Origin of the sequence: Streptomyces spongiae (assembly GCF_009377185.1) — a bacterium.
GTDB classification, from domain to species: Bacteria; Actinomycetota; Actinomycetes; order Streptomycetales; family Streptomycetaceae; genus Streptomyces; species Streptomyces spongiae.
This window is the reverse complement of record NZ_VJZC01000007.1, coordinates 1-56,593: the sequence shown is the minus strand read 5'-3', so window position 1 is coordinate 56,593 and position 56,593 is coordinate 1. Positions and strand designations below refer to the sequence as shown.

Here is a 56,593-nt window from a genome sequence, read left to right as displayed (position 1 = left end):
GTTCACCCTGACGAGAACATCGGTCTTCGGAAGCTCGTGCTCTACCGCGATGTCGTCTTCACCGAGGCGGGCGAGGCACCCGCTCAGCCCGCGCGGCGAGCGAGCGTCGCCGCGGTCATACGGAACCCCTGGGTGAGCGCGGGCCCTTCGGCCGACCTGTCGAGGGAGCAGAGCCACATAGCCCCGGTGCTCGCGAAGTTGCTGACCGACCGGCTCGTCGCTTCCCTCGGTGGTGTGGACGAGATCGAGTCGTTCGGCAAGGCCGCCATCGTCGGCACGTCGGGCGAGATCGAGCACGCGGGGGCGCTCATCCACACCCCGTACTTCGGCAACCTGGTCCGGGAGTTCCTCCAGGGCGAGTCGATCATCTGCTTCGCCGACACGCGGGCCGAGGCGGGCGAGACGCTGATCGTCCCGCTCTGGCACAAGACACACGCCTCGACGCGCAGTCACTACCAGACCATCAGCGCCCGCGTCTCGGACGCCCCGCGTGCGGACGAGATCGTCGTCATCGCGGCCGCGTCGACGGGGCCGCGCCCGCACCCCCGCATCGGGGACCGTATGACCGACCCCGTCGTCACCACCGAAAGCCTGGAGGTTGTTCCCTCATGAGCGTCCGCAAGATCGTGACCGTCGTCGAGGAGATCCGCACCGAAGGCGGCCGCGAGGTCGATCGCCCCGCGAGGGTCGCCGTCGTCGCGGCGGTGATCGAGAACCCCTGGGCCGGCCAGGGATTCGTCGAGGACCTCGCTCCCGGCATCGACGCGAACGCCTCCGACCTCGGCGGGCTGCTGGCCCCCGCGGTACTCGACGCCCTGGACGCTCCCGCCGAGGCGTACGGCAAGGCGGCCGTCGTCGGCCTGGACGGCGAGATCGAGCACGGCTCGGCACTGATCCACACGCTCAAGTTCGGCGACCACTTCCGCAAGGCCGCGGGCGCCACCACCCTGCTGCCCGCCATCGAGAAGCGCGGGCCCGCCGGCGTCGTCTTCGACATCCCGCTGAAGCACATCACCGACGCCACGATCCGTTCGCACCACCAGACCATCGAGGTCCGCATCACCGACGCCCCCCACCCGAACGAGATCGTCATCGCGCTCGCCGCCGCGGCCCAGGGGCGCCCCCAGCAGCGTCTGGCGCCGCTCTCCACCGAGCAGTAGGCGCACATGAGCAGGCCGACCATAGTGCTGCTGCACGGTGTCGGGCTCGACCACACCATGTGGGAGCCCTCCGTCGCGCTCCTGACCGACCGGTTCACCGTGATCGCCCCCGACCTTCCGGGCCACGGCACTCGCCCGCCGGTGAACGACGGGGTGACACTCGCGGACCTGGCCGAGGGGATCGTCGGCGAGATTCCGGCAGGCTCGCACCTGGTCGGATTCTCACTCGGCGCGCTCGTCGCCCAGCACGTGGCACTGCACCGCCCGGAGCTGCCGGCCACGCTGACCTCGGTGAGCTCGGTCTGTCGGCGCACGGCCGAGGAGCGGGCGTCCGTCCTCGCCCGACTGCGCACCGCCGAGGCCGACTTCCCGGCGAGTACCGCCGCGTCCCTGAAGCGGTGGTACGCCGGCACCGACGTCGCCCCCGACCGGGTGGCCGACACCAAGGCCACGCTGCGTGCCAACGACGTCCGGTCCTTCCTCAACTGCTACCGCGTGTTCGCCACCGCGGACGCCGAACTCGCTCCGGACCTGGGCACCATCGGCATACGCGCACTGGCGGTGACGGGTGAGAACGATCCCGGGTCCACCCCGGAGATGACCCTCCGGCTCGCTTCGGCGCTTCCCGACTGCCGTGCGGTGGTCATCCCTCGGGCCCGTCACATGCTGCCCGTCGAGCGCCCGGAGGCGTTCGTCGACTCCCTCACCACCTTCATCGGAGAGTGCGCACATGTCTGACCTCACCACGTTGCAGCACTTCGTCGGCGGGACGTGGGTCGAGCCCGCCTCGGGTGAGTACTTCGAGAGCACCAACCCGGCCACGCGCGAGGTCCTCTACCGGGCCGCGCGCGGGAACGCCACCGACATCGCGCGGGCCGTGGCAGCCGCGAGAGAGGCGTTCGAGGACCCGCGCTGGCGCGACCTCAGCCAGACACGGCGTGGACACCTGCTGCGGCGCCTGGGCGATCTGATCGCCGAGAACGCCGAAGACCTGGCCCGCACGGAGACGAAGGACAACGGCAAACTGCTGCGCGAGATGCGCGGGCAACTGGCCGCCCTGCCGGAGTACTACCACTACTACGCCGGGCTGGCCGACAAGATCCACGGTGATGTCATCCCCACCTCCGACCGCCAGGTGCTGAACTACACGGCCCGGGAGCCTCTCGGTGTCGTCGGAGCCATCACGCCCTGGAACTCTCCGCTGACGTTGACCAGCAGCAAGCTGGCGCCCGCGCTCTGCGCAGGCAACACCGCCGTGATCAAGCCCTCGGAGTACACCTCGGCCTCGGTGCTCAAGCTCGCCGAGCTGGCGCTCGAAGCGGGATTCCCGCCGGGCGCGGTGAACGTCGTCACCGGGTTCGGCGCCGAGGCCGGGCAGGCCCTGGTCGACCACCACGACCTGGCGAAGATCTCCTTCACCGGCAGCACGGCGACCGGGGCGCGCATCGCCGCGGCGACCGCGAGCCGGTTCATCGGCTCGACGCTCGAACTCGGCGGCAAGTCGCCCAACATCGTCTTCGAGGACGCGAACGTCCCGAACGCGGCGATGGGTGTCGTCGCCGGTATCTTCGCCGCCGCGGGACAGACGTGCATCGCCGGCAGCCGGGTGTTCGCGCACAGGTCCGTCTACGACGAGCTCCTCGAGCGGGTCGCGGAACGCGCCAGGACCATCCGTATCGGCGACCCGCTGGACGAGAAGACCGAGCTCGGTCCGCTGGCCTTCGAAGGCCAGCGGGACAAGGTGGCCGGGTACGTCGACCTCGGACGCGACGAAGGCGCCCGGGTGCTGACCGGTGGCCGGGCCACCGACGGCGGTCTCGGCGGCTACTTCTACGAACCCACCATCCTCGTGGACGTCGACAACGGCATGCGCGTCGTACGTGAGGAGATCTTCGGCCCCGTCGCTGCGATCATGCCGTTCGACACCGAGGACGAGGTCGTGCGCCTGGCGAACGACACCGAGTACGGTCTCGCGGCCGGCGTCTGGACGACGAACCTCGCACGGGCGCACCGGATGGCGGCGCGGCTGGACGCAGGAACCGTCTGGGTCAACACCTACCGCGCCATGTCCCCGATGTCACCGCGGCAGGGCTTCAAGACCAGTGGCGTGGGCGTCGAGCACGGCATCGAGACGATCAAGGACTACACCCGGCTCAAGAGCGTCTGGATCAACACGAGCGAGGAGCCCGTGGCCGACCCGTTCACCATGCGGAGCTGACATGCCACAGGTCACCATCACCCTCGCCGAGGGCCGCACCCCGGCGCAGATCCGGGACCTGATGCACGAGGTGCACGCCGCGGTCCTTCGCACCGCGAACACCCGGCCCGAGTACATCCGGGTCGTCGTCCACGAGGTGCCCAGGGCGCACTGGGCCACCGGTGACGTCACCCTCACCGAGATGGACGCCGCCCGCGCCTTGGCCCCCACAGCAGACGAGGAGCAGTCATGAGGTTTTCGTTGTTCGTGCACATGGAGCGCTGGGACGAGGAGGTCAGCCACCGCCAACTCTTCGAGAACCTCTCCGAACTGGCCCTGATGGCCGAGGCCGGCGGGTTCGGCACGGTGTGGATCGGGGAGCACCACGCGATGGAGTACACGATCTCCCCGAGCCCGATGCCGCTGCTCGCGCACCTGGCCGCGAAGACCTCGACCATTCGCCTGGGTGCCGGGACCGTCATCGCCCCGTTCTGGCACCCGCTCAGGGTCGCCGGCGAATGCGCGCTGCTCGACGTCATCAGCAATGGCCGCATGGAGGTCGGACTCGCCCGGGGCGCCTACCAGTTCGAGTTCGACCGGCTGGCGGGCGGGCTGCCGGCCGCCGACGGCGGAAAGCATCTGCGTGAACTCGTCCCGGCCGTCCGGGCCCTCTGGCATGGCGACTACGCCCACGACGGCGAGATATGGCAGTTCCCGACGTCGACCAGTGTGCCCAAGCCGGTGCAGCAGCCCACCCCACCCATGTGGATCGCCGCTCGCGACCCCGCCTCCCACGACTTCGCCGTGGCCCAGGGGTGCAACGTCATGGTCACCCCGCTGATGAAGGGCGACGAGGAAGTCGCCGAACTCAAGGAGAAGTTCGACACCGCGGTGGCGAACCATCCCGAGGTGCCGCGCCCCGAGCTGATGGTCCTGCGCCACACACATCTCCACTCCCCCGACGAGCCCGAGGGCTGGCGCCCGGCAGCGGAGGCGATCAACCGCTTCTACCGGACCTTCGACGCCTGGTTCGGCAACAAGACCACGCCACGGAACGGGTTCCTCGCCCCCAGTCCGGAGTCGAAGTTCGAGGACCGGCCGGAGTTCCGGCCGGAGTCGCTGCGCAGGACCGCCATGATCGGGACGCCTGCCGAGGTCATCGAGCGACTTCGCGCCTATGAGGCACTCGGCGTCGACGAGTACAGCTTCTGGATCGACACCAGCATGTCGCACGACGAGAAGCGCACGTCGCTGGAGCTGTTCATCAAGGAAGTCATACCGGCCTTCCAGTGACCAAGTTCCAGTGACCAAGTGATCCTCTGCGTCCGTTCCATGTACACGTGTACGTTTGTACGTACTCAGTCGGGGGGTGTTGCCCGCCCTGTCGCGTTCGCGTGAAAGAGCACGTACTTCATGGACCTTGGCACGCGCCGCCGCCGAGCGGCACTGTTCCTCTTCTTCCTCATACCCGGCCTGTCGATCTCGTCCTGGGTGACCCGGACACCCGACATCAGGGACCAACTCGGCGCCTCGACCGCGCAGATGGGGATCATCCTGTTCGGACTGTCCGTCGGCTCCATGATCGGGATTCTCAGCTCCGGAACACTCGTCGCCCGGTTCGGCACCCGGCCCGTCATGGGCGCCGGCACACTGCTGGTCATCCTCAGCATGGGGATCATCGGCGGTGGATCGATGCTCTCCTCCGCGCCCACCGTCACCGCCGGTCTGCTCCTCTTCGGTGCCGGCATGGGCGGAGGAGAGGTCGCGATCAACATCGACGGCGCCGAGGTCGAACAGATCACAGGGCGGACCGTACTGCCCACGCTGCACGGCTTCTTCAGCCTGGGCACCGTCGTGGGAGCCGCGCTCGGCATCCTGTCCACGGCCGTCGCCTTCCCGGTGCAGTGGCACCTGGCAGCCGTCGCCGCCGTCACGACAGCGATGTTCTTCCCTGCCTACCGTGCCATCCCTGACGCCGTGGGCAAGACCCGGGGCGAGGACCTGCCCGCTGAGACCAGTGACGCTCCGGACCAGGCGAAGGTCCGGAAGGACCGGCGGCTGCTCCTGATCGGTGGCATCATCCTGGCCATGGCCCTGGCCGAGGGGTCCGCGAACGACTGGCTGCCTCTGATCATGGTCGACGGTCACGGCGTGGATCCCGCCCTGGGCTCAGCCATCTACACGGGCTTCGCCGCGGCCATGACCATCGGCCGTTTCGCCGGCGGAGTCTTCATCGACCGCCTCGGCCGCACCCTCGTGGTCCGGGCCAGTGCCATCTCCGCGACCCTCGGAATCGCCCTTGTCGTCTTTGCCGACTCCGCTGCCCTGGCCGGAGCCGCCGTCCTCTTCTGGGGCTTGGGAGCCTCGCTCGGTTTCCCCCTGACCCTCTCGGCCGCCGGTGACTCCGGCCCCGACCCTGCCGCGCGTGTCAGCCTCGTGGCGAAGATCGGCTACGTCGCGTTCCTCGTCGGCCCGCCCAGCCTCGGTTTCCTCGGCGACCACTACGGCCTTCGCCTCGCCATGATCGTCGTACTCGCCTTCACCGCCGTGGCGATCTTCCTCGCTCCCGCTGTCGGCTCCCGCCCCGCTGTGGCCACACCCGCCCCCGACTCCGACTCCGACTCCACAGTCCGGTCCAGGAGCTCGTAGGTCGTTGCAGCACTGTTGACCCCGGAGCCACCCTGTAGAAAATGAAGTCAGTTCAAATCAGGGTGCCGAACGATGGGGCTGAGTGCGTATGCCGGAGCACCGGACGGTCGATCTGTTGGTCATCGGGGCGGGTATGGCCGGGCTGACCGCCGGCGCGAGAGCCGTACGCGACGGACTGTCCGTCGTGGTCGTCGAGATCGGCGACGACGTCGGGGGGTCCGCGCGCTACGCGGGCTACGCCTGGACCGCCCCGAGTCACGACGTAATGGAGCAGCAGAACCCGGACGGAGATGCCTCACTCAAGCGCGCCCTGGTGGGCCGCTTCGACGACGGCATCGCATGGATCCGGAGCACCGGCGTCGAAGCCAAGGACGCCCAGCCCATCCTCAGCTTCGGCCGGGGGCACCAGTTCGACACCCATCACTACGTCGACACCTGCCGCCGCATCATCGTCGAGGCAGGTGGCGAACTCCTGATGACCACCGATACCGAGCGCCTCCTCGTGGAGGACGGGGCCGTGACCGGAGCGGAACTCGTCGCGAGCGACGGCACACGACGCACGGTGCACGCCACGTCGACGCTCCTGGCCACCGGGGGTTTCCAGGGGGACAGGACCCTTCGCAACAAGCTCGTCCACCCCCACGCCGACCGCATGGAACTGCGCTCCAACCCCCACAGCCGCGGGGCCGGCTACCGCCTCGCGACCGCTGCCGGGGCGGCGACCGGGTCACCGGGTGCCGGCTTCTACGGGCATCTGATCCCCAGCGGCATCCCGTTCGCCGACCCCGCGGACTTCGTCGATCTGTCGCTCTACTACAGCGAGCACGCCCTGCTGTTCAACCTTCGCGGCGAGCGGTTCACCGACGAGACCCTGGGCGACCACCTGACGACGATGGCGCTGATGGAACAGCCCGAGAACCGCGGGCTTCTCATTGCCGACGCCCGCGTCTTCCGCGAGTGGGTGGTGGGCTCGTACGTGAAGGGAGCGGTCGCCGTCGACAAGTTCGCGCTGGCCGCGAAACGGGGCGGCCGGGTGGGTGTCGCCGACGACCTCGACGAACTCGACTGCCTCCCGGAGGAGTGGGGATACGACGGGCAGGCCATCCGCGCGGCCGTCGGCCAGTTCAACGCTCGGGCGGCCGCGGGGGAGGAACCGGTGCCGGGCCGCCGACTCGACCGGATGCCACTCGACGAACCGCCCTACTACGTCATCGAGGCGGTACCGGCCATCACCTTCCCGTTCCACGGGATCCGCATCGACGAGCGGGCACGGGTGCTGCGCGAGGACGGCGCGCCCGTGGCAGGACTTCTCGCCGCCGGTTCGGACACCGGAGGGCTGTGGTACCGGGCCTACGCGGGTGGGATCGCGTCGGCCCTCGTGTTCGGACTCACGGCGGCCGGGACCGCGACGGTTCACGCGCAGCCACACAGGCAGAACCCATGCGATTGACGGGCTCCAACGCGGGCCATGGACGAGGGAACGTCCACATGATACAAGTTCAGTTCATGGACCAGATGCGCACCGGGGCCGGGGCGGTCCACCCGCTGCGGCCAGGCGCGGTGACGATCGGCCGTGAGATCCGGCCGATCGCGTATCCCCGCGGCGAGGTCCGGGCGTCGGACTTTCGCGTCGCCGAGGTCGAGGTCGGAAAGCCGCGACCGGGCGAGGTACTGGTCCGGAACACATGGACGTCCGTCGATGCCGCTCTCCGGCTGCGGCTCCGGGAGAAGGCGCCACCGGGATACTTTCCGGCCTTTCCCCTCGACGAGCCGATGGACGGGATCATGACCGTCGGAGAGGTCGTCGAGTCCCGCGCCGACGGATTCGCCCCCGGCGACACGGTGTGGCACGCCTCCGGCTGGCGCGACTACGCGGTCGTCGACGCGGAGAGCCGAGCTCTCGGCGGTGTAGGTACGCTCACGAAGCTCGACGTACACATCGCACCGCCACAGGCCCACCTCGGTGTACTCGGATCAGGCGGCCTCACCGCCTACGCCGGCCTCTTCCATGTCGCGGACCTCCGTGACGGGGACGTGGTCTGGGTCTCCGCCGCGGCCGGCGCCGTGGGCAGCCTTGTCGCACAGATGGCGAAGATCCGCGGGCATCGCGTCATCGGCAGCGCCGGCTCCGACGAGAAAGTGCGCTACCTCCTGGAGGAACTCGGTCTGGACGCCGCCTTCAACTACAAGTGCGGCGCCCTCCCCGACCTGCTGCGCGAGGCGGCTCCGGGCGGGATCGACGTGTACTTCGACAACGTCGGCGGTGACCATCTCCAGGCCGCTCTCGGCGCACTTCGGAGGTCGGGCCGCATCGCGATCTGCGGCATGATCTCGGAGTACGGGACGGAGGAGCCGCCGCACGGCCCGACAAACCTCATGCTGGCGGTGACGAAGGGCCTGACGATTCGCGGCTTCCGCGGCAGTGACCACACCCACCTGCTGCCTGAGATGCGACGGCAGATGGGCGCATGGGTCCGCGAAGGCCGCCTCCACTACCGCGAGACGATCGTCGACGGGCTGACACAGGCGCCGGCGGCGTTGGCGGCCCTCCTACGGGGCGACAACACCGGCAAGACACTTGTGCGGATCGACGGCGCCCCCCATCGTGAGAACGCCGACGGCTGAGCAGGCACTGCAGAGCGCCCTGGGGCCTCAAAAGATGAATTGAAATAAGTTCAGTGCACTCTCATGGTCGGCCGCACGACCGGACCTTCGCCATCCCATGACATGGGCCGACACCCCCGTTGCCGCGACATATCCGCATGAACATAGCGGTGCCTTCATGTACACAATGCACGCTTCCCCGCGCCGCCCCCCACCCTCACTCACTTGCGCAACCTATTGCCTAACCTAGTTCAGTTTGGTAACTTTCCCGCAATCTCGACCACCCCGCCACCCCCCAGCGCGCAGGCCGCTCGGGTGTACCGGGTTCGGCCGGGAGCCGGTTTCAGGTAAGGAGCCGCGAATGAGATCAGATCCGCGACGGCGCGGGACGTTGCTCATACTGCTGTCCATCACCACCCTGCTCGTCGCCGCATGCGGCGGCGGCAACGACAACGCCGAGTCCAAGGTCGTGCCCGCCTCGGCGGGCATGGACGAACTCGTCGCCGCAGCGAAGAAAGAAGGACAGGTCACCGTCTACTCGGCCCAGGATCTGACCTCCCTCAACAACCTCGCGAAGGCCTTCGAGGCCAAGTACCCGGGGATCGACGTCAAGACCGTACGAGGCGTCGACGGGGACCTCGGAGTGAAGGTCGAGACGGAGTTCAACTCCGGCAAGGGCATCGCCGACATGTATGTCAGCGCGAGCCTGTCCTGGGTGAAGCCACAGGCCGAGGCCAAGCGGTTCCTGGCTCCGACCGGTCCCGAACTGACCGGCAAGGGCGACTACGACACCAAGAAGTACGTCCACAAGGGCAACTACTTCGAGACCAACTCAGCGGTGCTCACCTTCGGCTGGAACACCAAGCTCTATCCCAAGGGGCTCACCGACTATCCGGACCTGCTCGACCCGAAACTCAAGGGCGGCAAGATCGGCGTCATCGAGCCGACGGCACCCTCGATCGTGGACTTCTACCTGTGGCTGGAGGAGACGTACGGCGCCGACTTCGTGAAGAAGCTGGCCGCCCAGAAGCCGCGCATCTACCCCAGCTCCCTGCCCATGGGTGAGGCGATGCAGTCCGGCGAGATCGCCGCCGGCAGCTTCGTCGCACCGATCGCGCTCGACCCGGCCAAGAAGAAGGGTGCGCCCGTCGACTACCGCATGCCGCCGAACGGGGCATGGGGTGCCCGCTACTACGGGATGGTGCTGAGCACCGCCCCGCACCCCAACGCCGGCCAGCTGTTCGCCAACTTCATGGTGACCGCCAAGGGCCAGGAACTGATCACACCGTCGGCCGGCTCGGTGCTGCCCAAGGTCCCCGGCACGGTGATCACCAACGACAAGGTACGGATCCAGGATCCGGCCAAGCTCACACCGGATGCCGTGTCCGCGTACCAGAAGAAGTGGAAGTCCCTGTTCCAGTAGCGGCAGTGGCGGCCGGCCTCTGCCAGGAACCGTGCACAGCAGTGTGGGCACCCACGCCGACGGGTGCCCACTCTCACCTGATCTTTGGATGTGAGGAGTCCCCCGTGTCCCACGTGCGCATCGAGGGTCTGACCAAAAGGTTCGCCGGCAAGCCGCCGGCCATCGCCGTGGACGACCTGTCGCTGGAGATCGAACCGGGCGAGTTCATCGTTCTGCTCGGCCCCAGCGGCTGTGGGAAAACCACCACTCTGCGCTGTCTGGCCGGTCTGGAGACACCCGACGAGGGGCGTATCTCGCTCGGCGACCAGACGGTGCTGGACGCACACGGGAAGATCAACCTCCCTCCCAACAAACGCCGGATCGGGATGGTGTTCCAGTCGTACGCGCTCTGGCCGCACATGACGGTGCGCCGCAACATCGGATATCCGCTGCGGACCCGGCGGGTGGCCCGCGAGCAGGCGCGCACACGGATCGAGGAGGCGGCGGAGCTGGTGGACTGCTCCGCCCTGCTCGATCGCTATCCGGCGCAGCTCAGCGGCGGCCAGCAGCAGCGGGTCGCCCTGGCCCGTGGTCTGGCCGCGCAGCCCGACCTGGTGCTCTTCGACGAGCCGCTGAGCAACCTCGACGCCCGGCTGCGCGACCAGGTGCGCGCCCAGTTGCACGAGCTGCACGCACGGCTGGGCTTCACGGCCGTGTTCGTCACCCACGACCAGAGCGAGGCACTGGCGCTCGGCGACCGCCTGGCCATCATGAGGGCGGGGCGGATCGAGCAACTCGGCACACCGGAACGGGTCTTCGAGGAACCGGCCACCGAGTACGTCGCCGGGTTCATCGGCATGTCGAACCGGCTTCCGCTCCGGCGGCAGGGCGAAGGATGGGGACTCGCCGACCAACCGGGCACCGATGACCCATCGGGCGCGGCGGGCCAGACAGGCACGGCGGGCCAACCGGGCGCGACGGGCCAGGCCGTGGCCCACGAGCTCCCCGTGCCCCGCTCGCACAGCGAGATCTCCGCGCGGCTGCGCCCCGACGACCTTCGGCTCTGTCCGGCCGAGGAGGAACCGCCGGACCACGGCGTCGGCCTCCCCGCGGAGGTCGTCGACGCGCAGTTCGGCGGGCGCCACATGGACGTGGTCGTCACGGTCGCGGGCAACCGTCTGCACGCCCGCGCGCCCCTGACCGGCAAGCCCTGGGCCCGAAGTCTGTCGCGCGGACAGCGGGTGACCGCGTGGTTCGCCAAGGACGCCGCCATCTACTACGACGCCGACGGAGTACGAACAGCCACGCACGCGCCCGCCGCCGCAGTGGGGGCGTGAGGACCGTGACCGCACCCGCCGTACCCGCGCCCGCCCCCACGACGACACCGCCGCACCCGGCCCCTGCGCACCCGACGGCGCTGACCCGTGTACGACGCCATCTGCCACGGTTCGGCGCGCTCGTCTTCCTCCTCGCCATCGGCTACCTGGTGATCGCTCCGCTGGTGGGCCTGCAACGGCTGGCCTTCGAGGACGACGCCCGTGGCTACAGTGCCGCCTTCGACGACCCGGACATGGCGGCCACGCTGGTCAGGACGGCCGGTCTGGCGCTGGGCTCACTGGCCATCGCACTCGTCCTCGGGACGTTCCTGGCCTGGGCCGCGACCCGGCTGCCGCCCCGGTTGCGACTGCTGCGCGTCCTGCCCATCCTGCCCATCGTCGTGCCGGCCGTGGCGGCGGTGACCGGATGGGCGTTCCTGTTCTCGCCCCGCCCCGGCTACCTCAACGCGGCCCTGCGCACCCTGCCGTGGTGGAACCACCTCGACGAGGGTCCCGTCGACATCTACACGCTCCCGTGGATCGTGCTCATCACCGGCTTCGGGCTGACCGCCTTCGTCTACCTGTTCGTCAGCGCCGGATTCGGCAACATCAACGCGGAGCTGATCGAGGCGGCGCAGGTCAACGGGTCGTCGGCCGCCGGGGTGTTCTTCCGGGTGACGCTGCCGCTGCTGCGCCCGACCCTGGTGTACGGCGGGTTCGTGGCGCTGCTGCTGGGACTCGGCCAGTTCACGGGCCCCCTGCTGCTCGGCAGGAACAACGGCATCGACGTCCTCACCACCGACATGTACGTCGCCGTGTCGCAGAGCCCGGTCGACTACGGCAGGGCCGCCGCGATCGGCTCACCGCTGCTGCTCCTCGGCATCGCCGTCGTCCTCTTCCAGAAGGTGATCCTCGGCGACCACAGCCGCTTCGTCACACACGGCGGCAAGGCGTTCCGGTCCGGCGGGCGGCCGTCGTGGGTGGCGGTCACCGGCATCGTCCTCTACGGCCTGGTGGCGCTGGCGCTGCCGCTGGGCGCGCTCGTGGTGGTGTCGCTCTCCGCCTTCTGGAGCGGGAGGATCACACCGAGCGGGTTCACGCTCGACAACTTCCGGCGCGTGTTCCAGGAGTCGGGGATCACCGACGCGATCGTCAACAGCCTCACCACGTCGGTCATCTCCGTCGCCATCGCGCTGCCACTCGGCTTCGTCGCCGCCTCGCTGCTGCTCAAGGGGCGCCGGTTCCGCGTCATCCGGGCCGCGGTCGACTTCATCGTGGCGATGCCCCTCGGCATCCCGGCGGTGGTCTTCGGCGCCGGCTTCCTGCTGACGTACAGCCGCGAGCCGTTCATCCTGTACGGCACCCGAACGGTGATCGTCCTGGTGTACGTGACGCTGATGCTGCCCTTCGCCACCCGGATGCAGTTGTCCGGGATGGTGTCGCTGGGCGACACGTACGTCGAGGCGTCGCGGACCAGCGGGGCGGGCGCGCTGCGCACCACCACCGAGATCGTGCTGCCCCTGCTGCGCCCCACGATCGCGGGTGCCGCGGCGCTGATGTTCGTGCTGCTCACCCACGAGTTCACCGCGTCGCTGCTGGTACGGGCACCCACGACGCAGGTCATGGGCACCATTCTGTTCGACTACTGGTCCAACGGCTCCTATCCGCTGGTCGCCGCCATCGCGCTCGTCATGACGCTGGTGACGTCGGCGGGCGTCTTCGTGGCCATGTGGGCCGCGGGCTCCGACATCTTCGAGAAGCTGTGAGCGGGGGGACGGGTATGGGCATGGGCTCGCTCGACGGGAAGACGGTCCTCGTCACGGGCGCCGGCCAGGGTATCGGACAGGCGATCGCCGTGGAGATGGCGCGGCAGGGCGCGGCGGCGGTCGCGGTCGCCGACCGGAACGAGGCGACCGCGAAGGGTACGGCCGACCTGGTACGCACCGCCGGGGCCGAGGCGGAGGCGATCGTGTGCGACTTGCGCGACCGTGACCGGATCGAGGCGATGGTGGCCCGGACGGCGGAACGGTTCGGCGGGCTGGACGTCCTCGTCAACAACGCCGGCGTGATCGAATCCGCGCTGGTGGACCGGCCGGAGGACCGCGCGGTCGACACGCTGCCCGAAGAGGTCTGGGACGCGGTCTACGAGGTCAACCTCAAGGCCGTCTGGCTCACGACGAAGTTCGCCGCGCCACACCTGCGGCACTCCACGCGCGGTCCCGCGATCGTCAACACGGCCTCGGTGTCGGGGCTCACCGGTTTCCCCCTGGCTCCGGTCTACGGCACCACCAAGGCGGGTGTCATCCACCTCACCAAGGTCACGGCCGTCGACCTGGCGCCGGTGCGCTGCAACTGCTTCTGCCCCGGTGTCATCGAGACGCCCCTGGCACGGGACTTCTTCGAGGCCGCCGACGACCGCGACGCCATGGAACGGGAGCTGACCGCGCCGCAACTCGTCCGGCGGCTCGGACGGCCGGAGGAGGTGGCGAGGCTTGCCTGCTTCCTGGCCTCGGACGACGCCGCGTTCATCACCGGCAGCTCGTACGTCATCGACGGTGGCGCGCTCGCGTGGCGCGGGGTCAAGGACTGAACTCCACGGGATCGAGAGGGGCCGTATGGCCATCGAGTTCGACATCGACCGGCAGGTGGCCGACATCGCGCGGCGGACCACCGACCTGGTCCGGGACACGGTTCTGGCGGCGGAGGAGGGCTGCCACGGGGACGTGCACGCGGGCCCCGAACCACTGCGGCGCGCCTTGCAGGAGGCGGCCCGGGCGGCAGGAGTGTTCGCTCCCCATGTCTCGCACCGGTGGGGCGGGCTCGGCCTGGATCTGCGGGGTCAGGCGGTCGTCTTCGAGGCCGCGGGATACTCGCTGCTGGGCCCCCTGGCCCTCAACTGCGCCGCGCCCGACGAGGGCAACATGCATCTCCTCGAAGCGGTCGCCACCGAGGAACAGAAGAACCGTTTTCTCGCGCCTCTCGCGGCCGGGGAGACACGGTCGTGCTTCGCGATGACCGAGCCCTCCCCCGGGGCCGGCTCCGACCCGCGGGCGCTGGCCACGACGGCGGTCCGGGCCCCGGGTGGCTGGCGGATCAACGGCCGCAAGTGGTTCATCAGCGGCGCCGACGGAGCCGCGTTCGCGATCTGCATGGCGCGCACCAGCGGCGAGCCCGGCGACCCGGGCGGGGCCACCATGTTCCTGGTCGGTTCCGACAATCCGGGCATGAAGGCGGTCAGGAACATCTCCACCCTCGACCGGGCCCTGTTCGCCGGTCACAGCGAACTCGCCTTCGACGACTGCGAGGTACCCGACGAGGCGGTGCTCGGCGAGGTCGACAAGGGATTCGCGTACGCGCAGGTGCGTCTCGGGCCCGCAAGGCTGACCCACTGCATGCGGTGGCTCGGAGTGGCCCGCCGGGCGCAGGACATCGCCCTGGACCGCGCTGCGCGACGTACGGCCTTCGGGGGCCCTCTGGCGGAACTCGGCATGGTGCAGCAGCAGTTGGCCGACTCGGAGATCGACATCGAGACGAGCCGGGCGGTGCTCTGGCGTGCCTGCTGGGAACTCGACCAGGGCAGGCCCGGCGCCCAGCTCACCTCCGTCGCGAAGACCTTCGTGTCCGAGGCCGTGGGCCGGGTAGTGGACCGGGCGGTCCAGATCTGCGGGGCGCTCGGCATCTCGGAGGACACCCCGCTGGCCGCCCTCTACCGGGAGGTCCGGCCGTTCCGTGTGTACGACGGGCCGTCGGAGACCCACCGGTGGGCCATCGCCAAACGCGCGGTCCGGGCCGCACGCGAGCGACAGGGCGCGGTGCGGTGACGGCCACCGGTGACCCCACCGTGGCCGGGGTGGACCTGCGGGCGCTGGGCCTCTTCTTCGAGCGTGAGGTCCCGGACTGCGCGGGTCCGCTGGAGGTCCGTCCGCTGCTCGGCGGGCGCTCGAATCTCACGTACTTCGTCACCGACGGCACGCACCGCTGGGTGCTGCGCAGGCCGCCGCTGGGCACGCTCACGCCGACCGCGCACGACATGGACCGCGAGTACCGCGTCATGGCCGCTCTGGCCGGCACGGGGGTCCCGGTGCCGCGGACCGTGGTCTCCTGCGCCGACGAGTCCGTGATCGGCGTACCGTTCACCGTCGTCTCCTTCGTCGACGGGACCGTGCTGCGGGACGGCGAGCAGGCGGCCGAGGTGTCCGCCGAGGACGCGCGGCGCTGCTCCGAGGCGCTGGTCGACCAACTGGCCGCGCTGCACACCGTCGACCCGTACGGGATCGGGCTCGGCGGGTTCGGGCGGCCGGCCGGGTACCTGGAGCGGCAGGTGCGGCGGTGGCGCGGCCAGTGGGACCTGGTCGCCACCCGCGAGCTGCCCGAACTGGACGCGCTGCACGGGAAGTTGGTACGCGCACTGCCCATGGTGCGGGACGACGGTGCCCTCCCTGCGGTCCTGCACGGGGACTACCGGCTCGACAACGTCATCCTCGACGACGGCGATCCCGGGCGGATCGCCGCGATCGTCGACTGGGAGATGGCCGCGCTGGGCGATCCGCTCGCCGACCTCGGCCTGCTCCTCGTCTACTGGGACCCGGCGTGCGAGCCGGTCCTCGGCCAGGGGCACGTCCCGGCGGCCAACCCGGGCTTCCTCTCCGCAGGGGAGCTGACGCGACGGTACGCGGTACGGTCCGGCCGCGATGTCTCCGCGCTGCCCTTCCACCGGGCCCTCGGCTACTTCAAGCTGGCGGTCATCGCGGAGGGCGTCCATGCCCGCCACCGCGCCGGGCGCACCGTCGGCCCCGGCTTCGACCGGGTCGGTTCGGCGGTGCCCGCGCTGCTGCGCTCCGGCCTGTCGGTCGATGTCCGGCCCACCTGAGACCCACGAGAAGGGATGTGAGGAGCGGTGAGGGAAACCCGGCTCACGGGGAAGGTGGCGCTGGTGACCGGTGCCACCGGAGGCATCGGGGAGGCGATCGTGCGTCGGCTGGCCGCCGAGGGCGCGACCGTCGTGGTCACCGATCTCGACTCGGAGACTTGCGAGAAACTGGCCGGTGAGCTGCCGGGCGGTGCCGTGGGGCTGCGCCTGGACGTCACCGACGAGACGGCCTGGGAGACGCTCGTCGCCCAGGTCACCGACCGCCTGGGCGGTCTGTCGGTGCTGGTCAACAACGCGGGGATCGCCGCGATGGGCACCGTGGAGACCGAGACCCAGGAGACCTGGGACCGGGTGATCGGCGTGACGCAGACCGGCGTGTGGCTCGGCATGAAGCACGGCGGCCCGGCCATCGAGCGCTCCGGCGGCGGCTCCATCGTCAACATCGCCTCGATCTTCGGTACGGTCGGCGGCTTCGGCGCGCAGTTCTCGTACCACGCGGCCAAGGGCGCCGTACGGCTGATGACCAAGAACGCCGCGCTGCACTGGGGCAAGCGCGGTGTGCGGGTCAACTCGCTGCATCCCGGCTTCATCGAGACGCCCCTGTCCCGGGAGTTGTGGCGGGGCACGCCCCGGCTGACCGCGATGATCGAGGGCACCCCGCTCGGCCGGCTGGGCACGACCGAGGAGGTGGCGGCCGCGGTGGCGTTCCTCGCCTCGGACGACGCGGGCTTCATGACCGGCTCGGAGCTCTACGTCGACGGGGGCTGGACGGCGCGCTGAGGTTACACAGACGCCTGGGTCGGGACCGATGCGCCGTCGTCGGTGCCGACCCCGGCGCCGGGGACGCACCGTGCGTACCGGTTCACGTCGTCCTCGCAGGCGCGGCTGGCTTCGCCGCGGGCCACGAGGACGTCCAGGTGGGCCGCTGTCTCGTTGACGGCCAGCATCTGGTTGAACGGGTTCAGGTCCTCGAACGGCACCTTCCGCCGGGTCCACCCCAGCTCCTGGGCCACGGCGTGGGCGTCGAGGGTCCGCGCGCCGAGGACGGCGAGCGTCTCCGCGAGCCGGTCGTCGTGGTGGGCCAGCAGCTCCGCGGCCCTGCGGTGGACGCTGTCACCGACGGGTCCGTGCGCGGGCAGCAGGGTCGCATCGGCGAGCGTGGTCATGAGGTGCAGTGAGGTCAGGTAGTCGCCCAGCGGCAGTCCGGGGCCGTCGCCCAGCTCGAAGCCGATGGACGGGGTGATGTGCGGCAGCACATGGTCCCCGGAGAACAGCAGTCCCCGTGCCTCGTCGAGGTAGACCACATGGCCCCGGGTGTGGCCGGGTGTCGGTACGACCCGCAGGGTCCGGTCCCCGAACCGCAGTTCCTCGGCCTCCAGCCAGCGGTCGGGCGCCTCCCATACGGCGGGGTCGAAGCCGCCGTGGTCCATCGCTTCGATGCGGTCCGCCAGTTCGAGGGCGCCTGCCCGGCGCAGCGTCCGCAGCGATCCGACGGGCTGGTCGGTGTGCAGCTCGCCGAGCAGTTCCAGGCCGCGCCGCTCACCGGAGCCGAGGTAGACGCGGGAGCCGAGCAGGCGGCGCAGATCCACGGCCTGGGTGTAGTGGTCGCGGTGGATGTGGGTGACCAGGATGTGGGTGATCTCGGCGAGGTCGTGGCCGAGACCGGCCAGTGCGTCCTCCAGTGCCTTGCGGGACTCGGGGATCGACCAGCCGCCGTCGATCAGCACCAGGCCGTCGTCCTCTTCCAGCACGTAGACGTTGACGGCCCGCAGTCCGTCCTCCGGCAGCGGGAGCGGCACGCGGTGCACCCCGGGCCGTACGGTCTGGGCTCCGCTCTGTGCCCACTGTCCACGGTCGAAACGGGTCGTCATACATCTCCCAGCTGAGGTGGTTCGGGTCGCTGATGTGAGAGTCGCGCGTGCAGGTCGCGGGCGAGTTCCCGGGCGCCCCCGCGGTCGAGCTTGCCGACCCTGGTCTGCGGCAACTCGCCCACGGTGAAGACGAACTCGGGCCACTTCGCCTTGGACAGGCCGACGCGTTCCAGGTGTCCGGTGATCTCGTCGAGGTCGAGGTCGACGTGGAGAGCGCCGGTGTCGTCCTCGGCCACGACGAGCACGGCCGGGCGTTCGCCGAGCAGGGGGTCCGGCACCGGTGCGACGCACACCCGGGCCACCTTCGGGTGGCTGGCGACGGCGCGTTCGATCTCGGTGATGTCGAGGTTGCGGCCGCCGCGGATGATGACGTCCTTCTCCCGGCCCATGACGGTGACGGTGCCGTCGTGAGCGGTCATCAGCAGGTCACCGGTGGGGAGGAAACCGTCCGGGGTGAGGGCCGGCGGCTCCACCTCGCCGTCGCGGGCGTAGCCGAGGAAGAGGGAGGGGCCCCGGACCTGGGCCTGTCCCGTCTCCCCGGGGCCCAGGACGGTTCCGTCGGCGGTGACCGCCCTCAGTTCGGTGCCGGGAAAGGGGCGGCCGTCCCGGCCGAGCCGGATGTCCTCCGGATCCTCGGGCCGTGGTGAGGTGTGTCCGAGGCACTCCGACATGCCGAAGACCCGCAGGATCCTCGTACCGAGCGACCGCTCGGCCCGGGCCAGGGCGCCCCGGTCCATGGGGCCGCCGCCCACTGTGATGGAGCGCACTCCTTCGAGCACCCGCGAGCCGGCCGCCGCCGAGCCCATCTGCAGGGCCATGGTCGGTACGCACATCGTCCACCGGGCGTGGTGCTCGGCCATCCGCTCCAGCACGGCGCCGGGGTCCCACCTGCCCGTCAGCACGAGCGGCCCGGCGAGCATGAGGGACATGCAGACTCCGAAGCAGTACGCGGCGGTGGAGGACAGCGGGACGAGGGCGGCGACCGCGTCGCCCGGCCGCAGGCCGTTGATGTCGCGGGTGCGGGAGCAGGCGTAGCGCAGAGCCGACTCCGACTGGACGACCCCCTTGGGGCGCCCGGTGGAACCGGAGGTGAAGCCGATGACGGCACCGCCGTTCCAGCGGGTGACGTCCCTCGGGCCGCGGGCGGACAGGACGGTCCAGCCGTCGAGCGCCTCGGCCGTCCACGCGGTCGGCAGGCCCGGCCCGTGCCACTCCCGCAGCGCCGACGGCTCGGCGATGACGACGTCCGGCCGGATGTCGTCCAGGGCCGCCTGGAACTCCGCGCTCGTGGTGTGCCGGTTCACCACGGCGAGTACGCCGCCGGTCATCCCCACGGCCAGGGTGGCCGCGACCGTACGCCACGAGTTGTCGGCCTGCGTCATGACCGTGCCGCCCGGGGTCCCGTCAGGGGTCATGGCCTCCGCGAGGGCGACCGCGCGGTCGAGGAGGTCACGGGCCAAGTGGTGTCCGTGGTCGTCGATGACGGCTGTGAAGTCGCTCTGTTCTGCCCGCTGCTGGAACTCCCGCACTGTCTGTCGCATCCCGCATCCCGCCCGCTTCCTCGCCTCGTCTCGCGAAAGTTCCTCGCCCCGTGTCGCGAAAGTTCCTCGCACCGACTCGCGAAAGTTCCTCGCCCCGTCGGCCGCGGTCAGCCCGCGTACATCTCCCGCTCGTCTCCCATGACGGCGATCCGGCGCCCCCGCATGTCGCCGACCTGGGCGACGGCCGCCGCCCACTCCGGGCTGTCCAGGGCTTTGCGCAGGTCCTCGGCGGTGTCGAACCCGAGGACCGAGAGCCCGTCCCATCCCTCGGAGCGCGGCTCCAGGGCCGCGTCGATCTCGGTGTGCCGCCAGGAGCGCAGTCCGGGCAACCGTTTGGTCAGTTCGGCGTGTTCGCCCCGCCACCAGTCGATGAACCGCTCATGGGTCCACTCGGGCGGCCGTGCGGCCAGCAGGATGAGGTTGTACATGGCACCTCCCGAGTGAGATTCCGAGTGAGAGTGAGTGGGTCACGCGAAGAGCACCGCGGGCGAGCGTCCGATGAGCAACCGGCGGACCTTGCCGGACGGGGTGAGCCGTGCCGAGGCCACGAAGGTCGCCTCGGGCACGCCGGAGCGGCGGACCTCGCCGAGGAACAGTTCGTCGCGGCCGTGGGCGCTGGCGGTCAGCAGGTGATGGGTCCGGGTCCCCTGCTCGCGCTGCGCGAGGTAGCCCTCCATCTCGGCCCGGCCGCCGTGGAAGTCGGTGGCGCCGTCGCCGCCGGTGGAGAAGAGGATGGAGAACGAGAAGTCGTCGCTGATCAGATCGAGGATCCGGGACGCGTCCGGACTGTCGAGGAGCGCGAACCACGCGCTCAGGAAGGGCGCGGGCGTCGACGGTTGCGTCTGTGTCGCGGGCATCTGCTGTGCCTCCTGCTCAGGGCCGGTCGACGAGGTGGAAGGCAGGCGTGAAGAAGGACTGGTAGCGCGCCATCAGGCCGGAGGGCGAGATGACGGCGGCCGACAGGAACGCCCCGGTCGTCGTGCCGCCGTCCACCACGAAGCCGTAGACGGTTTCGAGGTCCTGGTCCACGGAGGACCGCACGATCTCGTGCACCCGGTCCACGGCCTGCCGGCCGGCGATGTACGCGGCGAAGTCGGCCTTCGAGTTGCCGGTCCGCTCGCCGCTCGGCAGGGCGATGAGGAAGCGGAACCCGGGCTCCAGGAGCTCCAGGGCCTTCTCCGGGTCCTGACCGTCCATTCGGGCCATGTACTCGCGAAGGACCATGGTCTTCGCCCCTTCCAGACCGGACATCAACCTGAGTTCAGTTCAGTTTGAGGATAGGGTGGGTGCCCCGCCCACCACAAGAGGCGGAGCACACCCCCGTTTCCGGCGCTACTCCCCGACCATCCGCACCACACACCCCTCGATCAGGTCACTGATCTCCGGCAGCGGGATCGCCCCGGTCGGCCGGTACCACCGCCATACGCTGACGATCATGCCGAGCACGGTCAGCCCGAGCATATGGGCGTCCCGCACCGGGAACGCGCCCTTCGCCATGCCGCGGACCAGCAGGTTCGTCCAGTCCCGCTCCACCATCTGCACCAGCTGACGCGCCGCGACCCGCTCGGTCTCCTCGCGCTTGGACTTTCGCGGCGTGGCCAGCAGCGACATGTTGGCCTGCAGCACGCGCATCTGCCGGATCTCCTGCTCCGACACCGCGAAGGCCGAGCGGACCCCGGCCCGCAGTGCCTCGACGGGATCCGACGTGTCGGCCGTGGCCTCGGTGAACATGTCGTGGGAGCGCTGGAGTTCCAGGCGCATGATCGTGAGCAGGCAGTGCGCCTTGGACTCGAAGTAGTGGTAGAGCGCGGTCTGCCCGATACCGACGCGGTCGGCCACGTCCGACCACTTGGTGGTCTCGTAGCCGGTCTCGCCGAAGTACTCGACCGCGGCATCCAGAATGGCCGCCCGCTTGGACCTGGGCCCCTGGTCCGGATCCACGATCCGCGCCCTCGCCATCGTCACTCCCCTGCGCTCCGCGACCGGCACCTGCCGCCGATCGGTTGTCTGAGGGTAGACCTACTTGAACTCGGTTACGAATCGCGCTGTGGACTGTGGCCGAGTACGGCCCACCCCGGCGAAATCCGGGCTGCGCCCGGCGAGGAAGGCGGCCACCCCCTCGCGACCCTCGGCCGAGACCGCCGCCTCGGTCAAGTGACGGGCCTCCGCGTCGAGGTGTGCGTCGAGTCCTGCGGACAGCCCCTCCGCTACGAGCCTCCGGGTGGCGCCGAACGCGCCGGTGGCTCCCCGGGCGAGCGCCACCGCGGTCTCCTCGGCCGTATCGGCCAGCCGGTCCGCCTCGACCACCCTGCTGACCAGCCCCATCTCCGCCGCCTCGGGCGCCGTGATCCGCCGGTTGGTCAGTAGCAGGTCCAGGGCCCGCTTGCGGCCGACGAGCCGAGGCAGCGACCAGCTGACCCCGGCGTCCGGGGAGTAGCCGATGCCCGTGTAGGCGGCGACGAAGGTGGCGTCGGATGCCGCGAGCGTCAGGTCGGCCGCCGCGGCGAGTCCGAGACCGGCGCCCGCGGCGGCGCCCTGCACGGCAGCCACCAGCGGCGCGTCCAACCCGGCGAACACCCGCAGGGCGCCGTGCAGCGCGTCCGTGACCTCCACGAGGTGTGCGGCCAGCCTGTCGCCGGAGAACCGGACGAACTCCCGCAGGTCACCGCCGACGCAGAAGGAGCGTCCCCGTCCGGTGAGCAGCACCGCCCGAACACCGTCAGTGCTCTCGCACGTCCGGGCGGCCTCCAGCAGTCCCGTGGCCGTGGCCAGGTCGATCGCGTTGCCCGCCTTCTCCCGGCACAACTCGACGTGGGCCACGCCGTCGTCGTGGAAACTCACGGTCACGCTCATCGTGCCGTCCATCCGCCGTCGACGGTGAGCACCTGTCCCGTGCAGTAGGAGGAGGCGTCCGAGGCGAGGAAGAGCAGCGCTCCGTCCAGTTCGCCCGGTTCGCCGCCCCGGCCCAGCATGGTGCCGCGTTGGACCCATCGGCGGGAGCGGTCGTCGGCGAAGAGGTCCTCGGTCATCTCCGAACGGAACCAGCCGGGGGCGAGGGCGTTGACCCGTATCCCTGCCGGGCCCCACTGGCCGGCGAGTTCGCGGGTGAGTCCGATCAGGCCCGCTTTCGAGGCCGCATAGGACGCGCCTCCCAGGGGCGCGCCGGAGACGAGCCCGAGGACGGACGAGACGTTCACCACCGATCTGGTGTAGCCGCTCGGGGCAGCCTCGGCCATCAGCCGGGCGAGGTGGAAAGGCGCGACGAGGTTGACCGCGAGCACCTCGGCGAAGGCGTCGGCGCTCTCGTCCTCGGCCCGTACCGCGCCGGGGGCACCCGCGTTGTTGACCAGGACGTCGATCCGTCCGGTGGCGGTGAGCGCGGTCTCCGTCAGCCGTACGCGGTCCTCGTCGCTCGCGACGTCGCAGCCGACCGGGTGGATGCGGGGTTCGGTGTCCGCCAGCTCCTTCAGCCGGTCCAGGCGCCGGGCCGCGGCGAAGACGGTGGCACCCGCCCCGGCGAGTACGGCCGCGAACCGGGCGCCCAGGCCCGAGGACGCGCCCGTGACCACCGCCGTACGGCCGCGCAGGGAGAAGAGATCGGTGGTCGCCGGCTCGTACAAGGCGCTCACTCGTCCACCCCGATCGGCAGCACCGTGGCGCCGCCGTCCAGCACCAGCGTCTGGCCGGTCATCCACGACGAGGCGTCGGACGCCAGGAACAGCGCCGCGTTGGCCACGTCCTCGACGGTGCCCAGTCTGCGCAGTGGCAGCCGGGCGGTGAGGATCGGCTCCCTCGGCTCCCATACGGCCCTGGCCAGTTCGGTCTTGATCAGGCCGGGCGCGATCGCGTTCACCCGCGCCCTCGGGCCGAGTTCGTAGGCGAGCTGACGGGTCAGGTGCAGCATCGCCGCCTTGGTGGCGTTGTACCAGCCGATGTGCGGGTCGACGACGATGCCGCCGACGGAGGCGATGTTGACCACCGCTCCCCCGTGCTCGGACATCCACGCCCGCCACGCGTACCGCGTCCAGGCGATCATCCCGTACTGGTTGACCCGTACGGTCTTCTCCGCGCGCGGCAGATCCAGATCGAGCAGGTCGCCCATGTACGGGTTGGTGGCGGCGTTGTTGACCAGGACATCGAGACGGCCGAACCGCGCCAGGGTCTCCTCGACGCACCGCTCGGCCTGTTCGGGCTCCCCGGCGTTGGCGACCACCTCGTGGACGTCGCCGTCGCCCTTGACCCGCAGGAGTTCCTCGCGCGCCTCGGTGAGCCCGTCCGGCTTGCGGGCGGCGATCACCACATGGGCGCCCGCCTCCCGGTACGCCCGGGCGATACCCAGACCGATCCCGCGCGAGCCACCCGTGATCACGGCGACCCGGCCGTGCAGAACCTGCGGTACGTGCGGTACGTGTCCGTTCACACCTGCTCCTTCGGATACTTGCCGAGCTCCCGCCGGGCCACCGTGCGCAGATGGACCTCGTCAGGCCCGTCCGCGATACGCAGTGCCCTGGTGATCGCGTACAGCCGGGCCAGCACGGTGTCGTCGCTTACGCCCGCCGCTCCATGGGCCTGGACCGCCCGGTCCACCACGCGGTGCGCCACTTCCAGCGCGGCCACCTTGATCGCGGCCACCTCGGTGCGGGCGGCGGCGTTGCCCCGTGTGTCCATCAGCCAGGCCGACTTCAGGACCAGCAGCCGGAGCTGCTCGATCTCGATGCGGCTGCGGGCGATCCATTCGCGGACGACGCCCTGGTCGGACAGGGGGCCGCCGAAGGCGATCCGGCTCAGGGCCCGGCGGCACATCAGGTCCAGCGCCCGCTCGGCGAAGCCGACGGCGCGCATGGCGTAGTGCATCCGGCCGGGCCCGAGCCGCCCCTGGGCGAGGGCGAATCCCTCCCCCTCGCCTCCGAGGAGGTTGCCGACGGGTACGCGTACGTCCTCGAAGAGGACATCGCCGTGGCCGCAGCGGTCGGTGTAGCCGAACATGGGCAGGTCGCGCAGGACCGTGATGCCGGGGGTGTCGCGCGGAATCAGCATCATGCTCTGCTGCCGGTACGTCTCGGCGTCCGGGTCACTCACGCCCATGAGGATGATCAGCGCACAGTCGGGGTCGAGGATCCCGGACGTGTACCACTTGTGTCCGTTGACCAGGTAGGAGTCGCCGTCGCGGGTGATCCGGGTACGGATGTTGCGCGCGTCGGAGCTGGCGACCTCGGGTTCGGTCATCGCGAAGCAGGACCGGATGCCGGCCGTCAGCAGGGGCCGCAGCCAGCGGTCCTGCTGCTCGGGGGTGCCGTAGAGGGCGAGCAGCTCCATGTTGCCGGTGTCGGGGGCGGAGCAGTTGAACACCTCGGGGCCCATGACGGACCGTCCGGCCAGCTCGGCGAGCGGGGCGTAGTCGAGGTTGGTCAGGCCGGCGCCCCAGTCGCCGTGGGCGAGGAAGAGGTTCCACAGGCCCTCGGCTCGGGCCTTCTCCTGCAACTCGCGCATGACGGGGGGCTGTTGATGAGGGTCGTCTCCCTCGGCGAGCTGCCGGTCGTAGACGGCCTCGGCCGGGAGGACGTACTCCTCCATGAACGCGCCCATGCGCGCGTGCAGTTCGCGCGCCCTCGGGGAGAGCTCGAAGTCCATGCCTGCCGCTCCTTGCGTGTCGCCGGCTTGCGTCTCGCTCGCTCAGCCGAGGATGTCCAGTGCCGTGCGGATCATCGCCGCGATGGTCGGTGGCAGCCGCTCCTGGTCCGGGTCGTGGTGTGCGCCCTCGCGGTGGCGGCGCAGGTTGTGGCCCATGATCGCGGCCATCTTGGTGCGGGCCATGGCGCGGAACCAGTCGAAGGCGGGCGGTGCGGGGTGGCCGTCGAGGTAGGCGGCCAGCAGCTCTTCCTCGGTGGGCAGGCCCGGGATCTCACGGCCCAGTTGGGGGAAGTTGCGGTGGTCGGTGAAGAGCAGGAACCAGCCGAGGTCGGTGCGCGGGTCGCCGAGGCCCCAGATCTCCCAGTCGATGACGGCGGCGGGGCGCGCTCCCACGCAGAGGGCGTTGCCCAGCCGGAAATCGCCGTGGGTCAGGACCGGAGGCAGGCCCGCGGGCACGCTCGCCGCAAGCCGCTCGACCAACTCCTCTGCTCCAGGGCGAAGTTCGGGCGGTACGGCACGCATGGTGCGGCTCCACCGGTCGAGCTCGGCGGTCGGGTCGAGGGGCTCCGACGCCCCCGGAACCCGGGCCTCGGTCCTGTGCAGCCCGCGAAGGACGCCCGCCAGCGCCAGCATTCTCGTACGGCACAGACTCGCGTCGAGCCGGTGATCGTCGAGGACTGGCTCGATGGCCTCGCCGGTCACGAACTCCATGGCGAACCAGGCCGGTTGAGGCTCGTCCACGGCGACGACACCCGGCACCGGCACCGAGCCGGCGAGCGCGCGCAGGACGCGGGCCTGGCGCAGGACGTCGTTCCGGCCGACCGGCCGTTGCCCGGGCGGCACGGCCTTGACGACGTACGAGGCGTGGCCCGCGGTGATGGAGTAGGTGAGGCCCGAGTGGCCGCCGGGCAGTGTCTTCAGGTCGCCGAGCGGCTCGCCGGGATGGAGTGCGGCAAGCCGTTCGCGCACCCGCCCCGCCAGTCGTGTTACCTCGGTGAGCGTGCTCAACGCGCTCCCTCCTCCGTCTGCTTGGGCTCTTTGGGCAGTCCCAGCACCCGCTCGGCGAGGATGTTGCGCTGGATCTCGTCGCTGCCGCCGGCGATGCTGTAGCCAGGGGCGCCGAGCAGATGCTCGGTCCAGGCGAAGGTGCCCCACTCCCCCGTGTCCGCGGCGAGGCGCGGCCCCAGGAGCTGCTGTACGAGGTCGGTGGTGGCGCGCATGGTCGCGGTGGCGTAGAGCTTGCCGACGGACGCCTCCGCGCCGGGTTCACGGCCGGCGACCAGGGCCGCCGTGACGCGTAGGCCGATGAGCCGCTGGACCAGGGTGCGGACGAACAGGTCGCCCGCCTGCTGCTGTTCGCCTCCGGTGAGCGGCCGGGGCAGGTGCCGCGCCAGGTCGAGGGCACGGTCCGCGTTGTCCAGGCCGAGCGTGCCGGAGTCCAGCCGCTCGGCGGCGAGCACGGTGAGCGTCACCCGCCAGCCCTCGCCGACCGGGCCGAGCCGGTCGGCGTCGGGGACCCGGACGTCGTCCAGGTAGACCTCGTTGAAGCTGGAACCCCCGGTCATCTGCCGGATCGGCCGTACCGTGACGCCGGGAGCGTCCATCCGGACCAGGAAGACCGTGATGCCCGCGTGCTTGGGCATGTCCGGGTCGGTGCGGCAGACGGCCACTCCCCAGGTGGCGACCCGGGCACCGGACGTCCAGACCTTGTGGCCGCGCAGCACCCAGCCGTCGCCGTCCGCGTCGCGGACCGCCCTCGTGCGGACGGCGGCCAGGTCGGAGCCCGCCTCGGTCTCCGAGAAGAGCTGGCAGGCGAGTTCGTCGGTACGGAGCATGGGGCGCAGCCAGCGCCGCTTCTGTTCCTCGGTGCCCCAGACCCGGATCGCCGGGGCCACGAGCTGCTGCGTGACTGGGAAGACCTCGGTGCGCCGGGGCACGTCGAAGGCGGCCTCCTCGGCGCGGTACAGCTGCTCGTAGTGCGCGGGAAGATCGCGGCCGCCGTACTCCCCGGGCCAGCCGAGGGCGCCCCAGCCCTGGTCGTAACGGGTGCGCTCCCAGGCCCGGATGTGCTCGGTGCGGGCACGCTCCTCGTCCTCGGTCCAGTTCTCGAACACGGCCACGGAATCGTCGCCGCTGCCCCACTCCTGTCCCTGTGGGCCTCGGTGGGCCGCCACGCCCGACAGCCAGCGGCGGGCCTCGGCCCGGAAGTCCTCGGGCATCGGATGCGTACGGGTCACCTGCCTCGTCTCCCTTCCGCTCAGCGAGTCAGCACGGTGCACGCGCTGACGCCCGGCGCTCCGTAGACATGGGTGAAGCCGGTGCGCGGGTCGCCCGGTACCTGTCGTTCGCCCGCACGGCCCCGCAACTGCTGGACGATCTCGTGCACCTGGCGCAGCCCGGAGGCGCCGATGGGCTCGCCGTTGGCGATACAGCCGCCGTCGGTGTTGACCGGGAGGGCGCCGCCGATCGCGGTGGCGCCCGACGCGATCAACCGCTCCTGTTCGCCGTGTTCGCAGAATCCGCACTCGGCCATATGCATCACCTCGGCACCGCTCTCGGTGTCCTGCAACTGGCACACGTCGATGTCGTCCGGGCCGATCCCGGTCTCCTCGAAGGCGGCTCTCGCGGCGTCCGTACTGACGCTGGTCGGTGTGCCGCCGGGTGCCCACGGGCTGAACACCTCGAAGGAGCCGAAGCGCCGGGTGCGCACCACCGCCGCGCGCAGGGCGACGGGGGCGGTGCCACCTCCCAGCCCTCGGGCGACCTCGCGGTTGCACAACACCAGGGCGACCGCGCCCTGCCCCGGCGAGCAGAACATGTAGCGGGTCAACGGGTCGTTGACCATGCCCGAGGCCAGGATCTCGTCCGCGTCGAGCGGCTCGCGGCGCCAGGCGTACGGGTTGCGGCCTCCGTTGGCGTACGCCTTCTCGGCGACCAGGGCGAGGGTGCGCGGTGTGATGCCGTGGTCGTACATGTACCGCTGGATCTTCATGGCGAAGAACTGGGTGGTCACCATGAGGCCTTCGCTGCCGTACGCCTCGTCCAGTCCCCAGTCGGCGGGCCGCGGGTCGAAGGCTCCGCGCGGGTGCTTGTCGAACCCGACGGCGAGGGCGACGTCCGCCGCGCCGGCGCGGATCGCGTTGACGGCGGACACCAGGGCGCTACCGCCCGTGGCACAGCCGTTGCGGACGTTCACGAACGGCACTCCGGTCAAACCGAGTCGGGTGACCAGGGTGTCGGCGTTCCCGGCCGCGTCGCTGCCGCCGAACGCCGCCCGTACCCGGGACCACGGCAGCCCGGCGTCGGCCAGTGCCTCGTTCACGGCCTCCACCGCGAGCTGCATCCCCGTGGCCTGCGACCTGCCGAACGGGGTGATGCCGACGCCGCAGACCAGGACGTCGGCGGCTCCCCCGTCTCCGGCCGCCGGGTCGTATCCGTCGCTCGCGTCGTCCACGTCATCCACAGCGCTCGTGTCGGCCACGTCTCTCACGTCGTCACCCCGGCCGGATCGGCGAGGCGGGCGCTCGGCACCCCGTCGCCCGTTGTGATGGTCACCGGCATTCCGATCCGCACGTCCTCGGGGCGCACCCCGTGCAGGACCGCCAGAATCCGTACACCTTCGGGCAGTTCGACGTACCCGACCACGAACGGCCGGAACCCGTCCTCGGGCGCCGCGTACGGCGGCGACTTGGGCGCGTACCGCTGCACGGTCCAGGTCCACACGGTGCCCGTGGCGGACAGGGACACCGGTGCGGACGGGCCTGAGCAGCTCGGGCACGCGGGGTCCGCCGGGTAGACGGCGACCTCACAGCGCGAGCAGCGGGACCCGCGCAGCGCGCGACCGGGCACGGCCGTCAGCGCCCCTTCCACTGCGGCTCGCGCTTCTCCAGGAACGCGGAGACGCCTTCGGCCGCGTCCTCGGAGTTGAGCATGACACCGACGGCCAGGTGCTCCATGACCATCAGCGACTGGATGTCCGCGTCCAGGCTGCGGTCGATGGTCATCTTGGTGATCCACATCGTGAACGGGCTCTTGTCGGTGAGCTGACCGGTGAACTCCTCCACGGTCGCGTCCAGCTTGTCCGCCGGTGCCGAGGAGTTGATGAGACCGAATTCGGCGGCTTCCACACCGGTCAGGAGCTTGCCGGTCAGCATGAGTTCCTTGGTCTTGCGGACGCCGATCATCCGGGGCACCCGGTAGATGGGCCCCGCTCCGCCGAACAGCGCGCGGCGGATGTGGAAGTCACCGATCAGGGCGTCGTCCGCGGCGATCGCGAAGTCGCAGGAGATCATCAGCTCGAACCCGCCCGCGGTCACGTGCCCTTCGAGCACCGCGACGGACGGGGTCTTCATCGAGTACAGCCGGTCGCACACCTTCGCCGAGAGCACGGCCACGTCGATGGCGGTGGAGCTGCCGATGAAGTCCGCCTTGAGGCTGTCGAGGTCGAAGCCGGAGCAGAAGGTGTTGCCCCGGCCGCGCAGCACCAGCACGCGCAGTTCGGGATCGGCCTCGACCTCGGTGATGATCTCGTCCAGCCGGTTCAGGATCGGCACGGTCACGCAGTTCTTCTTGTGCGGCCGGTTGAGCCAGACACGGGCCACGTGGCCGTCCCGCTCGAACTGGATCTCGTCTTCGACAGCCATCAGACCTCTCCTTCGAACGGACGAAGTTGAACTGAACTGAGTTCACTTAGATTCTCGGGCTCAGTCAGCGACCTGTCAACCACTTCCCCCGCACGGCCGGCTGGAGCCGGTCGCGGACCGGAGTCCGGACGCCCGGCCAGGCCGAGGAGCCCGGCCAGCCGGACACGATGGCCGTCCGCGGTGCCGAACAGGGCCTCGTCGGCCCGCGCCCGGCGCACATAGAGATGGGCCGGGTGCTCCCAGGTGAAGCCGATCCCTCCATGGAGCTGCACATATTCCGCCACGGCCCGCCGGTAGGCGGTGGCACACACCACCGCCGCGGCGCTCGCCGCCACCGGCAGTGACCCGGCGGTCCGTTCCGCCAGGCAGGCCACCGCGTACCCGGACGCCGATCGCGCCGCCTCGGTCTCGACCAGCAGATCGGCCAAGCGGTGCTTGATCGCCTGAAACGACCCGATGGGCCGCCCGAACTGAGTTCGGTGTGACACGTACTCCAGCACGGCGTCCAGTGCGTGTGCGCAGCCGCCAAGCTGTTCGGCGGCCAGCGCCGTCCGCCCGGCGTCGCGCACGGCCTCGACGATCGCGGGAGCCTGTCCCGCGTCTCCGACCGGTTCGGCCTGCGCTCCCCGGAAACGCACCAGCGCCTGACGGCGTGTGGGGTCCAGCACCCGCCGCGCCGTACGGTCACAGTCGCCGGCCTCCGGTTCACAGGCGAACAGCCGCGGACCGTCCGGCGCTCTGGCCGCCACGAGGATCAGACCGGCGCCCTGGCCGTCGGGGACGAAGTCCGCCGTACCGCGCAGCAGCCAGCCGTCCGGTCCTCGCTCGGCGGCGACGTGCGCGTCATGCAGGAATCCCGCGACGGTCGCGGTGAGGGTGCCCGCGGCGATGCCCGGCAGCCAGCGTTCGCACGCCCGCCGGTCACCGCTCCCCAACAGGGCGTGTCCGGCGAGCACAACGGTCGACAGCAGCGGCGCGGGACACAGGACTCGCCCGGCCTCCTCCAGGGCCACGGCGAGATCACCGAAGGAGTAGCCGGCACCGCCGTACTCCTCGGGCAGCGCGAGACCGTGCACCCCGATCTCGCCGGCGAGCCGTTCCCACAGCACCTGGTCGTACCCGCGCGGACCGGCGATCTGTCGGCGCAGCTCCTCGGGCCCGCACGCCGCCGCCAGGAACTCCCGTAGCACTTCACGCAGTTGTCGTCGTTCCTCCGTCTCCAGCAGCAGGGTCGGATCGACATCGAGCCGGAACATCAGGGACCTCCCGCATCGCACTCGTGTGTTGTCCCGCGGCCTTCCGGGTACGTGGACCCGCTCGCGCGCCGCGCCGCCCCTCCTCCGGAGCCGCCCACTACGCCGTGAAGCGTCCGCCGTTGGCGAGCAGTACCGCGCCGACGAGGTTCGCCGCCTCGTCACTCGCCAGGAACAGCGCGATGTCGGCGATCTCCTCCGGCGTGGCGTACGGGCGTACACGGGGGTCGGCGAAACCCCTGCGCAGCACCTCGGGAGTGTGGGCGGCCATGGCGGTCTCCGTGGGCCCGGGGGCCACCGTGTTGACGCGCACGCCGAACGCGATGGCCTCCTTCGCGACGGACTGGCTCAGGGCGTGGACGCCGGCCTTCGAGGCCGCGTAGTGCGGATATCCGGTGAGCGCGTCGAAGGCCGCGGAGGAGCCGAAGGTGACGACGGCTCCCGAGCGGTTCGGCCGCATCGCGTGCAGCGCGGCGCGCAGGACGTGGAAGGTCCCGTCCAGGTTGACCCGCAGGACCCGTCGCCACGCCTCGACACCGAGGCGCGTGGTCACTTCGGGCGGCCGGCCGGCCAGCACCGCGTCGGCGAGCCACTGCTTCACGGCGGGGTCGTCGACTCCCGCCGCGTGGACCACGACGTCGACCCGGCCGTGCGCCCGCACCACCTCGTCGAACACCCCATCGACCTGCTCCGCGTCTCCCACGTCCAGCGTCACCGCGCGGCCTCCGGCCAGCCCTTCCGCCACCGATGCCACTGCGGGACCGTCGATGTCCGCCGCGACGACGACCTCGGCGCCTTTCAGGGCCAGCCCACGGGCGACCGCCGCGCCGATGCCCGATCCCGCGCCGGTGACCAGCGCGACGCGCCCGGCGAAACAGCCCTGCTCCGCGACCCCGTCACCCATGCGTCCACCACCTCACTCGGGTATTGAACTGACTTCATTTTTGCTACGGTGGGCCGCATGTCAACAGACGGCGTCGGGAGGGCGGGATGCGGGCGGTCCGGTTGACACACTGGGGAGGCCCCCCGGTGATCACCGAAGTGGAACGGCCCGAGCCCAGGAGCGAGGAGGTCCTGGTGCGGGTCGAGGCGGCCGGACTGTGCGGCTCGGACCTGCATGTGATCGCCGCGGCGCCCGGCGCCCTCCCCTACCTGACGCCCTTCACCCTCGGACACGAGATCGCCGGCCGGGTGGCCGGATCGGGCCCGGACGCCACCGGGCCACCAACCGGAGAGCGTGTCGTCGTCTACGGCCCCTGGGGCTGCGGGCGGTGCGGACACTGCTCGACCGGGGCGGAGAACTACTGTGACCGGCGCCCCGCACTGGACGCGGTGCGCGCGGGCACCGGGGCCGGGCTCGGACGCGACGGCGGCCTGGCCGACTTCGTGCTCGTACCGTCCGGGCGGCTTCTGCTGCCGGTCGGCGACCTCGCCCCCACCCAGGCGGCTCCCCTGTCCGACGCCGGACTCACCGCGTACCACGCCATCACCGGCATCCGACAGGCGCTCGACGAAGCCGGGGGCGGCGCGGGCGGCGCGAGCGTGGCCGTCATCGGTGTCGGCGGCCTGGGGCACTTGGCTATCCAGATCCTCCGCGCCACCACCTCGGCCCAGGTGTTCGCGGTGGACATACGGGACGACGCGATCGCCCTCGCCGACGACTGCGGCGCGCACTTCGGCACGCTCGTGCGGCCTGACACCGCCGATGTCCTGCGGAAACGGAGCGGCGACGCAGGGGTGGACGCCGTTCTCGACTTCGTCGGCACCTCCGCCACGCTCCGGCTGGGGGTGAGTGCCCTGCGGGCGGGCGGGCAGCTCACCCTCGTAGGCAGCGGAGGCGGTGAACTGACGGTCCGTAAGCCAGGGGCACTCCCTCCGGGACTGCGGATGTCACTTCCGTTCTGGGGCACACGCCCGGACCTGGAGCGGGTCATCGCACTCGCGCGATCAGGCGCCGTCAGAGTCGAGACGAAGCAGTTCCCTCTGTCCCGCGCCCCGGAGGCAATCGACACGCTCCGCTCCGGCGCGGTACGCGGGCGCGCTGTCCTGATCCCTGACTGAACTGAAGTCACGACGGACCACCCCCGCACGGGCCGGGCACCACTCGACGAAACCGTCACCTTCATCGACGGTTACCGACACCGCGGTGCTGTGGCCGAACAGCGCGAACGCGGCCCCGAGCGACGGTGCCACAGGTGACACCGGATACGCCCTGCTCCTGTGACAGTTGTCGTCCTTCGGAGCTCCGGTCGCCGTACGGCGTGGTGTCCCAGCAGTGGTGCGTGGTCTGTCGTATGCAGTGCGTGCGGTGACTTCGCCGTCACCGGGACGCCAGGCCACCAGGACACCAGGGGCGCGCTGCCCCCGTCGACGGAAAGGGATCCAGATGAGGGTAGCTGTCGCAGGAGCCACCGGCCGGATCGGTTCCAGAACGGTGGCGAGGCTCCGTGACCACGGTGTGGAGGTCGTGCCCGTCTCACGCCACCACGGCGTCGATGTGATCACGAGGGACGGTCTCGACGAAGCTCTGCGGGGCGCCGAGGTACTGGTGGACGTCACCGACGCACCCGCGCGCACCGAGGAGGCGGGACTCCAATTCTTCCGTACCGCTACAACCAACCTCCTGACCGCGGCAGTCGCGGCCGGCGTCGAGCACCACGTGGTCCTCTCCACCGTGGGAGCCAACTGGCTGTGGTCGGACTACTTCCGCGCGAAGCTGATCCAGGAGGACATGGTGCGCAACTCGCCTGTCCCCCACTCGATCGTGCGGGCCACTCCGTTCTTCGAATCCATCGAGGTCATGGTGAAGAAGAACACCTACTACGACCGCGTACACGTTGCCCCGGTCCTCGCCCGTCCCGTGTCGACGGACGACGTCGCCGTCGCCGTCGCACATGTCGCCGTGGGTCTACCGCTGTTCGGCATCCTCGAGGTCGCCGGCCCGGATGTGCGCCACCTCGACGATCTGGCGGCCGAGGTGCTGACTGCCCGCGGCGACGAACGACTTGTCGTCCCCGATCCGCAGGCCCGTTACTTCGGCGCCGAGTTGAGGGAGAGGACGCTTCTGCCCGGAGCGGATGCCCGCTTGGGCCACATGTCGTTCACCGAGTGGCTCGCGCAGCCCGTCGTCCACACGCAGGGGTGAGCTGTCATGAGTGACCCGGTCCAGCAGGTCGCCGTCGATCCCGTCCGGATCTCCGAGGAGGCAACCGTCGCCTTCGGCCGGGACCCGCGGGGAACGCCGACGACCATCACGTCCGCTCCGCGGCGTACCGAGTGGCCTTTGCCGTTCAGTCCAGATCGGACATGTCGAGGACGAAGCGGTAGCGGACGTCGTTGCGCCGGAGACGGTCGAGGACCTCGTTCACTCGTGCCGAGGGGAGCAGTTCGATGTCGGCGGTGATGCCGTGCTCTGCGCAGAAGTCCAGCATGGCGGCGGTCTCGGGCCTGCCGCCGCTGCCTGCGGAGCTGAGCTTCTTGCGCCCCACGAGCAGGTCCATCGTCTCCACGGTGACGGGTCCCAGATCCCCGAGGTGGCTGAGCGTCCCGTCCATGGCGACCAGGCGCAGGTAGGGGCCGAGATCGTGCGGGGAGGAGATGGTGTCGATGACGACGTCGAACCGGTCACGGGCGTCGGCCATCTGTTCCGGGTCCGTTGAGACGATGAGACCGTGGGCGCCGAGACGACGGGCGTCGTCGGCCTTGCCCGGTGAGCGGCTGATGACCGAGGTGTGGGCGCCGAGCGCCACGGCGATCTTGACCGCGAGGTGGCCCAGACCTCCGAGTCCCGCCACCGCGACGCGGGTTCCGGGCCCCACCCCGAGGGCGCGCAGCGGCTCCCAGACAGTGATCCCGGCACAGAGCAGAGGAGCGGCGGCGGCCGGATCCAGACCGGCGGGAAGAGCGTAGGCGAAGCGCTCGCGGACGACGTACTCGCGGGAGTAGCCCCCCAGTGTGGCCGATCCGTCGTGCCGGTCGATGCCGTCGTAGGTCAGGGTCGGGAAGCCGTGGCAGAAGTTCTCCTGGCCGGCCCGGCACATGGCGCACTCGCCGCAGGAGTCGACGATGTTGCCCACCGCGACCGGGTCACCGACGGTGAAGCGGGTGACCGCGGGTCCGGTCTCGGTCACCACGCCTGTGAACTCGTGTCCCGGCACCAGGGGCCGGCCTCCTCCTCCGTCCCGGGCGCTGACGGCGTGCAGATCGGTGTGGCAGACACCGCAGTAGTCCACCCGCACGGCGAGGTCGTCGGGGCGCAGGTCGCGCCGCTCCAGTGGCATCCGCCGCAGTGTCGACGACGGCCCTTCCACCTGCCAGCCGACGGTGCTCCTCATGGCGCCTCCTCATAGACAGACTGTTCGGTCTATTCACCGTAAGCACAATCGGCCCGTCGGGCAAACCAACTGTTCTGTTTGGTACCGTAGGAGCATGGCTGATCAGCCCCTTACCTCGCGTGGAGCCGCGACGTACCAACGCATCATCGATGTGGCGACCCAGGAGTTCGCCGAGCATGGGATCGCCGGCGCGCGCGTCGAGCGGATCGTGGCCGCGGCACGCACCAACAAGGCGCAGCTCTACGCCTACTTCGGCAGCAAGGAAGGGCTCTTCGAGGCCATCTTCTTCGGCTCGCTGGAGCGGATCGTGAATGTCGTGCCGATCGACGCCACCGACCTCGCGGACTGGGCGGTTCGCCTCTACGACGAGTATCTCCGCCGCCCCGACCTCATCCGACTCGCCACCTGGGCACGCCTGGAGCGACGCCCGACCGGCCACCTGGTCGACACCCCCGACCGCGTCGACAACCACAAGCTGGACGCCATCGCCAAGGCCCAGGCCGCCGGCCTGGTGCGCCAGGGAGACCCGTTCGACGTGATGGCCATGGTGATCGCCATGTCCATGGCGTGGTCACCGGTCAGCAATGTCTACGCGGCGACCGCGCAGGAGCCCCCCGAACTGCATGACCAGCGCCGCGCCCTGCTCCGCGAGTGCGTCCGCCGCGTCACGACAGCCGACTGAGGCCGGCACTCCCCGTACTCCGGTGACGAGCTGGAGGAGACCACGCTCCTGCCGGGTCCGGACGCGCACATCGCCGGGACCGGGCGCCGACTGGCGCGCGGCAGCATCTCCGACGCTCTCCATCAGCTTCCGCTTCCGGCCCGTTCCGCGGCCGTCAGCGACCCAGCGGTCGACAACGAGCCCTGAGACACCATCCTGGAGCCTGTACGGTGTGCCGCTCGACCGAGAGAGACATGATGTCCCCGACGATTCGCAGAGCCGTGATCCCCGCAGCCGGCCTGGGCTCCCGCCTGCTGCCCCTGACGAAGGCGATACCGAAGGAGATGCTCCCGGTCGGCGACAAGCCGGTCATCGAGCACACCGTGCGCGAGCTGGTGGACTCCGGTATCACCGACATCACCATCGTCGTCTCCAGCGGCAAGAGCCTCATCCAGGACCACTTCCGCCCCAACGCCGCCCTCGTCGAACAGCTCCGCGCGGACGGCAAGACGGCCTACGCGGAGGCGGTGGAGGAGGTCGCGGAGCTGGCCCGCCGAGGCCACATCACCTACCTCGACCAGCACGGTCCGTACGGCAACGGCACTCCGGTACTGAACGCCGCCCGCGCCTTCGGCGACGAGCCGGTGCTGGTGCTGTGGCCCGACGACGTCTTCGTGGCCGAGGTCCCCCGCGCCCAGCAGCTGATCCGCGCGTACGAGCAGACCGGCTGCCCGGTGCTGGCCCTCATGCCGATGGACCCCGCCCACTCCCAGCGCTATGGCGTGCCCATCGTCAAGGAAGACCTCGGCGACGGCCAACTGCGCATCACCGGCCTGGTCGAAAAGCCCGAGCCCACGGCCGCCCCGTCGTCGTACGCGGCCATCGGCGGCTACGTCGTCACCCCCGGCATCATCGACGAACTGCGCGAGCAGACCCGCCGCTGGTACGAACACAGGACCGGCGAGGTGTACCTGACCGACGCCATCAACGCCTACGCCTCCACCCGCGCGGTGTACGGGCAGGTCATCAGTGGCCGCTGGTACGACACCGGCAATCCGGCCGACTACCTGGTCGCCCAGATGGCGTCCGCGCTCGCCCACCCGGACTACGGCCCCGTCCTGCGCGGCCTGGTCACCGGCCTCGAGGTCGACCCGGGCTAGGCCGGTGACCAGGCCGTCACCCATGCCTCCTTGTGGCCCTTCTTGCGCACCGTGATCGTCAGGTGCCCCTCGTCGTCCAGGCGGCCGATGTCACCCCCCGGAGACCAGCGGTCCGTCGATGCCGGAATCACCCCGCCGCCGTGCGGGTCCCAGTCGCCGCGGAAGACCTGGCCGCCGGCCGGCAGGATCTCGCCGTCGCCACGATGCGGATCTTCAACGACAAGGCCCATGGCAGCCAGTAGCAGGCGGTGATCGAGTGCCGGCACCCAGCAGCGTTCAGCGATTAGCGGCCAGCACTGCCGCGAGGCCCTCTTGCAGATCCTTGACGAAATACTCGGGAACCTCCAGCGACGGGAAATGTCCCCCGTTTTCGGGCGAACTCCATCGGACGATCTGTCGATACCGCTCCTGTGCCCAGGGGCGCGGGCACTTCTCGACGTCGCGGGGGTACATGCTGATTGCTGACGGGACGTCGACCCGAAGTTCGGGGTCCAGCGAGTTGTGGCTTTCGTAGTAAATGCGGGCCGACGATGCGCCGGTCCGCGTCAGCCAATACAGGGTGACATTGTCAAGAACGCGGTCCCTGGAAATCGTCTCGAACGGGCTGTCTTCGGTGTCCGACCACTCGGCGAACTTGTCAAGGATCCAGGCAAGAAGCCCGACCGGTGAGTCGACGAGCGAGTAGCCGATGGTCTGCGGTCGGGTGGCCTGCTGCTTCGCGTACGCCGCGCGGTGGCGCCAGAAATCGCGGTTTTCCTCGGTCCACTTGCGCTCGACCGCCGTCAGCCCGTCCGTCGTCAACCCGGGCGGTGCCTCCGCGAACGTGGTGTGGATGCCGAGAACGTGCGCCGGGAACCTGCCGCCGAGGACCGTGGTGATATTGCCTCCCCAGTCGCCGCCGTGGGCTGCGAACTTGCTGTAGCCGAGCCTTCCCATCAGTTCCACCCAGGCGGCCGCGATCTTTTCGGTTCCCCACCCGGTGGTGGCCGGCTTGTCGCTGTGACCAAAGCCCGGTAGCGACGGGACCACGACGTGGAACGCCGGCGCGTCCGCGTCTTTCGGATCCGCCAGCTCGTCCACCGCATCGATGAACCGAGCAATGCTGTCCGGCCAGCCGTGCGTCAAGATCAGAGGAGTGGCATCCGCGCGCGCGGATCGGCGGTGCAGGAAGTGGATTCCCAGACCATCAATGGTCATGCGGAACTGGCCGATCCGGTCAAGGCGCTCTTCGAACGACCGCCAGTCGTACCCGGTGCGCCAGTAGTTCACGACATCGACGAGGTCGGCGAGAGGAACGCCCTGCTCCCATCGGCGAGAGCCGGGCGCGGCGCCATGGACCGTCTCAGCCTCCGGCAGTCGCGCCGCGGCCAGTCGCGCGCGCAGATCGTCGAGGTCAGCGTCAGTCGCATGGGCTTCGAATGCTTGCACGTCGCTGGTTGGACGGGGCATGAGGCCTCCGTAAGTTGTTAGGCGGCCCGGGAGGGCCGGATGTGGCTGATGAGGCCTTGCCTGCAGTGGCTTGCCAGGAGTGGCCGTCCGGCTCTCCGGGGCGCCCTGGCTGCTGCTGGCCATCGCGGAACCGGCTAAGACGGTTCTAGCAGTTCTCCGAGCCACGCCGCAACCAGCTAAGGTGGTTCCATGCGTGCTGGCTTCCCTGACTTCCGCCTCGGCAACGTGCTGGCGACCAGCTTCACGGGGACTCTGTCGGAGCGTCATGGCGACGCCGTGGAGCGCATTCCCACGCCGCACCGACTGGTCGACTGGCTGGCAGTGAGCGGCCTCGCCGTGGACTCCTGCACCACTGCCCAGCTCGACCTCGCTCGGGAACTGAGGGAGTCGATTCACGCCGCCGCGACAGCGGCCGCGATCCAGGACGCCCTCCCTGCGTCTGCCGTCCAAGTCATCAATGACCGCAGCGCTCAAGGTCGGGCCGCGGCGATCCTGACGCCCGAGGGCAAGCGGCAATGGCGGCTCAGCTCCGCTTCCTGCGTGGAGGATGCCCTCAGCGTGATCGCCGCCGACGCGATCAGCATCATCTCGGGCGAACGAGACGGAAAACTGGCCTTGTGCGCCTCACCGACCTGCCAAGCCGCCTTCTTCGACACCAGCCAAAGCCGCACTCGCAAATGGTGCGACATGAACACGTGCGGAAATCGTCAGAAGAAGGCGCGCTTCCATGCCAACCAGCGCAAGAACCCCAGATCAGCGGAGTGATCGTTACCTCGGTACATCCAAGTGGGCCTCGCGCCCGCGACATACGGTGTGCTCCGATAGTCCCAGTCGTGCTCGCTGCCGAAGAGCGACGGGAAAGCGACGGGAATCCTGACGCGGGATTCCAGAAGGTCATCCGGAACTATTTGACGGCCACGACCATCGAGACAGCATCAACTTCAGGGCCTGGCTGTCTTGGGTGTTGGCCGCAGAGAGTCCGACGCGTAGGGGCGGTCCGTTCGCGTGGGACGGGACGTGCATCTTGGAGCCGGGCTCACCCCGGTCCACGGGGCTCGGACCTGCAAGCTCGATTGGCTGAACCGCCGTGGCGGACTGAGCCGTTCTCGCACGAGTTCCCGCCCGCCGAGGAGCGGCCCATCGCCTCGCGCCGAACTCGCCCGGGCCCGCAACGATTTGGGCGCCCCCAGGGCCTATGAGGAACCGACGCGTGCGGTCGCCGCGTGGCAGCTGATCGACGACGTGCCGTGGGACCGTCGCCTTCGGCCGCACCCTGCTCGCCGTACGGTCCGTTCTCGCGGAACGGGGCGGCCGTTCCGCTCAGGACATGGCATCGGTGCGCGGCGTCAATCGCCATCTGCACGCCCTCGCCACAGCGGCGACCACGCACGAAGCCGGTGCGGCCTGAGAAGAAACGCGCAGGTCAACCGAGCACTGTCCGCAGGATCGTACGGCGCGGACGCTCCCGCCGCCGCGGTCCGTGGCCCTCCGCTGCGCGGAACCCACCGCCCCCATCGTCAATCGAGCGTCCATTCGACGTGTAACCCCGCTCGTAAGACTCCCCTCGGATCAAGGCCGCTGAGCCCGGCCCCGGGACCTGGCCCCGCGAGGTCACGGAACGAGGGAGTACGAACGTGAGCTGGACCGTAACGGGCTCCTCGGGCGCGGTCAGCGCCCGGGAACGCGCGATGCGCACGGCGGGGCCGTGTATGTCACCGACTCCTTCTCCCCGGTGCTCTACAAACTGCCCTTGGGCAAGGGGGGCGAGCTGCCCGAGCAGAGCCAGGTCGAGTCCATCCCCCTCAAGGGAATCCCCTACAGCGACGAAAACCAGGGCTGGAACGCGAACGGCATCACCACCACCCCCGACGGCTCAGCGCTCCTGATCGACCAGACCAACACAGGCATGCTGTACCGCGTGGACGAGGCCAGCGGCCAGGCCACGCCGGTCGATGTCGGCGGCGCGGACATGAGCTGGGGCGACGGCATACGTCGGGAGGGGCGCACGCTCTACGTCGTACGCAACTTCGCCAACACGCTCTCCGTCCTGCACCTCAACAAGGGCGGCACGGAGGGTCGGCTCACTCACGAGGCGACCGATCCGCGGTTCGACACCCCCACCTCCGTCGCCCGCCACGGCGACATGCTCTACCTGCCCAACGCCCACTTCAACGCCGCCGACCCCGCCAACACCGACTACGCCATCACGGCGGTCCCGGACCCGGCCTGACACACATGCGGCGGCCAGGCGCACCACCCGGCCGCCGCAGTGGCCCACCTCCCCGTGCCGGCGCCAGTGACGCCGGCACGACCGCAATAACGAGGTGGGCGGCGGCGCGGGCCAGGTCCAGCAGTGGCTGACGAGCGGCTGGAGCACGCGGCACGTCGCGTGCACGATCAGGAGAACCGCCGGTGCGCTCAGGCACGCAAGATGCTGATAACCGGGCAGGGCATGCTGGACTTTCACCGGCGCGCTGGGGTCCCGAACGCGACGACCCGGCGGAGGTCGAGTTGGAACCGGCGGGTGACGCCGGCACCAGGGCCGCGCCTCCGTCGTTCTGGCCGCCGCGCTGCGGCAACTTGCCCTGCCGCTGTAGTCGAAGCTGCTGATCCGGATCGACGGCGCGGCCTTCAGCCACGCCCTCCGCGGCCACCTCCAGACCCTGACCCCCAGCCGACGCCGGGTGCGCTGGGTGGCCGGCTGGGCCGTCAACGCCACGGACGAGCAGGCGATCGCGCTGCTGCCCGAGCAGGTGTGGGCCACCGCGCTGCGGCAGGACGGCGAGTCGCATGAGATCAAGGGCCCTGATGGTGAGTGGCTGTCTTACCAGGTCGCCGAGCTGACCGGGGTCCGCGACCTGACCGGCTGGCCGGCAGGGACGCGGCTGATCGTGCGCCAGGTCAAACCGTCGCGGCGGGATGCGAAGAAGCTGACCGTCTTCGAGAAACGCACCGGCTGGCGCTATCAGATCGTGACTGCGAACTTCCCTGCCGGCCAGGGGCTGTCCGGGGTGCCCGCCTCCGGGCAGGTGTGGTTCGTGGACGCCCTCTACCGTGATCACGCCGATGTGGAGGACCGCGTCAAAGCGATCAAGCACGTCGGCCTCGGGCCGCTGCCCTCGAAGTCCTGACAGCGCGCCACCCGGCTTCCGGCCCTCACCTGACGGCCGGCCACCACCCCGACGACACCGGAGAGGAGCAGACCGCGCCACCCTCGGGCCCGTGGAACCCGACGCCCTCGCAGCGTCATGCGAAGGCCGATCCCGACACGTAACGGGACATATCGGGCAGTCGACCGCACACGACACCGCCGTCAGCCCTCGGGAGGATCGAGGTCAATGAGACGGTTCGCGTGATGACATGCCTCGGCGAGGAACGGACGCCAGTAGGATTTTCGCGTGTTCCTGCAGCCACTCCCGCAGAGTGAGCGGTTTACGCTCCAGCGTGCGTTCGACGAAATCGTTGAGGGCCCAAACAACTTCGTTCTCCTCCTCGTACGAGAAGAAATTCCAGAGCTCCGACGAGGGGCGCACACCGAACTTGTCGTATTCGTTGAGGAAGCTTTCCTTGCTGCCGTCGTGAGTGATCTTCTCTCCGAAGACTTCACTCATGAGCTCGGCAACGTCACTGTAACGCTTGAGATCATGCCCGTTGTTCAGCGTGTGGAACTGGCCGATATGCCGGTGGTTGTCCGAGAGGAACAGGCGTCCGGCGACTTCGGCTACATCCCGTGGATCGATCCACGGGATGAGGCGGTCGTGCCAGATGAGCTTGCGTTCGCGGCGTAGACCTTCCTTCGTCCGCATGAGATTGTCCATGAACGTGGCGCCGATGTTGAGATAGGTCACTGGCAGAACACTCTCGTCGAGGATCCGTTTCGCCATGGGATGTTGTGTGGGGAGCCCTGAGCCCAGGTCATGTATGTGCTGTGGAAAGCGCCGCGGGTTGGCCTCCGGCTGCAGGCCGAGAACGCGCAGGACATGGACGGCGGTTCCTGCTTCCCTGATGGCGGCCACCAGGTTCGTCATGGCGAGCCGTTCGTCCGTTCCGGTAGGAGCGACGACGAAGACTCCCTCCATCCCCTGCACGGCAGACTCGAGCGAGGAGAGGTCGAAGTAGTTGGCGTAGACGGCTTCGGCATACGGGAAATCGCGACGGAGATCGTCGAGACGTTGCCGGTTGCTGCTCACCAGGCGCAGCTGGATCTGCGGTGCCTGGTGATGGAGGAATGCTGCCAGTGGCCTGCCGACACGGCCGGCTGCACCAAAAATGAGAATGCTGCGCGGAATGAGCTTCCCGTTGTTGCCGCCAGACATTTAATACCCTCTCGAATATGTTGCCGGAAATCGTCGGCTGCGCCGATGACGCTGTGGCTCGGTGACACCAGGGCTTTGCTGACCATCGCGCCTGGGATGCGCCGACGAGTCGGGGCACCCGAACGCGGTGTCCGACCTGGCGGAGGTCGAGTTGACATGGTGGTGACGCTCGCCACGGGCAGGGAGCTAGCCCGCGCCTTGGCGCTCGGGCTCGGCCCCTGACGTCGTCTTCGTGCCCTTGTCGCCCCGAGACGCGAAAGCATCGACCAGGGCCGTTGCCTCGGCCCGGTCCATCGCCTCGGCGATCACGCGGGCTTCCTCCAGGCCCGCCTTGTCACGGGTCATGTGCCACGAGCGCAGAAGTCGCCTGGTCTCTCCCAGGGCGTGCGTCGGTCCCGCCGCGAGCCGCTCGCCGAGCCTCACGGCGCGCGCGTCAACAGATGCGTCATCCACGACTTCGGTGACCAACCCCCACTCCCGGGCCTCCTCCGCGGAGAGCACGCGGCCGGTCAGGGCGAGTTCCAGTGCGCGTTGCTGTCCTATCGCTCGCGGCAGGAGGTAGGACACTCCGCAGTCGGGCGTCAACCCCACGTCCGCGTAGGCCAGGAGGAACTTCGTGGAGGCGGCCGACACGATCACGTCACAGCTCAGCATCAGCGCCAGACCCGCGCCCGCCACGGCTCCCCGTACCGCGGCGACGACCGGCTTCGAAAGCCCGGCCAGGCGTTGGAACACGTCGTCGACCATCATGGCCAGCTCTTCCACGTACGCCGCACGGTCCGGTGCGGCGGCCATCGTCGCCACGTCGCCCCCGGCGCAGAACCGCTTGCCCTCGCCGAGCACGACGACCGCACGCGCGTCGGACTGCGCGGCCCGGTCGACTGCCACCCCGAGGGCCTGGGCTGTTGGCAGATCGATGGCGTTCGCCCTGGTCGGCCTGGCCAGGATGATCCGGGCGACGCCTTTCTCGCAGGTGTAACGGACGAGGTCCTTCATGGGGTCCCCACTTTCTCGGGTGACTCGGCCGGTGGCTCAGACGCGGCGGAAGAGGGCGGCGAGGGCCTGCCCTCCGCCGATGCACATCGTGACGACGCCCAGCTCGAGGTCGCGCCGGACGACGTCCTTGGCCACGCGAAGGGTGAGCATCGCCCCGGTGGCGCCGACCGGGTGGCCCAGGGCGATGGCTCCGCCGTACGGGTTGACCTTCTCCCGATTCAGCCCCGCGTCCCGGATCACCGCGACCGCCTGTGCGGCGAAGGCTTCGTTCAGCTCGACGGTGTCGATGTCGGACGGGGAGGTGCCGGTCTGCTCGAACAGCTTCCGCAGCGCGAGCACCGGCGCGTACCCCATCAGCTCCGGTTCCCCCGCCGCGGTCGCCACCACCTCCAGCGCCACCAGCGCGCGGAGGTCCCGCTCGGTCGCCACCGACTCCCGGGCCAGCACCAGGGCCGCGCCTCCGTCGTTGATGCCCGAGGAGTTACCGGCCGTCACCGTGCCGTCCGTCCGGAACGCGGGGCGCAGACCAGCCAGTGTTTCCACCGTCGTGTCCGGCCGGGGATGCTCGTCCGTCTCGACCGTGCGGGGGTTGCGCCCGCCGATCCCGACGGGTGTGATCTCCTCCGCGAAGGCTGCGCGGGCGGCCGCAGACGCCGCGCGCTGCTGGGACAGGGCCGCGAACTCGTCCTGCTGCCGGCGTGAGACGCCGTACTTGGCGGCGACGTTCTCCGCGGTGACGCCCATGTGGACGCCGTGGAACGGGTCGGTCAGCATCATCACCGTGCCGTCGTGGAACGTGCGGTCGCCGAGTCGGTAGCCGGAGCGGGCGCCGAAGTCGTAGAACGGCATCCGGCTCATGCTCTCGTCGCCGCCGGCCAGGGCGATGTCCACGCCGCCCCAGCGCATCTGCATCGCTGCCGACCAGACTGCCTGAAGGCCGCTGCCGCACAGCCTGTTGACGGTGTACGCGGTGCCTGCGTCCAGGCCGGCCGCCAGGGCGACTCGGCGGGCGTTGTAGGCGTCAGGGCCGACCTGGCCGATGCATCCCATGACGACCTCGTCGACGTTGCCGGGCGTCACGCGTGCCCGGATCAGGGCCGCGCGCGCCGCGATGCCGCCGAGTTCGTGTGCCGGGACGTCCGCGAACGCGCCTCCGAAGCTGCCGACGGGCGTGCGTGCCCCGTCGAGAACGAGGATCTTTTCCTGCTGCTGCATCTGACCGTCCTATTCCAGTGAGCGTGAGTCGGAAGGCCCGCGCCCTGGCTGGATGCGGGCGGGACAGCAGGGTGGACGCGGGCCGGACACGCAGTCAGGTACTGCGGTGCGTCATGCCCGCCCGTGCTCCGACGTTCGTGCTGTCGCGGTGGTCGCGGATGCTCTTGAGGAAGCGGGCGCGGCTGCGGGCGGCCAGCGCCTTGAGGATGCGCTCGTGCTGTGCGACCGTCCGCCGTCTGTGCTCCCGCGTCGCGTAGTCGATCGCGATGAACGCGTCCGCCAGAGTCCACAGCCTACGAACCTCGTCGAGCACGAGTCTCAGTGGAGAGAGACCGAAGATACGCAGGTGGAACTCGTGGTTGAGCGCCACCATTTCCATCCACTCGGTCTTGTCCACCAGCTGTGCCATGTCCTCGTTGAGCGACCGCAGTTCTGCGATGACCTCATCGGCTGGCCAGACGACGGTGCGGGCCAGCTCATCCTCGAGCAGGGCGAGCATGAGGCCGATCTGGGCGAGTTCCTCCGCCGTCCGCTTGGTGACGAAGTACCCCTGGTGGGGGCGGTGGGTCAGCAGTCCTTCGCTGGTCAGGATGCTGAGCGCCTCACGTACGGGGACCCGGCTGATCTGCAGCTGCTCCGCGATCTCTTCCTGGCGGATCTGTTCGCCGGGCAGAAGCTGGCCTTGAAGGATCTGGTTCCGCAGCTCGCGCACCGTCCGCTCGGCGCTGGCACCTTCCTTGACAAGAGTGCGCCGATTAGAGCCAGTCACGCGATCACTCCCAGAGGTTGTATCCAATCTTGCATGCAGTATAGGAATCCCCTCCAGCGCCGATGGCTCCCGCAGGCGCGTCACCCGCCGGAGCGCTGACGGGTCTGGAGTGAGTGGTAACTCACCTTGGCACGTGCAGCCGCCAGCGCGGCGCCCTGCTCCACCTCGGCTCGTATCGAATTCTCGGCATCCCGGATCTGCTCGGCCGCGGCGATGACCTCGTCGGCTCGCGACGCCGGGATGGCGACGACACCGTCGGCGTCGCCGATCAGCAGGTCGCCCGGTTCCACCCGGACGCCGCCGACGGTCACCGGTGTCTGGTAGCCGTCGACGCGGACCCGGTCCTTACCTGTCCGCATCCAGCGGCCGCGGCTGTAGACGGGATACCCGAGTTCCAGGGCGCGGTCGGAGTCGCGGCACACGCCGTCGATCACGGTACCGCCGAGGCCTCGCCGGGCGGCCGTGGCGGTCAGCAGGTCACCCCAGACCGTGGCGTCCAGGCGTCCGGCGTTGTCGAGGACGACGACGGTGCCGGGGTCCAGGTCGTCGATGTAGTCGCCGACGCTGCCGGGGTCGGTGCCGACCGGCACGTACCGTACGGTGAACGCCGGTCCGGCGAGGCGGAACGTGCGGTCGACCGGCATGATGCCCAGGCACTGCCCGGGTATGCCGAGGCGGTCCATGGCGTCGCTGACATGGCTGGTGTCGAGTTCCTGCAGGCTCTTCACCGCGGTCTGCGCCGGATCCGTCATCAGAGGGCTCCTTGCTTGTCCAGCATGGTTTCGTAGTCGGCGGACATCACGTCGGCCACCGCGTGTCCGGCCCCTATCCGTTCGACCATGGCCCGTTCCTTCGCCGCGATCGCTTCGGCGGTGGCAAGCACCTCTTCGGCGTGTGCGGCCGCCACGAACACGACGCCGCTGGCGTCGGCGATGACCAGGTCCCCGGGGGTCACGGGGACACCGGCGACATCGACGGGAACGTTCCAGGCCCGTTCGATCACCCGGCCGCGGGCCGTGACCGGGACTCCCGTCGCCGCGTACAGGGGCAGGTCCAGTTCACGGGCCTCGTCCACGTCGCGGCAGGCGCCGTGGACGACGACGCCCTCGACGCCGTTGCGCCGGGCGCCTGTGGAGAGCACGCCTCCCCAGCCGGCGGCGTGTGTTCTGCCGCCATGCGCCACCACGATGACGTCACCGGGACCCGACGCGTCGACCGCCGCGGTGCCGAGGTGGCGGCCGGAACCCGCCACCTCGGGGCTCTGCTCCACCAGGTCGACGGTGACCGCGCGACCGGCGATGCGACGCGGCGCCGCCAGCGCGGTCAAGCCCAGGACAGCGCCGGACAGGCCCAGCTTGTCCAGCGCGTCGGCGACGGCGCAGGTGTCCAGCCGGGCCAGCCGCGCGAGTGCTTCGTCCTCACTCTCTTCCCGCACCGGGGCCGGATGTGCCTGGCTGGTCATGCCCACAGTCCGAAGGCCAGGCCCACGCCGGTGCCGGCGGGCGTGCGGTAGGCGGGCAGGTAGTCGACCCACTTGGTGGCCAGGTGGCTGCCCGCGCCCGCCGCGGTGATCCAGTTACGCAGCTCCGAGGTTCCCGAGTTCATCCGGTGGGCGGGCAGTCCGCGGAGCGTGGTGGTGTCGTGGTCGTTCATGGCGTCGAGCAGGGTGTGGTCCAGTTCGGCATCCACGACGAAGTGGCTGAGCCCGCCGGAGGCCACAACACCCACCCTGGCATCGCCGGGCGCGGACTCGACGGCCTGACGCAGTGCCACGCCGAGGTCGTAACACCGTGCCGGCGTCGGCTGGTTCGGCGGGAAATAGGTGTTGAGGAGAATCGGCACGAACGGGATGGTTCGGCCCTTGAGGAGCCTGCCCGCGACCCATGCGAAGGCGTGTCCGAATCCGGTGTCCGGTGGGGTGCTGTCACTGGACGAGATGTCGAAGCCCTGGTCGACCAGGCTCTCGATGATGTGCCGACCCAGTACAGCGTCGGACGGGTAGGTCTCTCCGTCCATCCCGAGGCGGCGCTGCACTTCGATGATCTGCTGACCGAGGCCCATGTCGACGGGATGGTGGGTGGTCATCTCCTCGCCGTGGTATACGGCGATGGAGGGGAGGTTCTGGTGGGAGAAGAGTTCGTCCTGGTCGTCGCCGACGACGACGACCGCGTCCAGTTCGAGCGAGACGAGGTCCTCGGCGAGCCGCTTGATGTCGGCCTGCGCCTGGGTGAACTTCCGGTCCCAGACCTCGGGCTTGAGTTCGGCCAGATAGCGGTCGCCGGCGCGTTCGGCGATTTCGGTGTACGGACGGATGACCCCGTCGGTGTCGTACAACTCGGTGTTGGCCTTGTCGTGTTCGCCCCGCAGGCTCCACATCTTCTCGGGCTCCATGCCGAGCATGGGGCTGTGCGAGGTGCCTGCCACGGCGACGATGCTTCCCATGGTGTTGTCTTCCCTTCAGCTGTTCAGCCGTGTGTAGACCTGGCGGGCGTTGCCCTCGAACACCGCTCGCCGGTCGTCGTCGGACAGGGCGGGGATCTTGTCGATCACCGGCTTGAGGTCTTCGAGGCTTCCGCCGCTGCCCGGCCGTTCGGTGCCGAACAGGACGCGGTCCGCGCCGACCACCGCGAAGAGCAGTTCCAGGGCTTCCTGGGTGTACAGGCAGGTGTCGAACCAGAACCGCTTCAGCGTCTCCTCGAACGTCTCGCGGTCGTCCGACTTGGCGCTGAAGAGTCCGCGGTCGTGAGCGATCCAGCGGCCGAGCTGGTAGGGAACCGACCCGCCGCCGTGCGGCACGATGATCTTCAGGTCGGGGAAGTCACGGAACACTCCGGCCCGGATCATGCTGTTGATCGCCAGGCTCTCCTCGGTGATGAAGTGCTCGCTGTAGCTCTCGCGTCCGTAGCAGGCGGCCGGGTGCAGCAGCGCCGGTACGTCGCGCTCGACGAGGCGTTCGTACAGCGGGTACCAGTACTCGTCACCCATCACCGGTGTGGTGCCGGCACCCTCGCTCGGATCGGGGTTGAGCAGCACCCCGATGAATCCTCGCTCCAGGTTTCGGTCCAGTTCCTCGAAGACCGTACTCACCGGTTCGCCCGCCACCTGTGGCAGGGCGCAGACGCCACGCAGCCGGTCGGGGTGGGCGGCGACCTGGGTGGCGATGGCGTCATTGTTCGCCTCGACCCACCAGTGCACGATTTTCGCCGGGCGGGCGGAGTGCTTCAGCACGAACGGGCGCGGCGAGGTCAGCTGCATGTCGGTGCCGACCTCGTCCATCAGCGCGATCTGCCGCCCGGCGGAGGCGAGCAGTTCCTCGTCGGTGGCCTTGGACGGGAAGCGCCCGTGGTAGGTGCCGGCCGCCTCCAGGTAGGTCCACAGGCCGTAGAAGGAGTCGGGCGCCACCAGATGGGCGTGACTGTCGATGATCACGGCTGCTCCTGGGGGGTTCGGGTGGGCATTACGGCGGTGAACTCGCACTGGATGAGCAAAGGGACTTGCAGCGCCGAGGGCACGGTGTGACGGACCGGCCGGTCCTGCTCGTCGGGGAACATCGCCACCCACTCGGCGTTCAGCGGTTCGCGTGACTGGCCTTCGCCGAGGAAGACGGTGACCTTGGCGATGTCGTCCGTGCCGGCGCCGGCCGCATCGAGGATCCGCCGGATGTTGGCGAACACCCCGGCGGTCTGGGCCTCCAAGCTGTCGGGGACCTTGCCGGTGTCGGGGTCCATGCCGTGCACGGCGCTGGAGACCAGCAGGTTGTCGAGCCTGACGGCGAGCGGGAAGGGGGCACCACCGTGGTGCAGTCCGGGTATCTCGATCGGGTGTCTACGGGACTTGGGCATGGGCCATTCCTTCTTCTGAGTCACTGCCAGCCGTAGAGGTCGAGGGTCCGCTCCCCCGCGCGAATGCGGCGCATCAGCTCGGCCTCCTTGTCCTCGCGCTCGGCGGCGGTCTTCAGTACGGCCTGGGTGTCCGCCTGCGGGACCACCACCACTCCGTCCGCGTCACCGGCCACCAGGTCGCCCCGGTCGACGAACACCTCTCCGATGCGCACCGAGGTGCCCAGCGAGCCGGCGCCGTCGAGGTCCTTGCCGGTGCCGCGGATGCACAGGCCGGCGGAGAACACCGGCAGGCCGAGCTCGGCGAGGGCGTCCCGGTCCCGGACTCCGCCGTTGATGACCAGACCGGCCAGGCCTCGCGCGAGTGCGGCGGTGCTCAGGATCTCGCCCCAGTAGCCGAACTCGGTGCCCCCGCCGACGTCGACGACGAGCACGTCACCGGGCTCGGCTGCGTACACGGCGCGATGGATCCACAGGTTGTCGCCCGGCGGAGAGGCGACAGGGAAGGCCGGACCGGCGATCCGGGCGCCGGCGAAGGCGGGTCCGATGCTTGACGGCAGAGCTCCGATGCGGCCTGCCGCTTCATGGAGCGTCGCCGCGGACAGGGCGCCGGAAGTGCTGTCCCGCAGGTTCACGGTGTGCCGTCCCTTCGTTGGTCGGCTGGTGTCGCCCACCATAGGTGCAGGCAAAATTGAATGCAATCACTCCCTCCCAAGAGATTGCCGTCACTATTGCATTCAATATTGAGAGCAGCCTACGGTTCAACTCACAGCAGCCCGCTTGGCAAGGGAGCCATTCGATGAGCAGCCAACCTCGCCGTGCGCCGGACGTCCTGATCGTGGGTGGCGGCCCCGCCGGACTTTCCGCGGCCGTCCTGCTCGGCGAGAGAGGCGTCGACGTCCTTCTGGTCGAACGGCATGCGGCCGCCTCACCGCTGCCTCGGGCGCACCTGCTCAATCAGCGCACGATGGAGATCTTCACAGAGATGGGCGTGGCTGACGCCGTCTACGACCTCTCCCCGCCGGAGGACCGCTGGCACAAGGTGGCGTGGCACACGACGCTCGCCGGGCCGGCCGCACCCTTCGGGCAGGTGATCGGCGCACTCCCCGCCTGGGGCGGCGGCCCCGACGCCGAGCGCTACGCCCGGGCCAGCCCCTCCCGCTACGCCAACGTGCCGCAGCTGCGCCTCGACCCCTTGCTGCGGGCCCGGGCGGAGGCGGTGTGCGGGCCCGAGAACATCCGCTTCCACCACGAGCTCACAGCGCTCTCCCTGTCCGCCGACGATGCCGGAGAGGGAGCCACAGCAACCGTCCGCGACCGTGACAGCGGTCGGGACTACGACGTTCACGCCCGGTACGTCATTGCCGCGGACGGCGGACGTACCTGCACCGACCTGCTCGGCATCGAGATGGACGGCCCCACCGGGCTGCTCGACATGGTGACCGTGCACGCCACCATGGACCTGTCGGAGTGGATCTCCGACGACGAGGTGCTGCTGCGCTACTTCATCAATCCCGACGGCCGGGGTTCCTTCGCCGGCGCCCTGTGCGCCATGGGTCCCGACCGCTGGGGAGGCGACTCGCCCGAGTGGGCCGTGCACACCGGTTACCGCACCAGCGACGCGGACCGCCACGACCATGCGGCGATCCTGGGCCGCATCCGTCGCATGCTCGGCATCCCCGATCTGGACATCGAGGTACACGCCGTCAGCCACTGGGAGTTCGAGGGCGTGGTGGCCCGGCGCCAGCGGCTGGGCCCCGTCTTCCTGGCCGGCAACGCGGCCCACCGGCACCCGCCGACCGGCGGGCTGGGCCTCAACACAGCGGTGCAGGACGTGCACAACCTCGCCTGGAAGCTCGACGCCGTCCTGACCGGCCAGGCCACCGACGCACTGCTCGACAGCTACGAGGCCGAACGCCGCCCGGTGGGCGAGTTCAACGTCCAGCACTGTCTCACCAACGCGGGCGGACACGCCCGTATCGCCGCGGCGCTCGGTCTGCGCGCCGACCAGAGCGAGGAAGCGGGCTGGGACGCCGTCACCGAGTGGCTCGCGGACACCCCCGAGGGCGACGCCAAGCGTGCCGCGGTAGCCGAGGCGATCGCGAGCAACGCCGACGACTTCAGCCAGCTCGCGGTGGAGCTCGGCTACCACTACGAATCCGGCGCGCTGGTGCCCGACGACACACCCGCACCGGAGGGTGAGAATCCGCTACGCGACCATGTGTCCACCGCGCGGCCCGGTCACCATCTCCCTCACGTGTGGCTCGACCGTGACGGATCCCGGCAGTCGGTGCACCAACTGATCGCCCCACGCGGCCTCACCCTGCTCGTCGATGCCGAGCACGCCCCTCGATGGGCCGCGGCCGCGCAGGCGGCCGGCGACACCGGGGCGACCATCCATGTGCGCGTCATCGGCTCCGGCGCCGAATGGACCGACCCCACCGGCGAATGGGCCGCCCTCCGCGGTGTCGACAGCAGCGGGGCACTGCTCGTCCGCCCGGACCGGCACATCGCATGGCGGGCACCTGACTGGTCCCGCGACCGCCCCGCCGAACTCCGCCGGAGCGTGCGCTCGGTGCTCGCTCTCCAGCCGTCACACGCACAGCCCGTGCCCACACTCACAGCCGCCTCGAACGAGTGACCGACCCCGTCCTGCCCTCATGGTGTCCCTGTTGAGGGCGCCATAACGAGCTGACATCCCCCCACGAGCCCAACAAGGAGCGACATGTTCAGCGACGAACTCACCCAACGGATCGCCCAGGTCAGAAGCGCCTCACTCGGCGACCTGCTCAGCCGTTCCACCGCCCGTGTGCCGGACAAGACCGCGATCGTCTACCGCGACCTCCGGCAGACATACGCCGAGCTGGACAAGACCGTCAACCGCACCGCCAACGCCCTGGCCAACCGCGGTGTCCGCAAGGGCCACCGGGTCGCCCTGCTCAGCCACAACAACCACGCCTACGTGGTCCTTTACTTCGCTCTCGCCCGGCTGGGCGCGGTGTCCGTCCCGGTCAACTTCATGCTGACCGCGGGGGAAGTCGCCTACGTTCTCGACCATTCCGGCGCGGCCGGACTGGTCGTCGAGGACGCCCTGCTGCCCGTGGCGGAACAGGCCTTGGAGGAGGCGGCTCTCACCGGCACCGTCACGGTCCGCGGCGTGATCCACGACAGCGGGCTGCCGACACCCGCGGGTTGGGAGTCCGTCGAGGACTGGATGGCGTACGACGACTCGTCCGCTCCGAACGTCTTCGTCGCCGAGGACGACCTGGCGCAGCTGATCTACACCAGCGGCACCGAGTCCCGCCCCAAGGGAGCGATGCTCTCCGCACGCAGCCTGATCGCCCAGTACGTCACCTGTGCCGTCGACGGCGAGATGAGCGGCGACGACATCGAGGTACACGCCCTGCCGCTCTTCCACTGCGCACAGCTGCACTGCTTCCTCACCCCCGGCATCTATCTCGGCGCCACCAACATCGTGCTGCCCGGAGCCGACGCCGCGACGATCCTGCGCACGGTGGAGGCCGAGCGTGCCACCAAGCTGTTCTGCCCGCCGACCGTCTGGATCTCGCTGCTGCGCCACCCCGAGTTCGACCAGCGGGATCTGTCCTCGCTGCGCAAGGGCTACTACGGCGCCTCGATCATGCCGGTGGAGGTGCTGAAGGAGATCGGCGAACGGCTGCCCGACGTCCGGCTGTTCAACTTCTACGGGCAGACCGAGATGTCACCGGTGGCCACCATCCTCAAGCCGGAGGACCAGGTCCGCAAGGCCGGCTCGGCCGGCCGGCCCGGACTGAACGTCGAGACACTGGTCGTCGACGATGCGACCCGGCCGGTGCCGCCCGGCCAGGTCGGGGAGATCGTGCACCGCAGCCCCCACGCCATGCTCGGCTACTGGAACGACCCCGAGCGGACGGATGCCGCGTTCGCGGGCGGCTGGTTCCACAGCGGTGACCTCGGAGTGATGGACAGCGAGGGCTACCTCACCGTCGTCGACCGGAAGAAGGACATGATCAAGAGCGGCGGCGAGAACGTCGCCAGCCGCGAGGTCGAGGAAGTGCTGTACCAGCACCCGGCGGTGGCCGAAACCGCGGTCTTCGGACTCCCGCATCCGCAGTGGATCGAAGCGGTCACCGCCGTCGTCGTCCTGCGGGACGGAGCATCGGCCACCGCCGAGGAACTCATCGCCCACTGCCGGCAGAGCCTGGCCGGGTTCAAGTCGCCCAAACACATCGAGTTCGCCGAGCAGTTGCCGAAGAACGCCAGCGGCAAGATCCTCAAGCGCGAACTGCGCACCAGCGCGCGAGCGCCCTGGATGTCGGACGCCTGGTGCACGGTGAGCGGCGACGCCCCGCTCGCCGACAATCCGTCAGTCGCCCGGACTCTTTCACCTGGCTGCATTTGTAGCGACAGGCCCCGTCGGCGGCCATTCGACCGCTGGTGGGGCCTGTCGCTGAGCGGTACGTCGGAAACCTGACCCCGCACAGCGGGTCACCGCTTCTCTACTCCGGGGCGCCGTCCGCACGTTGGCGGGACTCTGCGCAACCTTGACCATCGTGTGAACCTCACTTTTCTTTGAGGTTTCAACGAAACCGCTCCTGGGGGCGAGCTCGTGCACTCCTGCTCCTGTGCACGAGCCGGCCGCGTCGCTCCGGTGGGTGGTAGGCATCGCCGTCTTAGTCGGTGCACGTCAAGGGGTGGTGGAGAACGATGCAGGGCATCCACGGGACAGTGGCAACGGGCCTCCTCTCGCGCTTCCGGGTTATCCGTTCGACAGTTCGACAGACAATGACGAGATGCGGGCCTGTGTCGCGCGGTTGCTGACTCCCAGTCGGCCATGCCGGCGCACGAGGTCGATGCACGGTCGTCCGGCCCTCGCCCTGCCCGAGAGAGCCTTCTGGCCCCTCGGACGGGTCCACCTCGGCAGTGGCCCATCAGCGCTACGTCGCCCACGGGATCTACCAGGCCCTCCTCACGCCCAGAAGACGACCTGCCACACCAACTCCCGCCGGTTGACATCCGGTTGCCGTCATGAAGGAGCGTGGCACTGGACCGCCCGGAGGAGCTCTGCTGGGTTCCGAGCGGCACCGATGGCCGACATCATGCAGCTTCGCGACGGACGGCCCTACGAGGCCGTGCCTCCCGCTGCCCTGCCGACTTGACAAGCGGCACGAGAAATCACTGTGCGCCCGCGGATCAGGCCGCCCGCAGCACGAGCGGCAGCTCGTCAACCGAGAGCACGGGAAAGCTCCGACGCTTCACCTCTCCGTTGATGGCGAAGTTCGACGTCCTCGCGAGGAGCTCCTCCAGCGTGATGCGCATGTTCATGCGAGCGAAGTGCTGTCCGAGGCAGGCATGGAGACCGAACCCGAAGGCGAGGTGGTTCTTGTCCTCCCGGTCCAGGTCGAACCTGCCGGGGTCGGAAAAACGCCTCGGGTCGACGTTGGCGGAACCGTAGCTCGTCAGTACGAACTCGCCCGCCGCGATCTTCTCACCGGCGATCTCCGTGTCGGCGACGCACTTGCGGCTCAACGTCTGCTGCGGCGTGTCGATCCGCAGGCTTTCCTCGATGGCGTCGGGGATTCGGTGCGGCTCGGCGCGCAGCAGACTCTGCAGCTCCTGATCGCGGGCGAGCCGGAGGACCGTGTTCGACAGCGCGGCCGTGGTCGTGCCGTGACCGGCCAGCATCATGGCGATGATCAGCTTGCTGATTTCCTCGTCGGTGAGTGGGCGGCCCTGCACCTGACCCGTCACGAAGCTGTTGACGATATCGTCCCGGGGGTTTTCCCGGTGATCCACGATGACCTTCTGCACGTACGGCAGGATCTTCGCCATCGCGGCCACGAAAAGCTGCTCGTCCTGCTCGTCGTTCACGGCGAACCCGACCTGCTCTCCGGTCGCCATGACGAACTCGTGGTGGACGGGCCAGTCCGAGTCGGGAACTCCCAGGAACCGGCACAGCACGCGTGTGGGGAAGGGATAGGTGAACTGCGTGGAGAAGTCGACCTCGGTCTGCGCCACCAGTGCGTCGATCATCGCGACGGCGATCTCGCGGTTGCCTGACTCCAGACGGCCCACGACCTCAGGCAGGAAATTCGGATTCAACAGCTTGCGGAACCCCGTGTGAAGCGGAGGGTCGGCGAAAAGCGGAAGGATGGCCGGCGTGCCGTCCGGTTCGGTCGTCACCATGCTGCTCATCTTCCGGAAGTCACGAAGCACGGTGGTGAGCTCGGCGTATCCCAGGGCACCCCACCAGTTCACGTCAGACCCGGCGATCTTGACCCGCGCCATGGGGCACTGACTCAGGGCTTCGCCGTAGGCCTCGGCGGTCCCGGCCTCGGGGTCCGACTTGAGATGCTCCAGGGCTTCCGTAGGGTTCAACAGGCCACTCATGCTGTCACCTCCGTGACGTCGCGGACATTGCTGTCCATCGCATTGCTCCTCTCGCACCGCGCTGTTCGCCGCACACCCGGACTGGACGAGCCGAGCCCACGAATGGCGATTGTCCTGCAGTGGAGACATGTCGTCCTGTTGGGTGAAGCTACTTGACCGCTTCATTCCGGTCAACGGCGTGCGCGCGCGAATTCTGCGCCTTCCTGGAAAATCCGACCGGATCGGCCGCCTTCAAGGTGCACGGGGCGAGGCCGTCGCTGGTGAATGCTGGCGAAAAGCGTCAATCCCAGACGCCGGTCGACGGTGGACGTGGCGGGAGTGGAGGGG

General features: G+C 69.7%; 55 protein-coding genes and 2 pseudogenes (1 of these 57 cut by a window edge). 25 read left to right on the top strand and 32 right to left on the bottom strand.

Features of this window, described 5'->3' with window-relative positions:
- The 16 genes from FNH08_RS02560 to FNH08_RS02485 form a co-directional block, all read left to right on the top strand.
- Window positions 1-612: the 3' portion of an amino acid synthesis family protein gene (locus FNH08_RS02560; protein ID WP_228033824.1), read on the top strand. It extends 3 nt beyond the left edge of the window; only the last 612 of its 615 coding nucleotides appear in the window; the start codon falls outside the window, past its left edge; it ends in the stop codon at window positions 610-612.
- Window positions 609-1,160 (top strand): amino acid synthesis family protein, encoded by a 552-nt coding sequence (locus FNH08_RS02555; protein WP_152769568.1) that lies wholly within the window; start codon window positions 609-611, stop codon window positions 1,158-1,160. The genes FNH08_RS02560 and FNH08_RS02555 overlap by 4 nt, the downstream gene beginning before the upstream one ends.
- Before the next feature lie 6 nt (window positions 1,161-1,166).
- Window positions 1,167-1,898, top strand: a complete 732-nt coding sequence (locus tag FNH08_RS02550) for an alpha/beta fold hydrolase (RefSeq protein ID WP_152769567.1) — start codon at window positions 1,167-1,169, stop codon at window positions 1,896-1,898.
- Window positions 1,891-3,378, top strand: coding sequence for an aldehyde dehydrogenase (locus tag FNH08_RS02545; protein WP_152769566.1), 1,488 nt, complete (start codon window positions 1,891-1,893; stop codon window positions 3,376-3,378). Before FNH08_RS02550 ends, FNH08_RS02545 begins: the two co-directional genes overlap by 8 nt.
- Window position 3,379: 1 nt before the next feature.
- Window positions 3,380-3,610 (top strand): tautomerase family protein, encoded by a 231-nt coding sequence (locus FNH08_RS02540; RefSeq protein ID WP_152769565.1) that lies wholly within the window; start codon window positions 3,380-3,382, stop codon window positions 3,608-3,610.
- Window positions 3,607-4,650 (top strand): LLM class flavin-dependent oxidoreductase, encoded by a 1,044-nt coding sequence (locus FNH08_RS02535; protein WP_152769564.1) that lies wholly within the window; start codon window positions 3,607-3,609, stop codon window positions 4,648-4,650. Before FNH08_RS02540 ends, FNH08_RS02535 begins: the two co-directional genes overlap by 4 nt.
- A 120-nt stretch (window positions 4,651-4,770) precedes the next feature.
- Window positions 4,771-6,006: an MFS transporter gene (locus FNH08_RS02530; protein WP_152769563.1), complete on the top strand. Its 1,236-nt coding sequence runs from the start codon at window positions 4,771-4,773 to the stop codon at window positions 6,004-6,006.
- An 88-nt stretch (window positions 6,007-6,094) separates the two neighbouring features.
- Window positions 6,095-7,456, top strand: coding sequence for an FAD-dependent oxidoreductase (locus tag FNH08_RS02525; RefSeq protein ID WP_152769562.1), 1,362 nt, complete (start codon window positions 6,095-6,097; stop codon window positions 7,454-7,456).
- Between the two features lie 38 nt (window positions 7,457-7,494).
- Window positions 7,495-8,631, top strand: coding sequence for an NADP-dependent oxidoreductase (locus tag FNH08_RS02520; RefSeq protein ID WP_228033823.1), 1,137 nt, complete (start codon window positions 7,495-7,497; stop codon window positions 8,629-8,631).
- 340 nt (window positions 8,632-8,971) lie between these two features.
- Entirely contained in the window at window positions 8,972-10,033 is a 1,062-nt protein-coding gene (locus tag FNH08_RS51515) for an ABC transporter substrate-binding protein (RefSeq protein ID WP_152769561.1), read from the top strand.
- 104 nt (window positions 10,034-10,137) lie between these two features.
- Entirely contained in the window at window positions 10,138-11,349 is a 1,212-nt protein-coding gene (locus FNH08_RS02510) for an ABC transporter ATP-binding protein (protein WP_322723529.1), read from the top strand.
- Window positions 11,346-13,094 (top strand): ABC transporter permease, encoded by a 1,749-nt coding sequence (locus tag FNH08_RS02505; protein ID WP_322723528.1) that lies wholly within the window; start codon window positions 11,346-11,348, stop codon window positions 13,092-13,094. Before FNH08_RS02510 ends, FNH08_RS02505 begins: the two co-directional genes overlap by 4 nt.
- A 14-nt stretch (window positions 13,095-13,108) precedes the next feature.
- Window positions 13,109-13,918, top strand: coding sequence for an SDR family NAD(P)-dependent oxidoreductase (locus tag FNH08_RS02500; protein WP_228033822.1), 810 nt, complete (start codon window positions 13,109-13,111; stop codon window positions 13,916-13,918).
- A gap of 25 nt (window positions 13,919-13,943) precedes the next feature.
- Window positions 13,944-15,149, top strand: a complete 1,206-nt coding sequence (locus FNH08_RS02495; protein ID WP_152769559.1) for an acyl-CoA dehydrogenase family protein — start codon at window positions 13,944-13,946, stop codon at window positions 15,147-15,149.
- Window positions 15,146-16,198, top strand: coding sequence for a phosphotransferase family protein (locus FNH08_RS02490; protein ID WP_322723526.1), 1,053 nt, complete (start codon window positions 15,146-15,148; stop codon window positions 16,196-16,198). The genes FNH08_RS02495 and FNH08_RS02490 overlap by 4 nt, the downstream gene beginning before the upstream one ends.
- A gap of 27 nt (window positions 16,199-16,225) precedes the next feature.
- Entirely contained in the window at window positions 16,226-16,978 is a 753-nt protein-coding gene (locus FNH08_RS02485; protein ID WP_322723524.1) for an SDR family NAD(P)-dependent oxidoreductase, read from the top strand.
- A 2-nt stretch (window positions 16,979-16,980) separates the two neighbouring features.
- On the opposite strand, the gene FNH08_RS02480 is transcribed toward FNH08_RS02485, so the two are convergent.
- From FNH08_RS02480 to FNH08_RS02400, 17 genes are all read right to left on the bottom strand, one after another.
- Window positions 16,981-18,069: an MBL fold metallo-hydrolase gene (locus tag FNH08_RS02480; protein WP_152769558.1), complete on the bottom strand. Its 1,089-nt coding sequence runs from the start codon at window positions 18,067-18,069 to the stop codon at window positions 16,981-16,983.
- Entirely contained in the window at window positions 18,066-19,610 is a 1,545-nt protein-coding gene (locus FNH08_RS02475; RefSeq protein WP_152769557.1) for a class I adenylate-forming enzyme family protein, read from the bottom strand. The genes FNH08_RS02480 and FNH08_RS02475 overlap by 4 nt, the downstream gene beginning before the upstream one ends.
- Window positions 19,611-19,717: 107 nt before the next feature.
- Window positions 19,718-20,038: an EthD family reductase gene (locus FNH08_RS02470; RefSeq protein WP_152769556.1), complete on the bottom strand. Its 321-nt coding sequence runs from the start codon at window positions 20,036-20,038 to the stop codon at window positions 19,718-19,720.
- A gap of 39 nt (window positions 20,039-20,077) precedes the next feature.
- On the bottom strand, window positions 20,078-20,467 hold the full coding sequence (locus FNH08_RS02465) for a hypothetical protein (protein WP_152769555.1): 390 nt from the start codon (window positions 20,465-20,467) through the stop codon (window positions 20,078-20,080).
- A gap of 16 nt (window positions 20,468-20,483) precedes the next feature.
- Entirely contained in the window at window positions 20,484-20,861 is a 378-nt protein-coding gene (locus tag FNH08_RS02460) for a nuclear transport factor 2 family protein (RefSeq protein WP_322723523.1), read from the bottom strand.
- An 81-nt stretch (window positions 20,862-20,942) separates the two neighbouring features.
- Window positions 20,943-21,569, bottom strand: a complete 627-nt coding sequence (locus FNH08_RS02455) for a TetR/AcrR family transcriptional regulator (RefSeq protein ID WP_152769554.1) — start codon at window positions 21,567-21,569, stop codon at window positions 20,943-20,945.
- A 60-nt stretch (window positions 21,570-21,629) separates the two neighbouring features.
- Entirely contained in the window at window positions 21,630-22,463 is an 834-nt protein-coding gene (locus FNH08_RS02450) for an enoyl-CoA hydratase/isomerase family protein (RefSeq protein ID WP_228033821.1), read from the bottom strand.
- Window positions 22,460-23,239 carry an SDR family NAD(P)-dependent oxidoreductase gene (locus FNH08_RS02445; RefSeq protein WP_322723522.1) on the bottom strand — a complete coding sequence of 260 codons (780 nt, stop codon included), beginning with the start codon at window positions 23,237-23,239 and terminating at the stop codon, window positions 22,460-22,462. Before FNH08_RS02445 ends, FNH08_RS02450 begins: the two co-directional genes overlap by 4 nt.
- Window positions 23,236-24,030: an SDR family oxidoreductase gene (locus FNH08_RS02440; protein WP_322723520.1), complete on the bottom strand. Its 795-nt coding sequence runs from the start codon at window positions 24,028-24,030 to the stop codon at window positions 23,236-23,238. Before FNH08_RS02440 ends, FNH08_RS02445 begins: the two co-directional genes overlap by 4 nt.
- Entirely contained in the window at window positions 24,027-25,241 is a 1,215-nt protein-coding gene (locus FNH08_RS02435; RefSeq protein WP_152769552.1) for an acyl-CoA dehydrogenase family protein, read from the bottom strand. Before FNH08_RS02435 ends, FNH08_RS02440 begins: the two co-directional genes overlap by 4 nt.
- Before the next feature lie 42 nt (window positions 25,242-25,283).
- On the bottom strand, window positions 25,284-26,249 hold the full coding sequence (locus tag FNH08_RS02430) for a phosphotransferase family protein (RefSeq protein WP_152769551.1): 966 nt from the start codon (window positions 26,247-26,249) through the stop codon (window positions 25,284-25,286).
- Window positions 26,246-27,460 (bottom strand): acyl-CoA dehydrogenase family protein, encoded by a 1,215-nt coding sequence (locus tag FNH08_RS02425; protein WP_152769582.1) that lies wholly within the window; start codon window positions 27,458-27,460, stop codon window positions 26,246-26,248. Before FNH08_RS02425 ends, FNH08_RS02430 begins: the two co-directional genes overlap by 4 nt.
- 38 nt (window positions 27,461-27,498) lie before the next feature.
- Complete coding sequence (locus tag FNH08_RS02420; protein WP_322723534.1) at window positions 27,499-28,695, bottom strand: thiolase family protein; 1,197 nt, start codon at window positions 28,693-28,695, stop codon at window positions 27,499-27,501.
- A gap of 32 nt (window positions 28,696-28,727) precedes the next feature.
- On the bottom strand, window positions 28,728-29,090 hold the full coding sequence (locus FNH08_RS02415) for a Zn-ribbon domain-containing OB-fold protein (protein ID WP_322723518.1): 363 nt from the start codon (window positions 29,088-29,090) through the stop codon (window positions 28,728-28,730).
- Between the two features lie 5 nt (window positions 29,091-29,095).
- The gene (locus FNH08_RS02410; RefSeq protein WP_152769550.1) at window positions 29,096-29,884 is read right to left on the bottom strand and encodes an enoyl-CoA hydratase/isomerase family protein; all 789 of its coding nucleotides are present in this window, start codon (window positions 29,882-29,884) and stop codon (window positions 29,096-29,098) included.
- A complete protein-coding gene (locus tag FNH08_RS02405; RefSeq protein WP_152769549.1) occupies window positions 29,884-31,140 on the bottom strand; it encodes an acyl-CoA dehydrogenase family protein in 1,257 nt (418 codons plus the stop codon). The genes FNH08_RS02410 and FNH08_RS02405 overlap by 1 nt, the downstream gene beginning before the upstream one ends.
- 97 nt (window positions 31,141-31,237) lie before the next feature.
- Entirely contained in the window at window positions 31,238-32,041 is an 804-nt protein-coding gene (locus FNH08_RS02400) for an SDR family NAD(P)-dependent oxidoreductase (RefSeq protein WP_152769548.1), read from the bottom strand.
- Between the two features lie 125 nt (window positions 32,042-32,166).
- On the opposite strand from FNH08_RS02400, the gene FNH08_RS02395 reads away from it, so the two are divergent.
- Both FNH08_RS02395 and FNH08_RS02390 read left to right on the top strand, forming a co-directional pair.
- Window positions 32,167-33,198 (top strand): NAD(P)-dependent alcohol dehydrogenase, encoded by a 1,032-nt coding sequence (locus tag FNH08_RS02395; protein ID WP_322723515.1) that lies wholly within the window; start codon window positions 32,167-32,169, stop codon window positions 33,196-33,198.
- 325 nt (window positions 33,199-33,523) lie between these two features.
- Window positions 33,524-34,282, top strand: coding sequence for an SDR family oxidoreductase (locus FNH08_RS02390; RefSeq protein ID WP_152769546.1), 759 nt, complete (start codon window positions 33,524-33,526; stop codon window positions 34,280-34,282).
- Window positions 34,283-34,427: 145 nt separating this feature from the next.
- Here the strand turns inward: FNH08_RS02390 and FNH08_RS02385 are convergent, their stop codons facing one another.
- On the bottom strand, window positions 34,428-35,471 hold the full coding sequence (locus FNH08_RS02385; RefSeq protein WP_152769545.1) for an NAD(P)-dependent alcohol dehydrogenase: 1,044 nt from the start codon (window positions 35,469-35,471) through the stop codon (window positions 34,428-34,430).
- Between the two features lie 94 nt (window positions 35,472-35,565).
- Between FNH08_RS02385 and FNH08_RS02380 the strand changes: the two genes are divergently transcribed.
- Together FNH08_RS02380 and FNH08_RS02370 are read left to right on the top strand one after the other, a co-directional pair.
- Entirely contained in the window at window positions 35,566-36,153 is a 588-nt protein-coding gene (locus FNH08_RS02380) for a TetR family transcriptional regulator (RefSeq protein ID WP_152769544.1), read from the top strand.
- Between the two features lie 236 nt (window positions 36,154-36,389).
- Window positions 36,390-37,292: a UTP--glucose-1-phosphate uridylyltransferase gene (locus FNH08_RS02370; RefSeq protein WP_152769543.1), complete on the top strand. Its 903-nt coding sequence runs from the start codon at window positions 36,390-36,392 to the stop codon at window positions 37,290-37,292.
- A 38-nt stretch (window positions 37,293-37,330) separates the two neighbouring features.
- On the opposite strand, the pseudogene FNH08_RS02365 reads toward FNH08_RS02370, so the two are convergent.
- Both FNH08_RS02365 and FNH08_RS02360 read right to left on the bottom strand, forming a co-directional pair.
- Window positions 37,331-37,489: pseudogene (locus FNH08_RS02365) on the bottom strand (fatty acid--CoA ligase); the annotation flags it as partial.
- A 79-nt stretch (window positions 37,490-37,568) separates the two neighbouring features.
- Complete coding sequence (locus tag FNH08_RS02360) at window positions 37,569-38,741, bottom strand: epoxide hydrolase family protein (RefSeq protein ID WP_152769542.1); 1,173 nt, start codon at window positions 38,739-38,741, stop codon at window positions 37,569-37,571.
- A 189-nt stretch (window positions 38,742-38,930) separates the two neighbouring features.
- Here FNH08_RS02360 and FNH08_RS02355 point away from each other — a divergent pair, with 189 nt between their 5' ends.
- Entirely contained in the window at window positions 38,931-39,506 is a 576-nt protein-coding gene (locus FNH08_RS02355) for a CGNR zinc finger domain-containing protein (RefSeq protein ID WP_152769541.1), read from the top strand.
- 162 nt (window positions 39,507-39,668) lie between these two features.
- Here FNH08_RS02355 and FNH08_RS51510 read toward each other — a convergent pair.
- Window positions 39,669-39,812, bottom strand: a pseudogene (locus tag FNH08_RS51510) (IS5/IS1182 family transposase); the annotation flags it as partial.
- 634 nt (window positions 39,813-40,446) lie between these two features.
- Here FNH08_RS51510 and FNH08_RS02350 point away from each other — a divergent pair.
- Together FNH08_RS02350 and FNH08_RS02345 are read left to right on the top strand one after the other, a co-directional pair.
- Window positions 40,447-40,971, top strand: a complete 525-nt coding sequence (locus tag FNH08_RS02350; protein WP_152769540.1) for a lactonase family protein — start codon at window positions 40,447-40,449, stop codon at window positions 40,969-40,971.
- A gap of 463 nt (window positions 40,972-41,434) precedes the next feature.
- Complete coding sequence (locus FNH08_RS02345; RefSeq protein ID WP_152769539.1) at window positions 41,435-41,872, top strand: hypothetical protein; 438 nt, start codon at window positions 41,435-41,437, stop codon at window positions 41,870-41,872.
- A 204-nt stretch (window positions 41,873-42,076) separates the two neighbouring features.
- On the opposite strand, the gene FNH08_RS02340 is transcribed toward FNH08_RS02345, so the two are convergent.
- From FNH08_RS02340 to FNH08_RS02295, 10 genes are all read right to left on the bottom strand, one after another.
- The gene (locus FNH08_RS02340; RefSeq protein ID WP_152769538.1) at window positions 42,077-43,057 is read right to left on the bottom strand and encodes an NAD(P)H-binding protein; all 981 of its coding nucleotides are present in this window, start codon (window positions 43,055-43,057) and stop codon (window positions 42,077-42,079) included.
- Between the two features lie 186 nt (window positions 43,058-43,243).
- On the bottom strand, window positions 43,244-44,053 hold the full coding sequence (locus FNH08_RS02335) for an enoyl-CoA hydratase/isomerase family protein (protein ID WP_152769537.1): 810 nt from the start codon (window positions 44,051-44,053) through the stop codon (window positions 43,244-43,246).
- 36 nt (window positions 44,054-44,089) lie between these two features.
- Complete coding sequence (locus FNH08_RS02330) at window positions 44,090-45,268, bottom strand: thiolase family protein (protein WP_152769536.1); 1,179 nt, start codon at window positions 45,266-45,268, stop codon at window positions 44,090-44,092.
- Window positions 45,269-45,362: 94 nt separating this feature from the next.
- Window positions 45,363-46,037: a GntR family transcriptional regulator gene (locus tag FNH08_RS02325; RefSeq protein WP_194238336.1), complete on the bottom strand. Its 675-nt coding sequence runs from the start codon at window positions 46,035-46,037 to the stop codon at window positions 45,363-45,365.
- Window positions 46,038-46,117: 80 nt separating this feature from the next.
- Window positions 46,118-46,789, bottom strand: a complete 672-nt coding sequence (locus FNH08_RS02320; RefSeq protein WP_152769534.1) for an RraA family protein — start codon at window positions 46,787-46,789, stop codon at window positions 46,118-46,120.
- Window positions 46,789-47,499, bottom strand: coding sequence for an RraA family protein (locus FNH08_RS02315; protein ID WP_152769533.1), 711 nt, complete (start codon window positions 47,497-47,499; stop codon window positions 46,789-46,791). Before FNH08_RS02315 ends, FNH08_RS02320 begins: the two co-directional genes overlap by 1 nt.
- Complete coding sequence (locus FNH08_RS02310) at window positions 47,496-48,479, bottom strand: DODA-type extradiol aromatic ring-opening family dioxygenase (RefSeq protein WP_152769532.1); 984 nt, start codon at window positions 48,477-48,479, stop codon at window positions 47,496-47,498. Before FNH08_RS02310 ends, FNH08_RS02315 begins: the two co-directional genes overlap by 4 nt.
- Window positions 48,480-48,494: 15 nt before the next feature.
- Complete coding sequence (locus FNH08_RS02305) at window positions 48,495-49,466, bottom strand: amidohydrolase family protein (RefSeq protein WP_322723513.1); 972 nt, start codon at window positions 49,464-49,466, stop codon at window positions 48,495-48,497.
- A complete protein-coding gene (locus FNH08_RS02300) occupies window positions 49,463-49,879 on the bottom strand; it encodes a RidA family protein (protein ID WP_152769531.1) in 417 nt (138 codons plus the stop codon). The genes FNH08_RS02305 and FNH08_RS02300 overlap by 4 nt, the downstream gene beginning before the upstream one ends.
- A 20-nt stretch (window positions 49,880-49,899) precedes the next feature.
- Window positions 49,900-50,511: an RraA family protein gene (locus tag FNH08_RS02295; RefSeq protein ID WP_322723511.1), complete on the bottom strand. Its 612-nt coding sequence runs from the start codon at window positions 50,509-50,511 to the stop codon at window positions 49,900-49,902.
- A gap of 164 nt (window positions 50,512-50,675) precedes the next feature.
- On the opposite strand from FNH08_RS02295, the gene FNH08_RS02290 reads away from it, so the two are divergent.
- Window positions 50,676-52,517, top strand: a complete 1,842-nt coding sequence (locus FNH08_RS02290) for an FAD-dependent monooxygenase (RefSeq protein WP_152769529.1) — start codon at window positions 50,676-50,678, stop codon at window positions 52,515-52,517.
- 84 nt (window positions 52,518-52,601) lie between these two features.
- A complete protein-coding gene (locus tag FNH08_RS02285; RefSeq protein WP_152769528.1) occupies window positions 52,602-54,350 on the top strand; it encodes an acyl-CoA synthetase in 1,749 nt (582 codons plus the stop codon).
- A gap of 719 nt (window positions 54,351-55,069) precedes the next feature.
- Here FNH08_RS02285 and FNH08_RS02280 read toward each other — a convergent pair.
- Entirely contained in the window at window positions 55,070-56,266 is a 1,197-nt protein-coding gene (locus FNH08_RS02280) for a cytochrome P450 (RefSeq protein ID WP_194238335.1), read from the bottom strand.
- Window positions 56,267-56,593: the final 327 nt, after the last annotated feature.

Coding starts and splice junctions, on each gene's coding strand:
- FNH08_RS02555 (WP_152769568.1), top strand. CDS start 609: ATGAGCGTCCGCAAGATCGTGACCGTCGTCGAGGAGATCCGCACCGAA.
- FNH08_RS02550 (WP_152769567.1), top strand. CDS start 1,167: ATGAGCAGGCCGACCATAGTGCTGCTGCACGGTGTCGGGCTCGACCAC.
- FNH08_RS02545 (WP_152769566.1), top strand. CDS start 1,891: ATGTCTGACCTCACCACGTTGCAGCACTTCGTCGGCGGGACGTGGGTC.
- FNH08_RS02540 (WP_152769565.1), top strand. CDS start 3,380: ATGCCACAGGTCACCATCACCCTCGCCGAGGGCCGCACCCCGGCGCAG.
- FNH08_RS02535 (WP_152769564.1), top strand. CDS start 3,607: ATGAGGTTTTCGTTGTTCGTGCACATGGAGCGCTGGGACGAGGAGGTC.
- FNH08_RS02530 (WP_152769563.1), top strand. CDS start 4,771: ATGGACCTTGGCACGCGCCGCCGCCGAGCGGCACTGTTCCTCTTCTTC.
- FNH08_RS02525 (WP_152769562.1), top strand. CDS start 6,095: ATGCCGGAGCACCGGACGGTCGATCTGTTGGTCATCGGGGCGGGTATG.
- FNH08_RS02520 (WP_228033823.1), top strand. CDS start 7,495: ATGATACAAGTTCAGTTCATGGACCAGATGCGCACCGGGGCCGGGGCG.
- FNH08_RS51515 (WP_152769561.1), top strand. CDS start 8,972: ATGAGATCAGATCCGCGACGGCGCGGGACGTTGCTCATACTGCTGTCC.
- FNH08_RS02500 (WP_228033822.1), top strand. CDS start 13,109: ATGGGCATGGGCTCGCTCGACGGGAAGACGGTCCTCGTCACGGGCGCC.
- FNH08_RS02495 (WP_152769559.1), top strand. CDS start 13,944: ATGGCCATCGAGTTCGACATCGACCGGCAGGTGGCCGACATCGCGCGG.
- FNH08_RS02480 (WP_152769558.1), bottom strand. CDS start 18,069: ATGACGACCCGTTTCGACCGTGGACAGTGGGCACAGAGCGGAGCCCAG.
- FNH08_RS02475 (WP_152769557.1), bottom strand. CDS start 19,610: ATGCGACAGACAGTGCGGGAGTTCCAGCAGCGGGCAGAACAGAGCGAC.
- FNH08_RS02470 (WP_152769556.1), bottom strand. CDS start 20,038: ATGTACAACCTCATCCTGCTGGCCGCACGGCCGCCCGAGTGGACCCAT.
- FNH08_RS02465 (WP_152769555.1), bottom strand. CDS start 20,467: ATGCCCGCGACACAGACGCAACCGTCGACGCCCGCGCCCTTCCTGAGC.
- FNH08_RS02460 (WP_322723523.1), bottom strand. CDS start 20,861: ATGTCCGGTCTGGAAGGGGCGAAGACCATGGTCCTTCGCGAGTACATG.
- FNH08_RS02455 (WP_152769554.1), bottom strand. CDS start 21,569: ATGGCGAGGGCGCGGATCGTGGATCCGGACCAGGGGCCCAGGTCCAAG.
- FNH08_RS02450 (WP_228033821.1), bottom strand. CDS start 22,463: ATGAGCGTGACCGTGAGTTTCCACGACGACGGCGTGGCCCACGTCGAG.
- FNH08_RS02435 (WP_152769552.1), bottom strand. CDS start 25,241: ATGGACTTCGAGCTCTCCCCGAGGGCGCGCGAACTGCACGCGCGCATG.
- FNH08_RS02425 (WP_152769582.1), bottom strand. CDS start 27,460: ATGCCCGAGGACTTCCGGGCCGAGGCCCGCCGCTGGCTGTCGGGCGTG.
- FNH08_RS02410 (WP_152769550.1), bottom strand. CDS start 29,884: ATGGCTGTCGAAGACGAGATCCAGTTCGAGCGGGACGGCCACGTGGCC.
- FNH08_RS02405 (WP_152769549.1), bottom strand. CDS start 31,140: ATGTTCCGGCTCGATGTCGATCCGACCCTGCTGCTGGAGACGGAGGAA.
- FNH08_RS02400 (WP_152769548.1), bottom strand. CDS start 32,041: ATGGGTGACGGGGTCGCGGAGCAGGGCTGTTTCGCCGGGCGCGTCGCG.
- FNH08_RS02390 (WP_152769546.1), top strand. CDS start 33,524: ATGAGGGTAGCTGTCGCAGGAGCCACCGGCCGGATCGGTTCCAGAACG.
- FNH08_RS02385 (WP_152769545.1), bottom strand. CDS start 35,471: ATGAGGAGCACCGTCGGCTGGCAGGTGGAAGGGCCGTCGTCGACACTG.
- FNH08_RS02380 (WP_152769544.1), top strand. CDS start 35,566: ATGGCTGATCAGCCCCTTACCTCGCGTGGAGCCGCGACGTACCAACGC.
- FNH08_RS02370 (WP_152769543.1), top strand. CDS start 36,390: ATGTCCCCGACGATTCGCAGAGCCGTGATCCCCGCAGCCGGCCTGGGC.
- FNH08_RS02360 (WP_152769542.1), bottom strand. CDS start 38,741: ATGCCCCGTCCAACCAGCGACGTGCAAGCATTCGAAGCCCATGCGACT.
- FNH08_RS02355 (WP_152769541.1), top strand. CDS start 38,931: ATGCGTGCTGGCTTCCCTGACTTCCGCCTCGGCAACGTGCTGGCGACC.
- FNH08_RS02340 (WP_152769538.1), bottom strand. CDS start 43,057: ATGTCTGGCGGCAACAACGGGAAGCTCATTCCGCGCAGCATTCTCATT.
- FNH08_RS02335 (WP_152769537.1), bottom strand. CDS start 44,053: ATGAAGGACCTCGTCCGTTACACCTGCGAGAAAGGCGTCGCCCGGATC.
- FNH08_RS02330 (WP_152769536.1), bottom strand. CDS start 45,268: ATGCAGCAGCAGGAAAAGATCCTCGTTCTCGACGGGGCACGCACGCCC.
- FNH08_RS02320 (WP_152769534.1), bottom strand. CDS start 46,789: ATGACGGATCCGGCGCAGACCGCGGTGAAGAGCCTGCAGGAACTCGAC.
- FNH08_RS02315 (WP_152769533.1), bottom strand. CDS start 47,499: ATGACCAGCCAGGCACATCCGGCCCCGGTGCGGGAAGAGAGTGAGGAC.
- FNH08_RS02310 (WP_152769532.1), bottom strand. CDS start 48,479: ATGGGAAGCATCGTCGCCGTGGCAGGCACCTCGCACAGCCCCATGCTC.
- FNH08_RS02300 (WP_152769531.1), bottom strand. CDS start 49,879: ATGCCCAAGTCCCGTAGACACCCGATCGAGATACCCGGACTGCACCAC.
- FNH08_RS02290 (WP_152769529.1), top strand. CDS start 50,676: ATGAGCAGCCAACCTCGCCGTGCGCCGGACGTCCTGATCGTGGGTGGC.
- FNH08_RS02285 (WP_152769528.1), top strand. CDS start 52,602: ATGTTCAGCGACGAACTCACCCAACGGATCGCCCAGGTCAGAAGCGCC.
- FNH08_RS02280 (WP_194238335.1), bottom strand. CDS start 56,266: ATGAGTGGCCTGTTGAACCCTACGGAAGCCCTGGAGCATCTCAAGTCG.